The sequence below is a fragment of the Ruoffia sp. FAM 20857 genome, from assembly GCF_045528645.1.
GTDB lineage: Bacteria > Bacillota > Bacilli > Lactobacillales > Aerococcaceae > Ruoffia > Ruoffia halotolerans.
Window position 1 is genome coordinate 1 of sequence record NZ_JBGQRB010000016.1, and the last position, 46,303, is coordinate 46,303.

Consider the following 46,303-nt stretch of genomic DNA (forward strand, 5'->3'; position numbering starts at 1 on the left):
GTTCCTCTATGGTAAGATGTGTGTAGCTCATAACAGACCTCCGTGTTTATGTTTTTGTCATTACTAACATTTTACACGAACCTGTTATGGGTTTCTTTATTTGTCGCACTTAATTTTACAATTCATCATAACAAAATAAAACCCCCATCCGAAAAGGACGAGAGTTTACTTCGTGTTACCACCTTAATTTATTATTTCATCGCTGAAATAACCTTATTCAATACACGTTTTCATTGATATAACGTATACTGAAGCACGTTTAACGGATGCGTCCGTTCTTTCTTATTGCGTTAGCATTCAGAAAGACCACTCTGTGACCATTTTCAACTAATTTCCACTTACTCATTCCCACCATCTAAGAGCTCTCTTTATAGTTAAATTAGTTTACTTTTCACTTCAATGTGTTTATTTTAATGATATTATAATATAATATCTTTTTATTTTTGTCAATTAGAACTTAAATTTCATTACAAAAACTAATCTGTATCCTTTAATTCTTTTCCCAGACAGTTTTCAGTTCCTTTTTCACTCCTCAAGTTGTTGCAATCTTTACATCAGTAATAAGAGATCGTTTTATTAACATACTGACTCTATCTACTCTTTTAATTGAGTCCAATTTCTTATTATATAGAATAGCATTTCAAGTAATAATAAGGGTAGCGACAATACAAAGACAAAAATCAAAAGAAAGAATAAATCAAAAATGTTCAAGTTTGTTATGACAATAACAGTGATAAATAGACCAATAATAATTATAAAGGGGTACGCTATTTTTAAAGCAAATGAATCTGAATCATTCATTAACTGAAAAATCCATTTCTTTAACATGAGATTAATTATTGTTCCCACGGGGGCTGACATTAAAATTAAGAGTAAGAAATAAGCAATGGCCTCTTGACCTGGAATCAACATCCATAAATAAATTAAGCTAAATTGACCAACCGCGGTTAACAATAAACGGAGCATTACACTCCATAATTTAGGCTGATGTATTAACAAATGATTCACGTCCTTATTAGATTAGATATTTATTACGTAGCATGCCCTTTACTAATTACATTTTCGCACATTTTCAGCTTTTATAAAAGAATTTGATCCATTATTTTCTGATTTACTTCTATTTAATCCAAGATTATTATAGAGTTCAACTAATCAAGTAAAGGAGTGCATTATAAAGTTATTTGAAAGCGAACAAATTAACGACGCCATAATCCGTATTAAAATGCCTAACGTCTGTGCTTATGTTGTCAATGGGCGTGACAGAGTCGTTTTGATTAATACTGGTTTTAGATATGGGGATTTGAGGCAAGTTGTTGATAACTTACTTGATATGCCCTATGATGTCATCTGCACACAAGGTCATCTAGATCATGCGAAAGCAAGGCTTATCTTTCACATCGGAGCACTTTATTGCTCAAAAAGAAATAAATTATCATTCTTATAAAGAATACGATGTGTTTAACTTATGGGAGTCACTATCATTCCCATACACTTACCAAGTCATACTTCAGGGATTATGGGGTTTCTTATGCCTGAACTTAAGACTGTAATTCTCGGTGACGCTTGTGCCAATCCAACTATTATGAATCAAGATTCAAGTGGAACCGCCGAATCATTCCGAGAAGGTTTAATTAATTTAAATCAACACCGTTCTGAATTCAATTCAGTTTTAACGCAACATTCGAACTTTGGTGTGCCCTCTTTCGTAGTAGACCATAATTTATATTGGGCAGAGCAAATCTTATTAAACAAAGACGATCGTTTTAGAATTCGTTTAGGTGGTATAGAGTCTTTTGTCTCTCGAAATAAAAGGTTTTCCACCAATAAAGCTACTCAGGTAACATTATCTATTGACTAAACAATATTCGAAATAAATAAAGCGCTACTTACCCTAATGAGGGGTAAGTAGCGCTTTATCATTGGGACAAATTAAATGTTGTCCATGGTTCTAATTGTGGTGGATTAGATTGAATTTTTATCAATTCTTGTAACGTAGGATGTGGAATTTCCATTTCATAAGCCGATAGGAATTATATGTCCAAATGTAGTTTTAAAATCATAGTTCTAAATAAGAATTATTGTTTAAAGGATTACGCGATAAAAGACTATAAATCCTGGTTTCTTTTGAATCATCAATCAACTCAATGTCGATTTTATTCAATTGACATTGATACTCAAATAATTCGAAACCATTTCGCATGAAGCGACTTTTATTCAAAGTGACAATCTTGCTGGTTAATCATTTTCAAGAGATTTAATAAGCTTTTTCGCTGATAATTAAGTTCGCCACCAATTTCTGAAAAGATCTCAAAAGTATAATCATGAGCTTGCATATATTCTTCAACAAGCTTAACTTGCGACCTTAATTCAGCCATTTGTGTCGAAGTGCTAACTCTACAATAACCAATAATAAGTTTACCATCGTTATTGATAGTCTCAGGTAGATAATCTTTTAATTGCTCCGAGGAATAATAGCGAGTTCCTGCATTAGTTATATGATGGGGAATCAACTCGCCATTTTGCTGCATCCGTCTTAAAATATAGGGAGTTATCCCTGTTTTTTTGCAAACTTTCCAATAGACAATAATTCTATATTTTAAATTCCCTTCTGTATATTTTATCAGAGAGGATTCATACTATAAATCGATTTTATATTATTTGATTTTTTCGTGTTCATATTAAAGCGCAACCTTTAATACAGTCTTTCTCTTGCGAGTAGACTTCTATATGTTTCCATATAGCGCAGACTATTTCTTCTACCACATGGGTAGCCACATTTTTCTTCCGCCATTTGCTTGCGGCTTTACTCTCCCTCAAGGAGATAGTCGTTGAACGTCCCTCATATTCATTCATGAACTTAGAGTTTTCGCTGCTAAACAACCATTTTAATTTATCCTTAGCGCTACTTATTTACATACTGTCCTATAATAAGTAGTTTTTATTTCAGCTTAGATTATCCTTATTATTTTTTCTGCTTTCGCACCTTGACGTTTATTTTTTAAAATTCCGCTTTGGTCATAAGGCTTTAGGTATTCTTAGCAATTAAAGTGGAGTACGCACCAATTACTTGATACGCAGGGTATTATAATTGAAATGTAGTCAATCTCACAATATTAATGTTACCCATAATGCAATTTGGCTGTGAGGCTTTATTCGATGATCTCCATATTTTTGATCACCATATAAAGGTGAGCCAATTGCTTGAAACTGTACCCGAATCTGATGTGATCGGCCAGTATGCAATTGAACTCGTACTAATGACATACCGTGCTGATAAGCTAGAACTTCATAACTTAAGTAAGCCTTTTTAGCCTGGTTATGATTTTTATCAACAGTGTAAACTTGATTCGTTTTACGATTCTTCCAGAGGTAATGTGTCAATGTCCCCTTCATCCTAGGTAACTTCCCCATTACTACGGCCAGATAATATCTTTTCAAGTCATGTTTTCTTAATGTATTAGATAATCTGGATCCCGCTTTTGATGTCTTGGCAAATACCATCGCACCCCCGACAGGTCTATCAAGCCGATGCACTAGTCCTAAGTAAACATTAGCTGGCTTCTTATCTCTGACTTTTATAAATTGCTTTAGATGATTGAGTACATCTAAATCTTTACTACTATCTTCTTGTACAGGAACATTAACCGGCTTCTCAATAACTAAAAGATGGTTATCTTCGTACAAAATTGGCACATTCATAATACCCTCCTATAAATATAATGTATCTATCCTAACATGGAAAAATAAAAAGGCAATAGGATGCTGTTTAATTGTTATAACGTATTATTTTTATAATTGCTTATTTTAAACAAAATGAATCTATGGTGTATTAGCATTAGATATCCCCCTTGTATATAAAGCGATAATTCCTTTCATTAGTATGAATTAAATTCTGTGATATAATTTATACTATCAAAGAATTCGCTTATCATCTAATTATTCTCAATGAAAGAAGGAATGCATCATGGCAGAGAAAGAGACAAAAGCAAAGGTAATTGATCGTTATATTGTGCAAGCTGATATCGAAGGTTTTTCATATACTATGGATTATACTGAACGAATGCCTGAATTTACTAGTCAGGGTACTTCACCAACTGGACTATTATTAGTTTCTTTATCTGGGTGTCATTTGATGACAGCAGTATCATACTTGAATATGAAAAAGATAGAATTTTCACAATTAACTGCTCGTGTGGCAGGTGATTTTATTGATGAGAACAGAGAGTGGCGATTAGATGCATCTGTTGAACTTGTAACTGATGCTATATTGAATGAGGATCAATTAGCTGGGTTAGAACGTTTTATTCACCGCCATTGTAAAGTTTCAAGTATTTTAAGCAAAGGCAATAATATCAACTTAAATATTAAATTAGTATAAAAAATAGAAGTGGATAGAATACCTATCTCACTTCTGTTTTTTACTTTATAACTCTATTGTCTCACCAATTACTGGAACATAACCCACCCCATTAGCTAATAATTTGGTAAATTGTGCCGGATCTTGTTCAATTAATGGGAAAGTATTATAGTGAATTGGTACAACTTTCTTTGCATTTAACCATTTGGCTGCAACGGCTGCATCTTCTGGTCCCATCGTAAAATTATCACCAATTGGAATAAATGCTAAATCAATATCATTGAACTCGCCAATTAATTTCATATCTGAATATAAGGCTGTGTCACCAACGTGATAAAATGTTTGCTCATCAGCTGTTATCAAAATCCCAGTGGCTAAGCCAAGTGTAAAAGGTTTTCCATCTATTTCAATTGATGATCCATGAATAGCTGGTGTTAACTTAACCCGCCCAAAGTTAAAGTCATGAGCACCACCAGGTTGCATACCGTGTAAATTCTCTAAACCTAATGAATTTAAATAGCCAACAACTTCAACAGTGGATACAACCAATGCGCCAGTTCTTTTAGCGAGAGCCATAGTATCTCCAATGTGATCCGAATGTCCATGGGTCACTAAGATAACATCTGCTTCCACCGTATTCGCATGTAAATCAGTCAATCCATTCCCAGTAATAAAAGGATCAATTAATATTTTTGTGCCATCTTGTGTTTTTATACTAACCACAGCATGTCCGTGAAATTTTGCTTTCATAATAATTAGTACCTCCTCAAAAATAAGTCATGTAACCGCTCCATACTATTTAGTTTAATGATTTCATAGAAACAATTCAATGAATACACTTGTTAGACATACTCATCTTCTCAAATTAAAATACTAAATTAACAAATTCCAGTTTCACAAAAATAATCTGCAAGTCGAAATTATAATTGAGTATTCCAACTTTCAGATATGGCTTTTTATACAAATCAAAAATTTTCACCGCTGAACATTTCATCAGATGCTACTACTATCTCAATATTTTTTTAAGCACCTTACTTTTCAAAGAAAGCTAGAACTGGTTTAGATTGTCTAAAATTTAAGTAAGGTACAACTTTCATTTTGTAAACTCCATAGTTAAAATACTATGCATCCTTATTTGTCTGGCTCTGCCCTCCTTACTATTAAAATAGTATCACTAATACAAGAAAAACATTCGAAATAGCGATTACACACATACATGAATGTACTAAAAAAGAGCATTAAAACTGAACATACTTGCAAACAAGTCAGTCTCAATGCTCGTTATGATTTATTAAGTAAAACCGATTAACTTATCTATGTGAGTTATTAAATATTTGCTTTCTTTAGAATATTTGCAATAAATGGTGCCTCTACTGTATCAACATTGGCAAAGCCATCAATATTCATGCGTTCAAAGTTTCCATTTACCCCTATAATATGTCCTGTAGGATCAACCATTGCATCAACACCGACTTCTTCTGCAAAGAACGTTGTATATTTGGAGATGATTTGGTCTTTAAATTTATTTTCATCCAATTCAACACTTAAATGATAGCCTGCCAAAGCTGTCGTATAACTACCCGCTTTCGCGTATTCTGTTTCTTTAATGACTTCAGCATTTACTAAAGTTGAAAAAAATTTTTCAAATGGATTTACCTTAAAGTCAATTTGTGTTCCTTGTTGAACACGGCCAAATTCTATTAAACCACTGCGGACAAAGCCAGCAAATGATGCGCCAATAGCTAGAATATACTTATCTTTGGCAAATGCTTCTAATTCGGCTTTGATGTCTTTAATTAGTAGTTTAATCGCTTGTCCATACTGTAGACGATTAGATAGTATTGAGCCATCAGAGAAAGCTAAGACATCATAGTCAGATAATTTACTTGCAAATTCTTTGACTGATTCTTTGTAACCTAATTCCTCTTTGATGATAAAGAAATCAACATGTTCAGTATATCGTTTAAATGATTCATACAGATCATATTCACCATGCACTCCCGTTATGACTGGGATTAACACTTTGGCATTCGATGATATTTCTGGAATCTCTAATGCAGGTTTTACATCTTCAGAATTAGATACCAATTCAATGTCTGAGAATACATCAGCTAATGGTTCTGCATAAAGACGAGCCAATTCTTCTAAAGAGTATGTTTGATCAAATTTTGCTTCATCACTGCTATTCGTTTGAGCAACTATGACCCCACCTTCAACTTCAACATCAGAAGCGACTTCTACTAAGAATCCTAAGGCAGATTTTTTATGTAAGTATTCTGCTTTCATTTCAAAACCGATCGCATTACCTAGAGCCATTTCAATCAGATTCATTTCAATCGTCTTATCGTCCATGGTTGAGATTGAACGAACTTTATTCTCGTTAATTAAGTTCGTAATCGTTTCAAAGGTAGCTTTAATTTCATCAGTATCTAGTAAATCATCTGCATTTAATCTAGCTTCTAATAAAACAATTTTTGAGTCTATAGATTTAAATTCTCGCGAATTGACTTTTGTAAAGTCTGTTGTTGCAACGGCAAAGCTAATAAGTGATGGTGGGACTTCAATATCTTCGAAGGTACCACTCATACTGTCCTTACCGCCAATGGCAGCTAAACCTAATTGTTTCATTGATTTAAAGGCTCCAAGTAAGGCAGCAGTCGGTTTTCCCCAACTATTCTCATTCACCATACTCTCAAAGAATTCTTGTAATGTTAAGCGAGTTTCTTGATAAGGAACACCTAAGGCCACAGCTTTAGCTACTGAATTAACAACGGCATAATAAGCACCGTGGTATGGTGAGAGCGTTGCTAGATCAGGTTTGAATGAAACAGTCATGACTGAAGCAGTTGAAGTATCTTGGCCTAAGACAGGTATTTTTGCGACCATTCCTTCTTGAGGAGTTATTTGCTTCTCCCCACCTAATGGTGCAAGAACTGTATTTTTCCCAATTGTAAAATCAAAGTTTTGTGATAATGCTTTTTGACTCGCATTTTCAATCGATTGTAACTGAGTTAATACATGTCGTGAATCAGAAAAGAATTGACTTACATCAGAATAATTAATGATAGCATCAGCTGCTTTGGCTCCACCATTCGATTCTAAGAATGAACGTTTTATGCGGAAAACCTCTTCACCGTTATAACGCATCACCATATAAGATGAATCAGTCACTTCTGCCACAACTGTCGCTTCTAAGTCCTCAGCTTCTGATAGAGTAATAAATTTATCAACATCATCTTTAGAAACGACAACAGCCATTCGTTCTTGAGACTCTGATAAGGCGATTTCGCTAGGATCCATTCCTTCATATTTAGTCGGAACTTTATCTAATTCAATGGTCAAGCCATCAGCTAGTTCACCAATAGCTACTGATACACCCCCAGCACCAAAGTCATTCGATTTCTTAATTAAGCGCGTAGCTTCTGGATTACGGAATAAGCGAATAATCTTTCGTTCGATGGTCGGGCTCCCTTTTTGGACTTCTGCCCCTTGTAGTTCGATTGATTTCTCAGTTTGAACCATTGAAGATCCAACTGCTGCACCTAATCCGTCACGTCCAGTACGTCCACCAAGTAAAATAATTAAATCCGTAGGTTCTGGTTTGATACGTACAACGTTATCAACTGGAGCAGCAGCAACTAAGGCACCTAATTCCATTCTCTTAGCTTCAAAGGCGTCATGGTAATATTCGCGCACGTAACCAGCACTTTGTCCGATTTGGTTACTGTAGTCACTATATCCCATAGCAGCACGTTGTGAGATGATACGTTGTGGTAATTTACCATCTCGTGTTGATTCATATGACGCATTCGGGTTTTTAGCTCCAGTAATTCGCATCGCTTGATGAACGTAACTACGACCTGAAAGCGGATCACGAATCCCCCCACCAATACATGTAGCCGCCCCTCCGAAAGGTTCAATCTCAGTTGGGTGATTGTGAGTTTCATTTTTAAAGTAGAGTAAATAATCTTCTTCAACACCCTCAACATCCACTTTAATGCGAATACAACAAGCATTCACTTCATCAGATTCATCTAAGTTATCTAACAGACCTAATTGTTTTGCATGTTTTGCATTAATCGTTGCAAGATCCATTAATGTAACTGGCTTAACTTTAGGACGATTAGCATAGACTGAATCACGCACGTCATTATACTCTGCGATAGTAGCTTCAATGGCTTCTTGGTATTTACCTTCAGTCACGGATATGTCTGTTAATTCAGTTAAAAATGTCGTATGGCGACAGTGATCTGACCAGTATGTATCGATGACTTTTAATTGGAAGACAGTTGGATTAACTGCTTCTGATTGAAAATACGCTTGAACGACTTCAATATCAGCAAGGTCCATTGAATAATCTTTAATTAACTCTTGTAAGCCAGCCGTATCTAAATCATTAAAACCTTCTATTCCTTGTAAATCTAAGCCTTGGCTGACTCCCATATCATAATTTAAAGCATTAAAAGAAACGAGTTCAGTTTCTGTTTCATTAATATAATATGTTTTGAAAGTTTTTACTTCGACTTCAGTTAAACCTTTTAAATCAATAATTCTTGAATGATGTAAAGAAAGATCATGCCCTTTAATATTTTGTATAATACGGTTAGTCATCTCTTCGACCTCATCATATTGCCCCAATACTTGGCGATAACGAAAAGCAGTGGAAATGTTAAATGACTCTAAGTTTTCGTAAATAAGACCTTGTTCAAATAAAGGCTCTACTAATGTTAAATCACCTTCATCCGAAGTTTCAAAAACGTCATATTGCTTTACTGCTTGCAAGTTTGTTAATTTCAAGAAATGATGCGCTTCTTTTAATAAGAATGAAGAATCTGGCGCTGGTACTACAATAAATTTGCTCATTAAATTGTCCTTTCCTTATAAATCATTAAAATATTGTGCTAATTCAATAGGGTCAACAAGTTGCCCTTCCTTGTAAACGCGCATATTTCCCCCAGAAATTTCATCGATAAGAATAATATTATCTGGATGATTAACATAACCGAACTCTAATTTTATATCGTATAAATCAAACCCATGTTCAGCTAGTTTTTTCTGGATGATCTGTGCTATTTGAATATTTAAATCAATTAATATCTCATATTGTTTATTCGTTAATATATTTAAGGTAATTAGCCCATCTTTAGTCACTAATGGATCTTGTCTTTTATCGTCTTTTAACGTAAATTCGACATAATTATTTAGTTTTGCTCCATCTTCAATATATTCCCCGTATCGACGAATAAATGAACCCGTTGCCTTAAATCGAGTAATGACTTCTAACCCTTTACCGAATACACTTGCAGACTTCACTGTCATTGTATTTTCATTAAGATTTGAATCAATAAAATGAGTAGGAATACCAGACTGGTTAAGTAATTGAAAGAATAATGTTGTTAATCTTAAGTTTAAATTTCCCATACCTTCAATAGATAAACCAATTTGATTCGCACCAGGATCAAACTTACCGTCTGTCCCCGTCACATCATCTTTAAACTTTAGAATCATCGACTGATTCAATCCTTGATAAATATCTTTAGTTTTCCCTTGATAGAGTAATTCCATGTCTGTCCCCTTTTCTTTATCAGAATAAGTCTTGCCATGCCTTTAGGCTTGTTGATTGATAGAGCATCGTTTCTAACTGATTATAGTCAGGTTTTGTAAGTGTAAAGTGCCCCATCTTGCGTTGTTTTTTAGCTTCCCCTTTGTCATATATGTGATAAATCGCTTCGGAATATTGTTGACTAACTTTTTCAACATAAGGTAAATGTTGACCTAAAATATTAATCATTAATCCTGGTTCAAACAAGCGAATATTAATCAGTGAACGACCTGTTATTCCAAGAATATGTTGATCAAATTGAGATACGTTAGTCGCTTCGATTGTATAATGCCCAGTATTATGAGGTCTGGGAGCAATTTCGTTAACAAATACTTCTTCATCCTCAGTAATAAAGAATTCAATCCCACATACACCAATAAGCTTCCCTGCTTTAGCAATCTTCTCAGCAATGTCATATATTTGATCAGTCAAGTCCTCAGAGTAATTCGCTCCAACAATACTGGAGTATAAGACACCATTGATATGTTGATTTTGACTTATTGGAAATATTTCAATATTGCCATATAAATCCTGAGAAACGATGACTGACACTTCATATTTAAAGTCACAAAATGCCTCTAAAATTAATGATTGCTCTTCTAACAAGGCTTCAATATCTGATTGCTTCGCTTCTAAATCTGATTTGTCAGTTAAGAAAACTTGTCCTTTACCGTCGTAACCAAAACGTGTTGTTTTTAAAAACGCTGGTAAATTGATTGCTTTTATTGCATCTGTTAAATCTGTCCAACTATTCACTTCAGTAAAGTCAGTCGTAGGTATGCCTTGTTGATTCAGCCAATCCTTTTCTTTAATTCGATCTTGTGAGTTCAGTAATAAGCTTGTCCCTTGTGGTAAATAACTTTCACTTTCCAGTTCTTTAAGTAGGTCACCATCAATATTTTCAAACTCATATGTGACTACATCAACGCTTTGAACAAATTTCAATAAAGCTTCCCTGTTCGTAAAATCCGCTACTGTTGTTGAATGGGCAACAGCAAAGCCGCAAGAAGTTGGGTTAGGATCATACATCGCTACTTTATAGCCCATCTTTTGGGCAGATTGAGCTAACATCTTTCCAAGTTGTCCAGCACCAATAATACCAATCGTTGCGCCCGGTTGAATCACCTTAGTCATTCAACTCACCAGTACTCTCCAGAGCAGCTTGTCGTTGATTCACTTGAAATTCTTTTAAAGAATTCTCAACTATTTTGTCAGTCACAGCAAGAATTCTTGCTGCCATTAATCCAGCATTTTTGGCTCCTGCTGGTCCGATTGCCATCGTTGCGACTGGTACACCAGCTGGCATTTGGACGATTGAAAGGAGTGAATCCATCCCACTTAGTGCGCTTGATTTTATCGGTATACCAATAACGGGCAATGTAGTACTTGAAGCAATCATACCTGGTAAGTGAGCAGCTCCTCCAGCACCTGCGATGATCACCTTATAACCATTGCTCTTAGCATTTTCTGCAAAAGAAATCATCTCCGTAGGCATACGATGAGCCGAGATTACCTTTGTATCGTAAGTTAAATTTAGTGTATCTAAAAATTGACAACAATGTTGCATTTGTTCCCAATCAGAAATACTGCCCATGACTACAGCAATATCTGTTTGTTCTGTCATGCTTTACGCCTCCTTATTTCGATGTAAACCAATGTCTGTTCGGTAGAATGTATCTTGAATATCAAATTGTTTCATATCGTTATAAACTTTTTCCCTAGCTTCTTCAATAGTATCGCCACTAGAAGTAACCATTAAGATTCGCCCGCCACTTGATTGGAGTCCTTTCTCAGGACTACCATCCACCCCTGCAAAGTAAACATTGTCTTCAATTGTCTTTGGAATATTTAAAGGAATATTTGCTTTTGGCAGACTTGGATAGCCTTCGGCTGCAAGTACAACTCCTAGATTAAATTGCTTTTTAAAACGAATATCTATAGGTGATTGTTCTAAATGAGCTTGAGCAACTTCATAGAAGTCATTCTCTAACAACGTAAGTAAAACTTGAGTCTCTGGATCTCCCAAGCGAGTATTAAATTCAATCACTTTTGGCCCCTCACTCGTCCAGATAATTCCAGTATAAAGAATACCAGTGAACGGTGTTTCGTTCTCGATCATTTGATTGGCAATGGAATGAACAATCTCCGTCAACACACGGTGTTCTGCTTCTTCATCAAACCAAGGAACTGGAGCGAAAGAACCCATGCCTCCCGTATTCAATCCTAAATCATTATCAAACGCACGCTTATAATCACACGCCGTACCAAGCGATATAATATGATCTCCATTAACTAAACTAAAGTGAGAAAATTCTGTTCCAGTTAAGAATTCTTCAATGAGCACTTCTTTATTACTCTTATCCATCATCAACTCGAGGGAACTCACAGCTTCCTCCATCGTTTCTGGAATAACGACACCTTTACCACTCATTAGGCCATCTGCTTTGATAACAAATGGTAACCCTAAGGCTTCTGCATATTCAATCGCTTCTAGACATTCTCCGGCTTTAAAGAAACGATGTTTAGCAGTATTAACTTTTGCAAGTGACATTATATCTTTAGCGAAATTTTTTGAGTTTTCTAATCGTGCAGCTGCTTTTGTTGGCCCTATGATAGGTAAATTGAGACTTATAAAATAATCAACAATGCCCAACTCCAAAGGTTGTTCGGGACCAACAAATGTCAGGTCAATCGCTGAACTTTCTACAAACTCCGCTAAACGTTCGATTTCTGTTACCGGAATATTTACACATTCTATATTATGATTAGTCATAATCATACCTGGATTACCCGGGGCAACATATACTTGCTCTACTTGAGGACTGCGGGCAAAAGCAAGTGCCAAGGCATGCTCACGTCCGCCCGATCCAATAATTAAGATATCTTTCATTGGGTTCTCTCCTAATTAATATATTTTAGTGTCTGAAATGGCGGTAACCAGTCATAACCATAGCAACGTCATTGTCATCACAAACTTGAACAGAGTCTTGATCATATTTCGACCCTCCTGGTTGAGCAATCGCTGTGATACCTCGACGATGTGCTAATTTTGCAGTATCTGACATTGGTAAAAATGCATCACTTGACATCACATATGTCTGTCTTAAAGTTGCATCTTTCTCTTCGGCTTGTTTTAGTGCAATCTCAGCAGAACCAACACGGTTCATCTGCCCTGCTCCAATTCCTAAGGTCATATAATCATTTGTCACTACTATTGCATTACTTTTAACATGTTTTACAACTTTCATACCAAAGTTCATCGCTTTTAGTTCTTCAAGTGTCGGTTGTCGTTTTGTCGAGACATCCCATGTATTTGGAATGTCTGTTAAAGAATCTTTCACCAATTCATTGGATTGATCCACTGCTTGTACTAATAATCCACCTGAAACTGAAACATATTCTTCTTGATCAATATTTGATTCTTCATCAAAATCGATAGTTAAAAGACGTAAGTTTTTCTTTTTAGTTAATCTTTCCAATGCTTCTGGACTAAAGCTTGGTGCTACTATAATTTCTAAGAATATTTTCCCTAAAGCATTAGCTAATTCCAATGATACTTCCCGATTCACGACCACAATTCCACCATATATTGAAACAGGGTCCGCTTGTTGACAACGTTCAAAGGCTAATTCAATTGTATCTGCTATCGCCACACCACATGGATTCATATGTTTAACTGCTACGGCTACTGGTTCTGTAAACTCTCTTGCAATCTTAATCGCTGCATCCGCATCCTTTAGATTATTGTAAGATAATTCTTTACCATTCAATTGAATGGCTGCTGCAATGGAAGATTTCGGTGCATTGAGTTCTTTATAGAAGGTAGCCGATTGATGACTATTCTCCCCGTAACGTAAAGATTGCTTTTCTGAATAAGTTAAGGTCTTGTGGGACCACTGGTTAACTTCAAAGTTTTGTTCTTTCTTGTTAAACTGATCTAAGTAATCTGAAATTAATGCATCATAATGAGAGGTCAATTGAAACACTTTACCAGCTAAATACTGTCTAAATTCATAAGTACTTTCATTATTATCTGTAAGTTGTTGAATTAATGTTGGGTAATCTGCGGGATCTGTAACAACGGTGACTGATTGATAGTTCTTTGCTGCACTACGTAGCATTGACGGACCACCGATATCGATATTTTCAATCGCATCTGCCAATGTGACATCAGGTTTAGTAATTGTTTCTTTGAACGGATATAGATTAACAATGACATAATCAATCGTTGAAATACCGTGGTCATTCATAGCTTGTATATGCTCATTATTATCGCGTAACCCTAATAAGCCACCATGTATTTTGGGATGTAACGTTTTTACACGTCCATCCATCATTTCTGGAAATTCTGTATAATCTTCCACGGCAGTTACCGGAATACCCGCTTCTTCGATAGTCTTAAAGGAGCCTCCTGTTGATAATAATTCAATTCCATTATTTACAAGCGTTTGAGCTACTTCGATGATTCCAGTCTTATCAGATACGCTAAGTAGTGCATATTTTGTCATTTTACATTGATTCCTTTCTCATTGAACTCTTTTGCCAATTGTTGAATCACTTTCGGATATAAAGAGTGTTCGATTTGATGAATTTTATTTTCTAATTTTTCTAATGTCCATTCCGGTTGAATTTGAAGTCTTTCCTGAGCAATAATTTCTCCTGTGTCAATCCCTGCATCAACATAATGGACTGTGACTCCACTCTCTTTTACACCAGCATTATATGCGTCTTGTATGCCTTTACGACCAGGGAACGCCGGTAAGAGTGATGGATGGATATTAATAATTTTTTTCGGATAGTGATTGAGTATGTCCGCTCCAATAATTCGCATAAAGCCAGCTAGAATGATTAAATCAACTTGATGAGCCTCTAAATATTTAATAATTTCAAGCTCCCATGCTTGGCGACTTTGGCAGTCTTTGGGACTTAAGATTAAAGTATCAATCCCTACATCCTTTGCCCGTTTAACCACATAAGCTTTAGGATTGTCACAGACTAAACAATTAATATTTCCCGCTATCTCTCCTGCTTTGACTGCATCAATGATGGCTTGTACATTTGTTCCATTTCCTGAAGCGAATAGTGCTAGATTCATAGTCAAGTACTACTCCTTATCTATATTTAGACGAACAGTTTCGCCCTCATTCTTTTGATCCTCGATGCGTCCAATAACCATACTTTCATTGATACTTGAGAGAATTGTTTCTACTTTTGTTTCTTCAACTGCTAAGACCATCCCGATACCCATGTTAAAAACGTTAAACATTTCCTCAAGGTCTAATTCTCCAAATTTCTGTAATTCATTAAATATAGTTGGGATTGTCCACGTATGAACATCTACCACTGCCGTCAAACTCTTTGAGAACATGCGCGGTAGATTCTCAAAGAAGCCACCGCCGGTAATATGCGCTATACCATTAATACTTTGTGAATCGACAAACGGCATGACTTCTTTGACATATATCTTAGTCGGGGTTAACAAATGATCAATCAATGTATGTCCATCTGATAGTTGATCTTCAAAGTTCATTTCATGGTCTTTGAAGAATATTTTGCGTACTAATGAATAACCATTTGAGTGAATGCCTGAACTCGGTAAACCAATGAGCACATCCCCAGCCTTAACTTTAGAACCGTCTAGAATATTTGCTTCATCAGCAACTCCGACACAGAATCCCGCTAAATCAAACTCACCATTTGCATATAAATCAGGCATCTCAGCTGTTTCGCCCCCAACAAGTGCAGCATTGGCTTGAACACAACCTTCCGCTACACCTGAAACGATTTGTTCAATATCTTCTGGAACTGTACTGCCTACAGCAAGATAATCTAAAAAGAATAAAGGCTGAGCACCTTGGGCTAAGGTATCATTGACACACATGGCCACTGCATCGATACCGATGGTGTTTAATTTACCTGACTGTTGAGCAAGTAATATTTTTGTCCCAACACCATCCGTACCACTAACTAATACTGGATTTTTGTATTGCTTCGTGTCCAACTTAAACAATGCTCCAAAACTTCCTAATTGGTTCATAACTTCTGGACGCATTGTTCTGTTAACGTGCTTTTTCATTCGTTCAACTGCATCGTATCCTTTTTCAATATCGACACCTGATTGTTGATATGCATTACTCATCACTAAATTCTCCTTTTATAATTTTCTTTTGTAATGGGGTTAAACTTTCTTGAAATTCATTCTGATAATCTCCTATATCTGAAGGGTATTGACCGGTATAGGCGTCTAAACTAACTCCCTGATCCGGGATATTCTTATCAAAATTAATACTATCAACTAAGCCTTTAACTGACAGGTAGCCAAGTGAATCACTACCAAACAATTCATTTAACTCTTTAATTGTGTAGTTCGCAGCAATTAATTCCTCTGTATGTGTTGTATTAATGCCGTAATAGTTTGGGAATCGAATAGGCGGACTGGCAATTCTTAAATGAACTTCTTTCGCTCCAGCCCCTTTAAGTAACTCAACTAAGTGGCGCACTGTCGTCCCCCGCACTATCGAGTCATCAACAAGGACAATTGATTTATTACGTATTAGACTTTCAACAACAGAAAGTTTATACCGAACTCCTTGTTCCCGTAATTCTTGATTGGGTTGGATAAATGTTCTACCAATATATTGATGTTTAATTAATCCGATCTCATAAGGCAAACTATGTTCTTCGGCGTAACCACTTGCAGAAGAAAGTGATGAGTTAGGTACGCCAATCACTAAATCTGCCCCGTGTGTTGGCCGTTCTTTAGCTAAACGGCGCCCCATCTCTTTTCGTGCAGTATGAACATTAATTCCTGAAATATCAGAATCAGGTCGTGAAAAATATATAAATTCCATTGGTTCAAGTGTTGCTTTCTGTGAGTTAGTGTAGTTTGTGATATGATAACCTTCATCATTTATAACTACATATTGCCCAGCCTGCACTTCTGTGACGTATTTTGCCCCAACACTTGATAACACACATGTTTCGCTAGCTAAGATATAAGCACCATTAGAAAACTGTCCGATGACTAGTGGTCTAAATCCATGTTTATCCACGGCTCCATACAACGCATCATCCGTTAATAAACAAAAATTAAACCCACCATTTAATTGTTCGATGGATGATTGAAAAGCATCTGTAAAATTATTCTTCTTTGAACGTCGAATCAAATGAATTAAAATTTCAGCCGCAGAGTTTGTGGAAAATACGGCCCCCTCGTCCTCTAATTGTTGACGTAAAGACAAGGCTTCAGTTAAATTTCCATTATGAGTGATGGCTATCGATTGATTATTGAAGTGAAATAATAACGGTTGAATATTCGAATCATCTGCCTGATCGCTAACAGTGGCAGAACGAACCTGACCAATGGCGCTGTTCCCTACTAACTTCTCTAATTTATCTTCTGTATCAAAAATATGTGAAATTAATCCTCGACCGCGAAAACTCGTAAAAGTGTTCTCATCTTTTGTTACTATCCCAGCACTCGTTTGCCCCCGGTGTTGTAAAGCATGAAGTCCAAAATAGGTGATTTTATTAGCTAAGGGATGACTCCAAATACCAAATAATCCACCAGACTCTACGACACTATCGATGCCTCGGAAATTCGCTCCTACTGAGCTCATTCCTTCAATCGTTCTCATCAAGCATTCCACTCCCATTCGTATATTTATATAAAAAACTTTTTTTGTCATATTTAAGTTACACCTTATAAAAATTTGAAACAATCTTTATGAGAACAATTCAGAAGCTTTATAGTCGAACGTTCGGCTTAAAATAACATTTAAATTTACATAAGACTTGTAAAGTTATTCTTAAGGGTTTTTATCTAACAGTTGAATTTTTACGAATAACATATATATTTATAAAAAAAGGAGCAGCAAATTAGCTACTCCAATGTAAATTTATTTAATTTATCCCATTCCTCACGTAAAATCCCCATACGAATTGAGTCATAAAAATAATCATTATATAGTCTTACTTTACGTATTCGCGCTTCCATCTGCATGCCTAAATTCTCAGCAACTTTGATCATCGGTTCATTTCCAGACCAAGTCGTCAACCCCACACGAACTAAGGGTAATGTATTAAATAAATGACTAATCCAAAGAGATAATGCACGCCTACCAATATGTTGTCCTCTATTGGATGCATCATAAATCACAATACCAGTTTCTAACCAAAGCGATGGTTCGTGCTCCCAATAATAGGAGACAGTTCCAATCAACTTTCCTTTATATTCAATTGCCCATCGATCAACTTGATCAACCCATTGATTAGAATCCTTTAGAAAATTCTCATATGACTTTGATGCATGTGGGTAGTAAGGCGCATCCCATTGTTTCCATTCTGGATTATCTTCCTTGAATATAAATTCCCACAATTGATTTAAATCTTGTTCTTTCAACGTGCGGATAATCAATTCGTTATCTTTATACATAAATTTGACTCCTCTAAACTTGTAATTTTTCTCCATATTTTTATTGTACTATATCAACATAGAAAGCGGTATATATAAGCAAAAACCCAGGCAATTTACCTGGTTATCTTTTCGTATTAGAAAGCAATTAATTTTTTTGTACTGGAATTACCAATAGCAGTGTTCCGTATAAGGATTCAGTCGATTGTTCGATTTACTATTTTTTAATTCATGCATAAAACTTGTTTTTTAAATTTGAGGTGTTTGCAATTCAAAAATAACAAAAAAAGCAGAAATCTATTTAGATTTCTGCTCATTGATGAATTAAATTAATACATTTAATGTGCCATTTGTTTTATGAAAGAAGAGAGATATCTCTCTACAACAAATGTACCTATTAAAGCTACGATAATGTTAGATATCGCAACACTGATGACACTTACCCAAAACGGTGCGCCCACTGCATAATGCAAGGTCGCCCCAACCACGATGCCACACCATATTCCATAAGCTATACTTTTAATGTAAGCGGATTTGAATAATCGGTTAAACACATAAAGAGTCACGGATTGAATTAGAAAACCCGATAATATATCAATTGGCCCTAACGGACTAAAAATATTACTGATCATCACACCAAAAAGTATTCCTGGTGCTAATTTAGGTTGATAAAATGGAACTGGTACTAATAATGTTGACACTCTAAACTGAAATATCCCACTAGAGATAGGGTTAATTAAAGTCAAGGCCACGTATAATGATGCTAACAACGCATTATTAACTAATTTTTTTGTTTTTATACTTTGCATTTTATGCTACCTCCAGTCCATTCGCTTCAAAAGCTTTTTTGCGGTCAATACACGTACCACAAACTCCACAAGCAGGGTCAGTCCCTTTGTAACAGCTGTAAGTTAGCTCATAAGGTACCTCCAATTCAATCCCTGTGGCTACAATATCTTTTTTTAACCTAGTCATGAAGGGAGCTTTTATTGATACAGAATTATTTGTACCAAGCTGAATCGCTTGATTCATTGTTTGAATAAATTCAGGCGAACAGTCAGGATAAACTGTTCCTGACTCGTCTTGATGTGCACCGAAGTAAATTTCATCAGCTCGATACTGTTTAGCCAATGAAGCTAATATTGCTAAAAAGACACCATTTCGAAACTCTACTTCTGTATTAAGTTCATTTGATTCTCCATATGCTCCCTCAGCAATTGGGATATCGTTATTTAAACTCAAGGCAGATTGACTATCTGAAAAAATTGAACTTAAATCCATAATTTTATGTCTGACTTGATAATATTCACTGACTTTTTGAGCGGCTAGTAATTCCATTTGTTCATGTTGTTGATTATACGTAAAAGTAATTGCTAATATATCTGGATCGGTTGCTTTAGCAAGAGCTAAGGCCGTAGAGCTATCAACTCCACCACTTAATAAAACTAATTTCATCATTATACCCCCTTTAACCTAACGGTTATCCACTTTCTCAGGATATAAATCATGATTTTTAAGTCGTTCCCAAGCCATATCTTCCCACTTTGTTCCGGGTTGACCATAATTACAATATGGATCGATCGAGATTCCACCACGAGGTGTGAATTTACCCCATACTTCAATATATTTTGGTTCCATCAGCTTAATGAGGTCTTTCATAATGATATTCATACAATCTTCATGAAAGTCACCATGATTACGGAAACTGAATAAGTAAAGTTTTAATGACTTACTTTCAACCATTTTCTCCCCTGGAACATAGCTAATGTAAATAGTCGCAAAATCTGGTTGCCCTGTCATTGGACATAAAGACGTAAACTCGGGACAATTAAATTTAACAAAATAATCATTATCCAAATGCTTATTTGGAAACGATTCTAAAATTTCTGGCGCATAATTATCCAAATATTTAGTTCCTTGATTCCCCAACAAACTCACATTACCCATGTCTTCATTACTTCTACCTTGCATTTTTTCTCTCCTTTTCGGCAAATTGAAAGCAACAAAAATAGAGATGTCTATATAACATCTCTAGAGTTTTAACTTAAAATTAGCCCTAGTTTTGTTTAATGACAGGATGGTTACGAACTGTCATATTTAATTATACTTTATTATAACTGAATAAGGTTACAATGCAAAGGCTTAATCTACTTGTCTTAAAACATGCTGGACTCTTTCAATAAATCGCCGAGTAAAAAGTTCACTATCTACATCTAAACACACTGTCATAGACTTATATGGTCGATTTAATAAGTCTAGATTTCCAATGGTTCTTCCCTTCGCATCACCTTCAGTTTCTACTTTAAGATTAATTTTTGTTGTTTGAGTAACAATTGAAGGGTTCAGTGCGACTTCCACTGCTAAAGGATCATGCATAGCGCCACCAATCTCAGCATTATCAAATTCATTAGTATAGTAGTAATTAGCCATTTCAACCATAGCCTCGCTTGCTTTTGTACCTATTGGATGCCAAGACGAGATATCTGTCCCTTTAATCATTGTCTTGAGTGTTACATCCAGACCAACTAATGTCATTGGAATATCACTAGCGAAGACATATTGAGCAGATTTAGAATCTCTATGAATATTTGCTTCGGCATATGGTGAAACATTCCCAGGTACTGTTAGTGCACTCCCCATACTTACAATTTTACCAATCTTTTCAATGGCTTCTTTATCTTTTTTAATTGCATCAGCTAAATTGTTCATAGGTCCAGCCGTATATAATATTAACTCTTCCCCAAATGTATTTGCAGATTCAATGATGAAATCCACTGCACTTTGTTTACTAGGTTGTCTTTTCGGTTCACCTAATTCAACGTTTCCGATACCATTCTCTCCATGGATATGTAATAGATGTGGTTGAGGTTCATAGCTCGTCTCACCCCAAGGCGAACTCGCACCTTCAAAAACTGGAATATGACTATGACCTAGTAAATCAAGTAAGTTTATTGTATTCTTTGTTGCGTTTTCTAAAGTGACATTACCAAAACTTGTAGTGACGCCAATAAGTTCTACTTTATCAAAACTAAGTGCATACGCTAAAGCTAAAGCATCATCCACACCCGTGTCTAAATCCATAATCATCTTCATTGTCATCTCATTCACCTCCACCGTCATTTATTATTATCTTATCTAAAGTATAGTTGACTCATCTAATGATAGCTAGTTATCGTTACGTTTAAACACTCCTCAAAATAAAATGATCGCATTCATAATTATTTCAAAATTCAAAAACAGCTCCTACTTGAGAGCAAGAGCTGTACACTTAGTCTATTTTTATAACATCATTCACTAATCCATGTGTGATTAAAATTTCACTGTCTTTTGTAATAACAACCGCTTCTACATCTTGTATTTGATTTATTTGTTTTATAATATCATGCGCTTCGGCTTTATAATACATCGTTGTATAGAGTTCCCCTGTTAAAGATTCTTTAGAGACTATTGTTAAACTTGCGATATTATTTTTGACTGGATAACCTGTCTTACTATCAAATATATGATGATATTCTTCGCCATTATAGACAAATGTTCGCTCATAAATACCTGAAGTAACAACCGATTTATCTTTAACCTTCAATAATCCAACTAAATTATTCCTTGTCATGAAAGGATTTTGAACCCCAACTCGCCATAACGTGTCTGGATTTGTTGGATGACTTCCCAGTAATAAGACATTACCGCCTAAGTCAATGATCCCCTTTTTAACGCCTGCTTTTTTCAAGAAGTGTTTGATTTGATCAGCAAAAAAGCCTTTAGCTAATGCACCTAAGTCAATTTCCATCCCTTTTCTTTCTAAATAAACACTTTGTTTCTCGTCATTTAACTGAATCAAATTAGGGTCAATGAGTGTTAAGCGTTCGTCTATCTCGGCTTGAGTTGGAACTTTTGCATCAGAAAAACCTATCTTCCATAGTTTGATTAAGGGGCCAATCGCAATATTTAATGTATTCGATAAATCTACACTATAGACTTTGCCTATCTTAATGAGTTCAAATATATCAGGGTCAACAGCAACAGCTTTGATACCAGCAAATTGATTGACCTTCATCAATAAACTGTTCGCATCATTCGCGCTAAAACGATTTTCGTAATCTAACAATCGTTTTTTAGCTTCGTTTAACAAATAGTGCGAAAATTCATGTTCGATTTGTAAATTAATCGTCGTACCCATTGCTTTAAAAGTAATACTTTCCATATTTAAAACCCCTTAAATCATTATTTAGCCAAAAAAGTTCGAAGATTTACCTCCGAACTTTTACTAAATTATATCATATTAATGTGAAGATGCACCTGATACTGTATCCACTTCTGGTTCTGCTGCATTGCTTTGTGATGCACCTGAAACTGTGTCAGCTTGTTTATTATCGCTTTGTGAAGCGCCTGATACTGTATCTTTTCCTCCAACTAATTCTTGACCAGTTTGTTGTAAGTACCAATCAACTGTTGGTTTAATATCCATAATATATTCATTAATTCCCATGTAATTACCTTCATCATCACGAATTGCTTGATAGTTGTGAACCACAAATTTATCTGGCCCATGTGTTGGTACGTGAACACGGACAATATCTTGTTTTCCTGAACGTAATTGTGAGATAACCCATTTCACATTTTTGTGTGTACGGTCTGGGTGACATGCACCAAGAGGGTTTCCTGGTTGTTCTGGATAACGTTTGGCGAACATTTCTTCTGAAGGTAGAACGCTGTTATAGTATAAGAATTGGTTGTTACTATCAGCAAACGTTAATTCCATTGGCATTGATCTTAAGAATTGATCAATTTGGTTCACTGTTAGGATACCTCTATTAAGTTTGACATAGTCATTTCCTGTCGCTGGGTTTACTTTTTCAGCTGCTTGTTCTACCCAGTCTGGAGCCGTCATCTCTACACCTTCAATTGTTGTGTCAATCTTTCCATTAGCAAATAAATCTTCCTCGATTGGTTTTACCACTTCAGTTGCTCCCCCTTTACCTTCTAATTCTGAAACGACTTTAATAAATCGGATGAATTTTTCTAAGCAAGATGCTAAGAAGTTTATTGTTCCTTGGTCTTTTAAATTATTCTCTTCGTCAAATGCTTCTTTCACATTCCCTAATAAGAACTCATTCCCCGGTAGTACAATCGCATTGACACCTGGTGAGTCTAAGATTTGTCTTAATGAAAGTTGAGCACGTGAAGATCCTTGTGAGAAGTACGATGCACCGACAATCATGACAGGTTTATTTTCGAATGGATGAATTTTAAATGATAGCCACTCAATTAAGCTTTTTAGAGCTGCTGGAATAGTATGATTATGTTCTGGCGTTGCGATAATCACACCATCAGACGCTTCAATTCTTTTAGCAATATCTTGAATGACGGGTGATTGAGTTTGGTCATCACTTTGGTTAAATAATGGCACTTGATCAATCTCAACAATATCTAAATCAATTAATTTGTTAAAATGTTTTTGGATAAACTGTAATAATAAACGGTTATACGATTCAACAGCATTTGATCCAACGATTCCTACTAATTTCATATTATCTTATCTCCTTTATTAATCTTCCCAAGTATAGTCATCTGCTTCTCTAACATTAACAGCATGTGCTTCCATTAATTGCCCAGTAATCTCAACGAAAGTTAAGAAATCTGAGAATAAGCCCTCAAGTAATTCAATTTTTTCTTTTGAAATTAATTGCCCTTGTTCATCAAATGCTTGTAATGAATGATCTAATAAGTATTCTGAACTTGGCATAATTCTAGCTTTTAATTCAGGTGAATCCAGAATTTGACGGGCATGCATTTGAGCACGTGATGAGCCTAATGTTCCATATGATGCACCTACAACCATAACAGGCTTATCTACGAATGGATGCGTTTTAAATGATAACCAACTTAAAGCATTCATTAATGCCGCAGGTACCGAATGATCATATTCAGGTGTACTAATGATTACTCCATCAGCTTGTTCAACTTTATCTGATAACTCTTTAACACTCTCTGGTAATTCAATACTTTTATCTTTGACAAACATTGGTAATTCTTTAATCTCAACTAATTCAATATCGACTTTATCAGAAAAATGTGTTTCCATATATTGTAGTAACTTACGGTTAGTTGAATTATTTGAGTTAGTCCCAACAATTCCTAATAATTTCTTCATTTAAATATCCCCTCTTATTTAATATTCATTTTTTATATATTTTTCCATTGCATCAAGTTCTCTTAAGGCAATTTTATTTCGATTAATTTTTGAATAGGCCCGGGCGTCATAAATTAAAGCTAAAATTGTATCTTTAGATTCTTTTATGGTAATTGCATTTTTTGCTAACTGGATTGCCGCCCTTGCTAGATAATATGTCACATGGTTATCTGAGCAAATAGAAACGGCATGTTCAGCTAAAGCATTACTAATATCTATCTCATCAATATGTGCATAAAACTTACTGCATTCAAAGACGATGTGTAACACACGCCAAACTTCTTCCATATGATGAGTCGGAAAATCATAAATTCGATTTAAGACTTTCGCAAAGTAAAACTCTGCTTTTTCTAACTCGCCTATTTGCTTAAAGATAATACCACTGCCTGTATAAGCGAGTAATTTATATAGTTCATACTCGTTGATAAGATTATCAAGTAATATCTGATCCAACTCATACAACGTATCAATAGTTGAATGCTTATTATAAATCATCACAAATGCCTTTAAATAATGATATCGCATTGTTAATTCTGAGTTATCAATCAGGTTTAAATCGATCTTTTCCAGCAAATTCCCCGCTTTCTCATACTCACTTAAGATGAGTGAGAATTCGGCTTCTTCCATTAACTCTTTTAACTTAGAATATTTTACTCCAACTTTAGGAAATAATTCACTAAGTGGTAATTCTAACCGGTTGCATAATTTAATAAGTATTTTTAAACTCGGTACCTGACCGTTGTTTTCAAAACGACTTAAAGTTGCTTGGGTGCAGATACCTTCAGCAAGATCACTTTGAACTAAGCCCTTTTGCTTTCTAACTTCGATAAATCTTTCTATGTTTATGATATCACCCCTCAAACCACTTTTTCACACATTGTGATTACATTCACTATTGAATGTTTTTATTATACATATAACTAATATTAATATCAAGCGTTTATATAAAATTTTATATATTTATTATTTATTTAATCGATTTAAAATATTACATCGCTAATATATATTGAATATGTATAATTAAATATTATAAAGGCCTTGTAAATAAATTAATTATTAATATAATAAGGATAAACTTTGGATTAGGAGAATTTAATTTGAAGATAAATAAGAATGTATTTCATAAACTGTCAATATTCTTTATATTGACGCTACTTGTATTTCCCATTGATCATAAGTCCGCAGATGCTAACGAACAATTTATTGATAGCAGTGGCTTCTCGATTACACCAGAATTGCCGAAAAGTGCACCAAATGTGCCTGAAGGTGAGACTTATGTCGAGATTAATAATAATATCCCTTACTTTACTAACAAAGATATTACCGCAACAAAAACATGGGTGGAATTTAGTCAATTAGATGACTTAGGTCGCGTGGGTGCTGCTAACGCAGTTCTTTCTGTAGATACCTTACCTGCTGAGCAAGAGTCAAGAAACGATATCTCGGCCATCCACCCTACTGGTTGGCATCAAGGTAAGTACAAGCAAATTGATAGTGGGGGTTGGCTTTATAATCGATCACACTTAATAGGACATCAATTGATTGGTGAAGGTGTACCAGAATTAAATCTAATGACCGGAACACGATGGTTTAATATGGATGGTATGTTACCTTTTGAGAACTTTGTCGCAAGTACCATTGAAAATGATTTGCTGACCGTTCGTTACCGAGTGACACCCTACTTTGAAGATGGGAACTTACTTGCTTCAGGTGCATTTATGGAAGGTTTCTCCATTGATGATAGCGGCGAAACCCTTCAATTTAACATCTATATTCCAAATAGACAGAAAAATGTTCAGCTTGATTATGGAACTGGTCAGCATGACGGGGAATATATTGAGCAAACAGCAACCACAGCGCCAGCGAACAATGATCACCCTGGCACTACTTTATACTTTACTGGGAATGCGATTGTGAACAGCTCTTCTTCGAATCAACCGGTCAATTCCGATGCGACTGAAGGTCAAGGTGAGATAGAACCTGCTGGTTTTGCTGAAGTAGCAACAGAAGCTCCTGTAGAAGAATATGTCTCATATAAAAATTGTACTGCTGTACGAGAAGCCGGCGCGGCACCAATTTACCGCGGTGAACCTGGCTATGCATCACATTTAGATCGTGATAACGACGGCATTGGATGTGAATAACAAAAAAACAGACTCCAGTTTTTACTGGAGTCTGTTTCTATATATATTAGTTTATAACTAAACGATTTAAGTAATCCATGTCAGTTGCTAAAATCTCAAAATCAAGGTCCGCATTATTATCCACATATTCTTCGTGAACTGATTTTGGTAATACAACTAAGTCTTTTTGGTAACAATAACGAATCGCAATTTGAGCTGTTGATTTATTGTATTTATCTGCAATCGTTTGAATGTCCGGATTATTTAATAATTTTCCTGTTCCAATTGGAGAGTAAGCTTCTACAATAATGTCATTTTCTTGGCAATATTGAACTAACTGCTCATCGCGGAAACCAATATGGTATTTAATTTGATTTAACATTGGTTTGATTTTTACATTCACTAGCAGTTTTACTAAGTCATCAATTTCAAAGTTTGAAACACCAATGGCTTTTACTTTACCTGCTTCATATGCTTCTTCCAATGCTCTCCATACTTGCAGATTCTCTTCAAAATATAATCTCTCAATGGGTCCATCGGAATGCATTTTGTCCCAAGGACGAGGAGCATGAATAATCACTAAATCAAGATACTCAGTATCTAAAGCCGTTAATGAGTCTTCAATGTCTTTTTTAGCTTCATCATAAGTTTTTGAAAAAGCACTTACTTTAGTAGTTAGGAAAAAGTCTTCTCGGTTCACTCCTGAAGCTTTCATCCCTTTACCGACACCCTCTTCATTTCCATAAGTGCGGGCAGTATCGATATGTATATAGCCATTATTTAACGCATAAGCTGTCATTTGTTCTGCTTCTTCTGGGCTCATTTGCCATGTTCCCAATCCAATCGCAGGGATTTCTAAACCGTTTGAAAATGTAAATACTTCTTTTAATTGTGTCATACATATTTCCTCCTAAACTTGATATGATTATGTTACCATTATTTCTTGAATTCGTATAATAAATGCACCCGGAGGATCAAATGGCAATGTCATTGTTAGTTTTTATTCTTTTATTCGTACTTTGTTTTGTTATTTATAAATATGAACCTAGAACTATTTTTTTAGGTCTGGTCATGATTTTAGTCGCAATTCAAAGTGTTGTTATGTTTCTGATTTTTAACTTTAATAATTTGGCGCTAATTATGGGTATAATATTAGTTATTCTATTCTTAATTATACCTGTGGTTTTGACTATAGGTTTCTTAAGCAAACATAGAAAATTGTTCAAATGCTTAATAATTAGTTTGTTTGTCGGTATTATCATTTCTCTTCTATTGTATCTGAACGAAATTAATGTCATCGAAATACTTCAACTCCCTTTAATTACATGGGGAATTGGTTACTTTGTTTGTGGTATTTGTTTGGGTATACTAGTCGTTAACAGCTATCTTCTTTCGGCTCTGATGAATTTATTTAGTAAAGAGAAACCAAGCGTAGATTATCTCATCGTTCTAGGCGCTGGATTGAATAAAGAAAAAGTGACTCCTTTACTTGCCAAACGAATTGATAAAGCAATTCAAGTATACAAAGAAGCCCCTGATTTAATATTAATTATGTCTGGTGGCCAAGGTGATGATGAGATGATTCCAGAGGGACTAGCCATGGCTAATTATGCAATAAGCCAAGGTGTCCCAAAAAATCATATTATTATTGAAGATCAATCTGTAAATACATATGAAAATATTTTATTCTCAAGTCAGCACTTTGCCTCTGAAGATGCTTCATTTGCAATTATCAGTACAATGTATCATTTGTTTAGAGCTGAATTGATTGCTAAAAAACTAGGTTTAAAATCTGTGAGCTATGGTGCTGAATCAGGTAAGAACTGGGTATTCAATGCGAATGCTTTTATTCGAGAGTTCTTTGCTTATTTATATATGCAATTGAAGTGGGTTGTTTTATTTTCAATTCTTTATACCCTATTATACAGTTTGTTGCACTATATGGCTTTGATGAATGTGCTCCCATTACCTTTATGATACAGTTAACATAGAATTAAGGGGGATAATAATGAAAGAAAATATGATATTAAAGAAAATGCAGGCAGGCGAACAAGTAGTTGGCATGTTCTTTGAAATGTTTGGAACTTCTATCGTAGAATATTTAGGTATTACGGGATTAAATTTTTTCATTGTTGATATTGAACACAGTACATTTACCACGGAATCACTGTTGGAAATTGTTCATACAGCTGAATTACGTGATATGTCTACTTTAATGAGAATAAAAGATATTCGTCGATCGAATGTATTACGTCCATTAAATGTTGGTGTTCAAGGGTTAATTATTCCAAATATTCGAACTGTTGATGAAGTTAAACAAGTGGTTGATTGGGGGAAGTACGCACCCATTGGTAACCGTGGATTTTCCCTATCTCGTGTCACTGATTTTGGTTTTAGTGATAAAGTTTCCAATTTACCAGCCTACTTTAAAGAGCGTAATCAAGAAACGTTAATCATCCCACAATGTGAAACACCTGAATGTTTAGAGAATATCGAAGAAATTTGTGCGATCGATGGTGTTGACGGTATCTTTGTTGGTCCTTTTGATTTAACGATTGCCTTAGGTATTCCCGCTCAATTTGATCACCCTATTTTTAAAGAGGCTCTGGCTCGTATTTATAAAGCATGTCGTGATAACAATAAATTCACTTTAATTTTTGGGGCAAATACTGATCAAGCTAAAAATTATATAGACTATGGCTTTGATGCTGTTACTTGCTCAATGGATGTTACAATTATGATCGAAGCCTATAAAAATATGTTAGAAACAGTTAAAAAGTAAATTTCAAACTTGTTATTCCTGTAAAATATTTAATTATATACTATAATATAATTAAAACTTATAGTAGGAATGATAAGATGCTAAGTAGAACAGATGCCAAAATCGTACTTAATGAAATTATGAATTTATATCCAGATGCAAGACCTACCATGCGATATGAGAATGCCTTTCAATTATTAATGGTTGTCATTTTGAGTGCGCAAGCAACAGATGCTTCCATTGAAAAAATTCAGGACAAATTATTTGAACGATATCCTTCGCCTGAAGCGGTCGTCGAATCGAGTATTGAAGAGATTGAAACGTATATAAATACGATTGGCTTATATCATAATAAAGCGCGCTATATTTTTATGAGTAGCCAGCAGTTATTAGATAACTTTGGAGGAGAGGTTCCATCTACACGTAAAGAATTAACATCCTTAACCGGTATTGGTCCGAAGTCTGCCAATATTATCTTGAGTGTCGCGTATGGCGAAGCTGCTTTTGCAGTTGATACCCATGTAACGCGAATATGTAAGCATCACAACATTGTTGACGATGATGCGACAGCTCAAGATATAGAAAAGCGTGTAACAGAGATCCTGCCCCCTGAGAAATGGGGACATGCCCACCAAGCAATGATAAACTTTGGAAGAGAAATCTGTAAACCACGTATCCCTCTCTGTAATAATTATCCACAATTGTATGCGCATCTAGACTAGAATTTTTTAAACTCAAAACACAAAAGGAGCACAGATATTCTGCGATCCTTTATTATTTAATCATAATAATTGTTTAGCTGTCCTTCTCTACGGTATTTATTACGGACTTGGCGATATGCTGCTATGAATGGTATTAATACAGATGCAACTACAATCCCAAGCACATTAAATATAACCGCACATATGATCATAATGACTGCTGGTAACCAGAATGGTAGTTCTAAGTCTTTTCCTAAGAAAAATGGTTCAATTAATTGTTCGATAATTTCGACTCCAATGTATAGGAAGAGTAATAACCACCCTTGACTTGGATCACCAAATATCCATTCAATGATTACCCAAGGTATGAATGCAATGCCCGCACCGACGACGGGAATTAAATCTAATAGACTAATCCCAATCGCAAATGCAATAGCATGACCAGGTTCATAGCCAATTCCCCAAAAGCCTAGAAAGAGTAGTAATATTACAATACCAATGACTTTTACTTCAGCTTTTGCAAATAGCCAAATATTTCTAACTCCTGTTGAAAATACTTCACCCCAAAATTGTGTATTTAAATTCATTAAATCTATCCTCTCATTTATTACAGATTGATTTTGTTTTTTATTTTTTAGTATAGTTATATTTTAACAAATTTAGTATAAAAACCATCCGCCTTAAGACGTAAATACGCTTCATAACAAAAGACGCATTAAACAATTAGTCAGTTTAATGCGTTTATTTTAGATTTATTTTACAAAGCCATTCCATTTGGTCTCAAGCAAATGATTTATATTTTCTTTTTGCCATTTCATATTGAGAATAGCCTTATTGCACTTTAAAATCATGCTCTTTTGTTCACCATAAAATTTGATTGTGATTTTATATTGAATTAATCCTTTTTTCGCTTTGAAAAATTCAATATCTTCGGTTGGAATAATTGCATACTCTCCACTTAAGTCTCCTAAAGTTGTAACGGATAAAAATAGTAGATTGTCAGGAGTAAAATACACAATGTAATAATCTGAAGCTACTAAAAATTGAAACTTATTATACATTATTGAAGCCATTAAACCTGGTTGTGTGTAACCATAAATATAATTTTTATCTATTTGGCTTTCTGGCATAATTTCGTCTATTAGGGCTTCGATATTTTCTGATTTGCTTGCTGTGTTCATAGTATACATCTCACTTTCATTTATACGAAATCAATCCTTTAAAAACGATTGTCCCGTGACAGGGTCAAGTTCCGGCTTGGGAACTTGTATAATGTTCTCTTTTACTTTATCATACTCACTTATTTCTCCATAGCGCATGTCGTATGAATCTCCATTCGGATATGCGCCTACAATTATGAAGTCTTCAGTTGAATCCATCTTTTTATGCGCTGTTCCGGCTGGTAGGAATACGACATCCCCTTGAGTAAAGGTAATAATTTTTGACTCAGGACCTCCCAATTGTACCCTCGCTGATCCGGAAATACATGCTAACACCTCATGGGCAATTGAATGAAAGTGATGCTTAGATAAAATTCCATTTATCCAACCATTTGAATAATGATGTTTCTCTAGAAAACCTAGAACGTCCTCTCTAGAATAGTCATTTTGTTTAAAAATCTCATCTAATGCCTTTTTATATATGACGACAGGCAGTTTGTTATTGGGAAAAGGACTATTTTCTTGAAGTTGCATTTTTATTGTTTCCATCTTATATCTCCTATCGTTATATTTATTCTAATACTTATAGTATATTATAACGCTACACTTATTAAATCGCACGAAATTTACCTTACATTATATCCGTCAATCTATCACTTGAACTTACCAACTAGTTTAAATAAAAATTACCATAGAAGGATTCTCAGTTTGTTTCTATGAATATATATACATTAGGAACCATGAAATTTTATATGATTTATATACAAAAATACAAAATGAGAAAATTCTAATCATAATATTAGGATAGCTAAATCATTGCATTGTAAGCGATAATCTAATTTAGTAAGTAGATTCATCTTTTCGTCTCATTTTACATGCATAATTATCTATGTTATTGTGAAAAACGTGATTATTACAAAAAGATTACATTGAAAAGAGGTAAAATTAGTGAGTAAATTAAGAGTCGAAAACTTAACAAAGATTTTCGGAGACAATGAAAAAGAAGCATTAGACTTAATGAATCAAGGAAAAACTAAAGAAGAAATATTAGCAGCTACAGGTGCAACAATTGGAGTGAATCAAGCTACTTTTGATGTAAAAGCTGGAGAAATTTTCGTTATTATGGGCTTATCAGGAAGTGGTAAATCTACACTTGTTCGTATGTTAAATCGTCTTATTGAACCGACAAACGGTAATGTATATATTGATGAAGCAAATGTATCACCAATGAATAAAAATGATTTACGAGATATCCGTCGTAAAAAAATTAGTATGGTGTTTCAAAATTTTGGTCTCTTCCCTCACCGTACTATTCTAGAGAATACTGAGTATGGTTTAGAAGTACAAGGCGTACCGAGAGCGGAACGTCAAAAAAAAGCGGAACAAGCATTAGATAACGCTGGCTTACTTCCATATAAGGATCAATTCCCTGATCAGTTATCTGGAGGAATGCAACAACGTGTTGGACTTGCAAGAGCGCTTGCTAACGACCCAGATATTTTATTAATGGATGAAGCCTTTTCTGCTTTAGATCCACTAATCCGTCGTGATATGCAAGATGAGTTAATTGAAATGCAAAAAACATTAAACAAAACAATTATCTTCATCACGCATGATTTAAACGAGTCATTAAGACTTGGTAATCGTATTGCAATCATGAAAGATGGTGAAGTTGTCCAAGTTGGTACGGGTGAAGAAATCTTATCAAAACCTGCGAATGATTATGTTAAACGCTTCGTAGAAGATATTGATCGTACTAAAATATATACAGCGCAACATATTATGGAAGAACCAACAGCTGTTACAACTCAATTAGAGACACCTTCAGAAGCACTACGTATTATGGTAGATGAAGGCATGAGTAACATTCTTGTTGTAGATAAAGATGAGCAATTAATTGGATATGTAACCCGCGAAGAAGTGGAATCATTACTACACCAAGGTCATGATGATATATCAAGTGCTGTTCAATCAGATGTTCCAGAAGTTGAATCTGGTGCTTTAATTGATGACTTATTCGATGTAATTCATGATTCTGAAACGCCAATTGCTGTTACAAGCAATAAAGGTGAATTAGAAGGTGTTATCGTCCGTAGTAACGTTATTGGTGCCATGACAACTGACACTCAATACGATGTTATTGAAAACAATGAGGATGATACAGAAATTAAAGATTCTAATAAGGAGGAATTAGACCATGAGTAGTTTATTAGATATGTTTCCACAGTTGCCTGTCTCAGAATGGGTTTCTAACTTTATTGATTGGATAACTGCCAATTTCAATGTGTTATTTGATTCATTAAACAATGTTGGTACAAGTTCAATGGAATGGATGACACGTATGTTAATGTTAATTCCACCACTTGCTTTTATCATAATTGTGATGTTAGTTGCCTATTTCGTTTCAAATAGAAAAATGGGCCTATCAATTTTTGCTGGTATTGGATTAATATATATTCACAACCAGAACCTATGGGGTAATATGATGAACACCCTAACATTAATTATTGTTGCAAGTTTAATCTCAATCATCGTTGGAATACCTTTAGGTATTCTGATGGCTAAGAGCTCACTTGCTGAAAAAATCATTCAACCTATTCTAGACTTTATGCAAACAATGCCAGCCTTTGTTTACTTAATTCCAGCTGTTTCTTTCTTTGGGATTGGGATGGTGCCTGGTGTGTTTGCTTCAGTAATCTTCGCCCTACCACCTATTGTTCGTTTCACTAACTTAGGTATTAGACAAGTTCCTGAAGAATTAGTTGAAGCAGCTGATTCATTTGGTAGTACGGGATGGCAAAAACTTTATAAAGTCGAATTACCAAATGCCAAATCAACGATTATGGCTGGTACAAACCAAACCGTTCTTCTTGCACTTTCAATGGTTGTAACTGCTTCAATGATTGGTGCACCAGGTCTTGGTACGAACGTATTAACTGCATTACAACGTGGTCAAGTTGGAGCTGGATTTGTTTCAGGTTTCGCTTTAGTTGTCCTAGCCATTGTTATTGATCGTATCTTACAAAGCTCAAATAAAAGTCGCGTAGACTAAGAACGGAAAGGAGAATATTTTTGAATAAGAAAACAATACATAGAATAATCGGAGCCATTCTAGCTGTTCTGTTCGTAGGTGAAATTGTATATAGTGTTAACAATACTGAACTTGCAACACGTTCAACGGGAGAGACTATCCAAATAGTTCATAACCCTTGGGATACAGAAATTGCGTCCTCAACTGTTTTAGCCTTAGTTTTAGAAGAAGTTGGATACAATGTAAATCTTGTATCGGTTGATAATGCCATCATGTTCGAATCTATCTCTACTGGAGAATCAGATGTTATGACTGCTGCTTGGTTACCTACAACACATGGGACCATTATTGAAGAATATGAAGACGACATGGTTGATTTAGGCCCAAACTTAGAAGGTGCTTCTTCAGGAATTGGTGTTCCAAGTTATATGGACGTTGATTCGATTACTGATTTAGATTCGCAAGCAGACCAAACCATTATTGGTATCGAGCCTGGTGCAGGTGCCATGATTCAAACAGAAGAAGCAATGAGCCATTATGACAATATAAGGGATTGGGAATTAGAAGCACCATCTACTGGAGCAATGTTAGCTTCACTAGATGGAGCAATTCAAAATGAAGAAGAATTTGTCTTTGTTGCTTGGACTCCCCACTGGATGTTCTTAGAGTATGATATTAAGATGTTAGAAGATCCTGATTTCGTATATGGTGAAGCTGAAGATATTTATACTTTCACTCGCTTAGGCTTTGCGGAAGATCATCCTGAAGCTAACGAAATTGTTGATCGTTTCTTTTGGAAAATCGATGACATGGAAAATGTGACATTAGCAATGCAAAATGGTACGGATAACCGTACAGCAGCCCAGAACTGGATTGATGAGAATCGCGAAACTGTGGATTCTTGGTTAGAAGGCGTATTTGAATAAAATTAATCATTTTAAGAATCACACCCCTTTAGGAAATAATCCTAATGGGGTGTGATTTTTACTTTAATATTCTAATGCTTAATAGCGCAATCTTGCAGAGACATTAATTCCTTCTGGCATATCATCGTCTGGAACAATATAAATCTTTCCTTTAGCAGTTGCCACTTTTGTTATGAGTTGTTTTAAGAAGTCTTTGTCTGATTCTTCAAAACTACCATTATCAGTGATTGTCCCGGATTGGCTATAACCTTTATTTACTAATAACTCTTCAATTCGCCCTTCTATAGCACTCATGGATAAATCATCTAATTGATTATCAACTCTAAACTTAGGCGCTGTTTCTCTAAAGCGATTGAACATGGTCTCTTGTTCTTTTTTAACAATTTCAATATTTTTGTTCAATGCTTTTTCTTGAACAGTATTGAAATTCGCATTTGCACCTGACTCTTCAATTCGCCCATCAATTAAGTATGGGTTTTTTGATAATTCACGAAATACAGCTTGATTTTCTGACAAAGCATATAGAATGAGTGGTAAGTCACGAGCTGAAGAATAATTTTCATGAATGTAATTGTCAACTTCTCGGAAGTAATTCTCACGATCTATGTCTTTTTCATGACTTGTATCATTATGACCATGATAGCCTTGTTCTCCTCCACCTGTCGCACTATACGCACCTGAATTGGCTCCTCCACCAGTTAATTCTGAACCTAGAGCATCATTTAATGTTCTTGGTGCATCATCATCTTCAAAGTCAATTTCTTTAACAGAAGTAGCATCCCCTTCGAATAAACGAATATCCTCACGATTTAGAATTAATACATGATATTGGTTCGTGTACTGATAATTTTCAATCAGTGGTGTTAAATTTGGTGCTTTACCTACATTAACTAAATTAGCAACCGGAATACCTAGGTGGTAATAGTAGACTTCGTCTTCTGTAATATATAATGCGAGTCCTCCTCGATAAGTTACTAACTCAACGTCATTGACTTTCGCTCTTTCAATCTGTTCTTGAAACTTGTTTGAAACTTCTTTGTCGCATTCTGCTTCAACTCTCTTTTTAGCCTCTTCTAAAAGATTATTCAATTGAATACGATCTTGATCAGAGCTGACAGATGTTGCATGCAACTCCATAGCAATTGTCACGAATAACTTATCAACCTTCTCTAACTCTTTCGCCGGAAAGGCAGTTAATTTAATCATAGTGAAACCCCTTTCTTTCTTGTAATACATTAATTGTAACAATATCTCTCTTAACTGTAAAATCATACACATTGAGATATCACACTATATTAGTACAGAAAAGTTGCATCCCAAATAATTATTGGTAACCTATATATATAGAACTTATGAAGGATGATAATTAATGACAGAAAAAAGACGTTATACGACTATGGCAGTGAATACTGGTGGACGTCATGGAATTAGTCGTTTAGTAGATGGTAGTTTTGAAGTGGATGTTGCAATGCCTAAAGAAATGGGTGGCCCAGGAGAAGCTGTCAATCCCGAGCAGTTATTCGCTTTAGGTTGGAGTGCTTGCTTCCATTCAGCTTTAGAACGCCACAAGAAGACGTTTGGTGCAGAAGGTGAGTCAAAAGTTGGCGTTGAAATTGGACTTAATACTGACCCTGAATTCGGCGGTTTTAAACTAGTGGCTAATATCGAAGTTGGTATTGAAGGCTTATCGTTAACAGAAGTGCAAGAAATCGCTGACCAAGCGCACGGTGATTGCGCTTATTCAAAAGCGACTCGTGGAAACATCGATTCTAAAGTTACTGCCATCGAAACATTCTTTATTGAAGACGTAAATAATTAAACTCTTAAAAAAGCAAGCTTATAAACTGTTTAAGAACAGTCCATAAGCTTGCTTTTAATTTGTTACTTGTTTAAAGGTTAAATCTATAGTTAATGTGAGAAGTATTTCTTGGAGCTGATTTGGATCAGTATTTAAATTCAAATACTCCTTCTCTGTTTTCTTATCTAAAATGACGGGAACTCTGTGATGAATGTCAGCCATTTGCCCCACTGAATCTTTCGTTAACATCGAGTAGGTCAATGTACTTGAACCATCTTCATTGTCGTAACGCTCACAAATCCCTGCAATTGAGAAGATATCTAAATCTGTTACGGCAATTTGCCAACGCTCTTTCTTCTCTTGTGAATCAACTTCCTTAAATTCATAAAACGAAGTGGCCGGAATCAAACAACGTTTACGTTTAAAAGGTTCAATAAATGTCTGCTTTTCCAATATTGATTCTAAACGTGCATTAATCAGAGGTCTCTTAGCGAAACTAGGCGTAAATCCCCATTTAATCGCATAAAATTTATTATTTGGAAGTAAAATGAGGTTATTTTGACTTGGATAGTACACTTCTCTCTCATCTTCAGGTAAGTTCGCATCTAATTCTGTACCTTCATAACGATCCAGTAATGCTTTTTTATTCTCTAAAAAACTATATTGCCCACACATCGTTAATCACTCCTTAACTAATACGATTCGTAAGTGTTCCAATACCTTCTATTGCGATTTGTATCTCGTCACCAGAGTCTAACCACTCTTGTTCTGTTTCATCATAGCCTAAGATAACACCTTCGGGTGTCCCTGTAAATATTAAATCACCGGGTTTAAGCGTCATATATTTTGATATATAAGAAATAATTTTAGCACAGTTAAAAATCATTTTATCTGTATTTGATTGTTGAACGATTTTACCCTTGCGCGTAGTAGAAATATTTAATTGATTAGGATTTATACTGTCTGACGTCACAACTACTGGGCCAATGGGCGCAAATTTGTCTGGGGTTTTACCAAGTAACCATTGGCCTGATCTAAATTGTAAGTCTCGTACTGACAAATCGTTCCCAATCGTATAACCAAATACATAATCCAACGCTTCTTCTTCAGACACGTCTTTGGCAGTTTCTCCCATAATCACAACTAAATCACATTCATAATCAATTTGTTCGCCTTCTAATGATTTAGGTATAACTTCCCCATCCACAAAAAGAGCGTTGTTAAATTTACTAAATAAGACCGGTTCTTCAGGTACATCTAAGTCTGGACCTTCTGAGACATGGTCTAAATAGTTTAAACCGACACAAATAATTTTTTCAGGTCGACTTACTGACGGTAAAATATGTAAATCTTCGTATTTTAAATAATCAGATTCAATAAAAGATGCTTTATTTTCTTCAATAATTTGTTTAATTAACGGAAATTGTTTCTCCTCAATGAATGATTCGAGTGAGCCTTTTGGCTCTTTATCCGTGTATTTACTAAGGATATCAAGTGAAAGAACACCATCTGGTGTAAGTAAACCTACATGGCTTGAATCTTTATGACTGTAACTAAGTAATTTCTTTGTTTAATTTCTTTCATTATTAAGATTATAAAGCGTTTTCTATATTGACATTATAACGAATAAACAAATAGAGAGCCAAGATTCTGATGAATCTAGATTTCTCTATATTTTAGTTATATTAAGATTGTTCCTCAGCTTCTTGGAAATCAACTTGAGAATCAGTTAAAGTTTCAATGACTGAATCATAAGTAGCTTTAATCGCATTATCATCTGTCACAGTATAAGTAGTAGAGTCTTCCTCATCGCTCACACGTGATTCTACTTCATCTTCTGTCACAGCTTCATTATCCCAAAAAATATCAGATTGAGAAATCGTTATATTTACGTGTTTCGCTTCCTCATTCCCTTCACCAACACTGCTGGTTTCATTTATCGTAGTCTCTGTCGTTTCGGTTCCGTCGCCTAAACCACCATCTAACCAGCCACCTTGCGTGACTCCGAAGCCTCCACCTACTAATACTAAGGTTGCTACAAGCCAACCCCAAATACCGAATTTACTTTTTTTCTTATTGTCTTTTCTAGCCATCATTACCACTCCTTATTCAATTTTATTACTTTGATCGATTAACTGTTCCTGATACACAACTGTACTATTCGAATTTTGATCTATTTGTGTTATTGCTGATAGAATATTTCGATAATCTCTTAAAAATATTTCCTCATTATTATAAGTAAACGAAACAATGATAACTTCTTGTTCAATTGTCTCGATTTGAGAGGAAAGCCATGAATATAAGTCTTGAGTTTCAGGTTTTTGAACTTCCGATCCATCTTCCAAAACTAAATACATGGGATCATTATCCAAGCTGGATGGAAAGACAATATTTACTTTCCCAATCGATTGTTGATACGTTTGATACCAAATTTGTTCTGAATGCGTTTGAGGCATTTGTGTTTGTTCTAAATGGGTAACCTCTTCTTCTAATTCTGTAATCGTCTCCGCTGTTGATTGAGACTGTGTCGCTAATACCATAAATAATAATATTAATATCACATCAAGCAAAGGAGTTAAGTCAACAATCATTTCTTTAAATTTCATCGTAAGGGGCCTCGTCATTTCGACGCGCATGTCGTTCGACAATCGCATCTTTTCTTAATAAATATGTTTGGACTAATTCATTATTCTCCTCCACCCTCGCTTGTAAATAACCGTTTAAAGCTTTGAAGATAATGGCGAATACAATCCCCCAAAATGTTGAAGTCAATGCCATAAAGAATAAACTTGTATCTAATTCACCAACCATCGGTATTAATGAAATGACTGTTCCTAATAAACCCATCAAGGGGAATATCGCACAGACGTTTGTAAATAATACATAGAGACTATTACTTTTCTGACGCTTTTGGAGAATTTCTTGCTCACCATCTGAATCAAAATATAACTCGTAATGTTTGTTCATACTTTTTTGATTTTCTTTACCTAGAGCCACATTTCCCCGTGGGATTAAAATATTAAATAATTGCTTACAGCTTTCTAAGCATTTGTAATAAAGAAACGCTGCACCAATCGCTATAATAATAATTAAAAAATCAAATTTAAAAAAATTATCTAATATTGGTTGAAAAAATTGCAATGACTATTCACCTCTAATCTTATGTGGTTTAATCATACCATTTTACACGTAATTTACGAAGAATATAACTTTATCACAGTAAATTTATTTCATTTTTTTCATTAGGTACTAAATAAATATTCAAATTATGATCGTTTTAATTCTTGCATCATTTCTTTTACTTCTTGTAACTCTTCTTTATATAAATGTCGGTATTGACCACTTTGCGTTGTCTTGTCCAAATAAATGGGACCAATCATGATGCGATGTAAGCCTATGACTTTAACCCCACATTGTAAAAACATACGTTTAATTTGATGTCTTTTCCCCTCAGTTAAAGTAACTACCCCAGTACTTTCACTCATCGATTGATTTAAGATGCGTAATTCAGCTGGTTTGAGTTGAATTCCGCCTTCTAATAGCAAGCCTTTTTCAAATGCCTCCACCATTTTCTGGTCCATCTTGCCATTCACTGTGACATGATATTGCTTTTCTTTAGCAAAACGCGCTTGTTCAAATAAATAATGAAGTTGACCATTGTTTGTGAGAAATACTAAACCGGTTGAATCGCGGTCTAATCTACCTACAATTGATAAACTCTCATCAAAATCTTGTTCTTTTAATAATTCTAAAACGGTAGTGAATTCCAAATCTTTTTTAGCACTCAAGACCCCCTTGGGTTTGTTCAAAGCGATATAAGTATGTCCTAGATTTTCACCTATACGCTTACCTTTTACTCTAATATCAAATAGGCCAGAATCAATCGTAAGCATTCTATCTGTAACGATTTTTCCATCACATGTTACTTGTTTACTCTGTAGCAATCTTTTTCTTTTTTTAACCGGCAAATTGAGTGCTTGTTGTAATAACTCATCAAGCGTCATTTGTGTAACTCTTCTAAATGGTCATTATGGCTACGTTCAAAAAAGTCAGCAATTCGATCCATCGTCTGTGTTTGTACAAGGTGACCAGTATGTTCGAAGATAACTTCCATATTCAGCTCTGGATTCTCTTCTACAAAGGCCTTTGTTTGGCTAAAAGGAACTTTTTCATCTTCATCCCCATGCCAGATAAAGAAAGGTCTGTCGCCTAATAATTCGGGTTGACGGGATAGATCATACTTAGGAATCCAAGATGTTAGATAAAAATAGTCCTGAGGCAAATAAATATTGCGACTGGTCGCATGACGATGAATCATGTTTCTATAATCAGTTAATGCGGGCGTTCCCATGATACAAGCAGCAGCATTAATTTCTGGATTATGTGTCATTAAGGCGCAAGTTGTCATTCCACCCATCGACAAACCACCTACACCAATGAAATTAGTGGTTAAATGTCGTTTTTTGAAATAATCAATAATATAGCCAAATTCAAATAAATTTGTATGAATACTATTAAAAAAGGTCAATGAAGGTATCGTTGAAACCGTTTGGATGCGTTCACCGTGGTTCTCCGCATCTGGTAACACAACGCGAAAGCCTTTAGCCGCTAACTTGCGACCTTGGGTAATTACTAATGTCTTATTAATTTGCCAACCATGATAATATACGATGATTGGTAATGGGTTATTTTGGTCGGTATCTTCAACAACTTCAAATACTGGAATGGTTCCAATCATTCTTTTTCTTACAATAATTTTCAATTTTTTCCAACTTTCTATAAAGTTTATCATTGTAGTTTTGATGACAATATTTAACTAATTTGTTATTCTTATTGTATTGAAAAGCTTTTCAAAGGAGGCAATTATGAAATTAGATAATATTATATCAGAGCCATCACGCATTCTACAAGGAAGTCGCATTCCTGAAGCCTATTCGGTGAATGAGCACAGTATAAAAGTTAATCTTCATGCGGTGGCATATCCATTAAATACTCAAGAAGTCGTCGACTTAGTTAAATATGCCAACCAAAATGACTTAGCCATAATTACTTATGGCGCTAATACTGGTTTAGCTGAAGCGACTTCAGCGTTCGGAGGTGAGTTAATCATCGATCTCAGCAAGATGAATCAGATTATTGACTTCGATTTAGATACATTAACTTTAGTGGTAGAACCTGGTGTCACAAACGGTGACGTCCAACAATATGTAGAGTCCAAAGGCTATTTCTACCCACCTGATCCTGGAGCAAAACATGGTTCAATTGGTGGTAATGTAGCTACAAATGCCGGCGGTATGCGTGCGGTTAAATACGGTACAACGCGTGATTACGTACGTAAGATGGAAATCGTCCTGGCTAATGGTGACGTGATTGAAACAGGTAGCGTAGCGATTAAGAACAGTTCAGGTTATAACTTAAATCATCTATTTATTGGTTCGGAAGGAACTTTAGGAATCATTACTAAAGTCTACTTAAAAGTGATTCCCTTGCCTAAGTTTAAACAATCTTATATCGCCGCCTTCCCTTCGTTAGACGATGCGGCGGAAGCAGTACTTTCTATCTTACGGAATGGTTTAGATATCACAGCTGTTGAGTTTTTCGAACGACGTGCCATCGCATATAGTGAACAACTCTTGAATAAAACATTTCCTAGTGAAAATGGTGTTGCGTACTTATTAATGACCTTTGATGGGATGCATGAAGCGGTCATTCAAGAAGAAGCTCAGCGTTTAGAAAAAATTACTCATGATCATTATGCTGTTGAGTTTTTAGTGCTTTCTGAAGAAGATAGTTTAACTGCATGGGATTTACGCGATAATATATTAGCAGGAATACTAACAATTTCTGAACAAGAGCCTCTAGATTATTCCGTGCCTGTGAATGAATTTGTGAATTTTTTCAAATATACGCATGAAGTTGAAGCGAATAGTGGTTTAAATTTCATTAGTTTTGGCCATGCAGGAGATGGTAATATTCACTCTTCTATCTTGCGAGCTAGCTTAACTCAAGATGAATGGCGAGAGAAAAAACATGAAATACTGACGAATTTATATGCTTATGTCTCTGAAGTCGGTGGTTTACCTTCTGCAGAACATGGTATAGGTTTAGTTAAAAAGCCATACTTTAAACAAGTGATGAGTAGCGAATATTTTCATTACTTAAAACAAATTAAATTGGCATTTGATCCTGACAATCGCTTAAACCCAGGTAAAATATTTGATTAATACTTCATCCTCAAACAAAGAAATCACCTCAAAGATTAACTCTTTAAGGTGATTTTTTATGTATTTATTTTGTCGCAGGTTCTAATTGACCCATCTCAATAAGTTTATTTTTTACTAGTTCAATAACCACTTCTGCATCAGCAGGGTTATTAACGACATCGTATTTATCAATATCAATTTTGATTACTTGTGATGCGTGGTAGTGATTATCTACCCAATCATCGTAGCCACTCCAAAGTGTTTTATAATAATTCACTAAGTTGATATCTTGTTCAAATTCACGACCACGAATGCCGATCCTCTTTAAAATTGTCTCGAATGAGCCTGTTAGATAAATCATTAAATCGGGAGATTTTTTAGGTAGTTCATCCAATTCTTCAAGCATATTTGTCAGAAGTTTTTCATAAGTATTAAACTCAAGATTTGAAATGCGACCTAAGTCGTTGTTAACTTTCGCGAAGTACCAATCTTCATAGATTGAACGATCTAATACGTTACTACGGTGAACAAGTGCCTCCTTAATACTATAAAAACGGCTACTTAAAAATTCTAACTGTAATAAAAATGAATATCTTTTTAATTCTTGTTCTTCCTCTGATGCGGTATAAAATAATGGAAGTATTTCATTGTCATCCACATTTTCATAAAAAATATCTGATTCAAGTGCATTACCAATTAACTTTGCAACACTGGTCTTTCCAGCACCAATCATTCCACCAACAACTATAATCGCCATCGACTCCTCTCCTTTATTCCATACAACAACATGTTGTGTCTATTTAAATATTATAACACTATATATTGTGTTTTCAAGCTGAAATTTAATCTCGTCATTGACGCACCTATGAAACTATACAGAATTTTGTTGATGGATTCAAGTTAATTATTCCACATAATTTTATAATAATAGAAGCGCCACTTTTGTTAGTAAGTGACGCCTTTAATGTCTAATCTTTGACTTCGAATTCAAAATGTTCGACGATTTTATTTTGTAGATGTTGATATTTACCTTGGCCTTTAAACATTTGGAATGCTTGAACTGATAGTTGGTCTGCTTCATCAGGATACACATCATTAACATACGGATTATCTTTTAGTATTTCTTTTAAATGCTCTTTTCCAACTTTTCGGATTGATCCACTGACTCGAATAACTTCAATACCTTTATCAGACTTAGCCATTCCTGTAATTGATACTTCAGGTTTTGCTTCTAATTGCTGATAAAAGTCAGTTTTAGGTGATGTCATGAAGAAGATTCCTTTTTCATTCCCAACACCTACATTAATATAACGTGCTTGAGGTAGTCCTTCTTTGTCCACAGTTGAAAAAACCGCTGCACCAATCTCATCTTGTAATAATGTTAAATATTTTTTGTATTCCATATTCTTCCTCCTAAAAATTTACATTTCTGTAATATTATATTCTGTTACCATTATTGGATAAGTGCTTTCTACAAAAGCAAATATATCTTCTAAACGCTTCTTGCCTACCTTTGCATCGCTTGTAACAATCGCGAAAGCAAGTTCACTTTGATTTAATATATCGTGAAAAGCAACTTCTGCTGCCGATACCTTAAATCGAACTTGACTCTTTTGAATGATACTTTTGACGACGCGTCGTTTGTCTTTTAAAGAATACGCATCATTAATTATAAAAGTGATTGTCAAGACATGTACATACATCAATATCCCTACTTTAAATTAAATATTTCAATGACTCACATTGATAATGAAAGAGAAAAAAAGAAATAAATCATTTTATAATAACATGAATCATTTCTTTGATATTAGTTATGGCACGATTACCAAATTCGGTAGCCAATATTTGTGATTAAAAGGCCAGTCTGAATGTCCCAACGACAATATTGGATATATACCATATCATCACCATTACCGTAATAGGCTAAATCAGGCATATAATCATCACCGTAAAATTGTTTTTGTTGATTCTCATGTAGAAATTCAATCGTTTGAGTAATTTCATAACCTTTACTCAAACCATATTCGTCTGTAATGACTACTTCTGTTCCAACCTCTAGCAGACCATGATCTGCTAATGGATTAAAAACGCCTGTACCCGATAAATCATAGTAATGCCCAAAAAATGTATTAATATCATTTTGTCCCACGTAAGCCACTCGGTTTTCATTCAAGACTTCATTTAATTCATCAAAATCATCACCGAAGCCTTCATTTCCTCGCATGTCTTTAAAAGAAAACTCATAACCATTCACGTTTAGCCTTTCTTCATTATAGCCTGCTTCTGTCCCATCTTCTGGCAGGGATTCGATTTCTTCTTCATCGTAGTCAGTCGGTAAAACTGGTTCATGAATGACCGCACCTTCAATATCTTCGGGTTTCAGGCTGTCATCTTCATTATCTTTTTCTGTTTCGTCCTCGTCTACTCTGTTTCTTTCCTGTACTGACGAAGTATCTTGAGCAAGTACTGCCGTGTTTGGCATATAAGAATTTGTATAAGGCATGAGAGTCGCGAGTATTGATGTTAATAGTAGAAAGCGTTTAATAAAAATCACCTCAAAATTAGTCTAGTAATCATATTATAACTAAAAGTGTCTAATTTAATACTAAATATATTATCCTGAACAATTCATACTTTTCGTTGAAACATGTGCCAACTGCCTAACGGCAGCTTAAATTTACTTTTTCATTTTCACCTGTTAAGTGATGAAAAAAGAACCCCATTCTGATATTGTAAAGGTGTCTAAACCAACCATAAGAAAGGAGTTCTCTTCATGATTAGCTTACACAAAAACCAGGTAAAATTCAATTCAAACATCATCATTTCGCATACAGGTGGTCGTTTATCGAGTGATTCGGGTTTAGTCTTAGTTAAAGAAGTAATGGATACCTTCAAGTTTTCTGATTTGGCGAAATCACTTCTGGACATTAAAGATAACCGTGCTTACTACACGCATGATAATTTAGCGATATTAGAACAGCTCATTATGCAACTGATTGCTGGTTATTCGGCAGACTCGTCAGCTAATCTGTTACGAC

General features: G+C 35.0%; 47 protein-coding genes, 1 pseudogene and 1 other annotated feature. Of the genes and pseudogenes, 11 read left to right on the top strand and 37 right to left on the bottom strand.

The window, feature by feature from the left end:
- Positions 1 to 150: 150 nt before the first annotated feature.
- Positions 151 to 409 (bottom strand) — a binding site (T-box leader).
- 1,119 nt (positions 410 to 1,528) lie between these two features.
- Positions 1,529 to 1,858 (top strand): hypothetical protein, encoded by a 330-nt coding sequence (locus ACEN4N_RS05145; RefSeq protein ID WP_407090958.1) that lies wholly within the window; start codon positions 1,529 to 1,531, stop codon positions 1,856 to 1,858.
- A 352-nt stretch (positions 1,859 to 2,210) separates the two neighbouring features.
- On the opposite strand, the gene ACEN4N_RS05150 is transcribed toward ACEN4N_RS05145, so the two are convergent.
- Together ACEN4N_RS05150 and ACEN4N_RS05155 are read right to left on the bottom strand one after the other, a co-directional pair.
- Entirely contained in the window at positions 2,211 to 2,624 is a 414-nt protein-coding gene (locus tag ACEN4N_RS05150; RefSeq protein WP_407093827.1) for a recombinase family protein, read from the bottom strand.
- Between the two features lie 481 nt (positions 2,625 to 3,105).
- A complete protein-coding gene (locus tag ACEN4N_RS05155) occupies positions 3,106 to 3,699 on the bottom strand; it encodes an RluA family pseudouridine synthase (protein WP_407090046.1) in 594 nt (197 codons plus the stop codon).
- A 265-nt stretch (positions 3,700 to 3,964) separates the two neighbouring features.
- On the opposite strand from ACEN4N_RS05155, the gene ACEN4N_RS05160 reads away from it, so the two are divergent.
- Positions 3,965 to 4,378, top strand: a complete 414-nt coding sequence (locus tag ACEN4N_RS05160) for an OsmC family protein (RefSeq protein WP_407090044.1) — start codon at positions 3,965 to 3,967, stop codon at positions 4,376 to 4,378.
- Between the two features lie 45 nt (positions 4,379 to 4,423).
- Here ACEN4N_RS05160 and ACEN4N_RS05165 read toward each other — a convergent pair whose 3' ends face one another.
- From ACEN4N_RS05165 to ACEN4N_RS05255, 19 genes are all read right to left on the bottom strand, one after another.
- Positions 4,424 to 5,107 (bottom strand): metal-dependent hydrolase, encoded by a 684-nt coding sequence (locus tag ACEN4N_RS05165; RefSeq protein ID WP_407090043.1) that lies wholly within the window; start codon positions 5,105 to 5,107, stop codon positions 4,424 to 4,426.
- Between the two features lie 576 nt (positions 5,108 to 5,683).
- Positions 5,684 to 9,220 (bottom strand): phosphoribosylformylglycinamidine synthase, encoded by a 3,537-nt coding sequence (locus ACEN4N_RS05170; RefSeq protein WP_407090041.1) that lies wholly within the window; start codon positions 9,218 to 9,220, stop codon positions 5,684 to 5,686.
- Between the two features lie 15 nt (positions 9,221 to 9,235).
- Entirely contained in the window at positions 9,236 to 9,922 is a 687-nt protein-coding gene (locus tag ACEN4N_RS05175) for a phosphoribosylaminoimidazolesuccinocarboxamide synthase (protein ID WP_407090040.1), read from the bottom strand.
- A 19-nt stretch (positions 9,923 to 9,941) separates the two neighbouring features.
- Positions 9,942 to 11,093 carry a 5-(carboxyamino)imidazole ribonucleotide synthase gene (gene purK, locus ACEN4N_RS05180; RefSeq protein WP_407093816.1) on the bottom strand — a complete coding sequence of 384 codons (1,152 nt, stop codon included), beginning with the start codon at positions 11,091 to 11,093 and terminating at the stop codon, positions 9,942 to 9,944.
- Complete coding sequence (purE, locus tag ACEN4N_RS05185; protein WP_407090037.1) at positions 11,086 to 11,583, bottom strand: 5-(carboxyamino)imidazole ribonucleotide mutase; 498 nt, start codon at positions 11,581 to 11,583, stop codon at positions 11,086 to 11,088. The genes purK and purE overlap by 8 nt, the downstream gene beginning before the upstream one ends.
- A gap of 3 nt (positions 11,584 to 11,586) precedes the next feature.
- The gene (gene purD, locus ACEN4N_RS05190; protein ID WP_407090036.1) at positions 11,587 to 12,849 is read right to left on the bottom strand and encodes a phosphoribosylamine--glycine ligase; all 1,263 of its coding nucleotides are present in this window, start codon (positions 12,847 to 12,849) and stop codon (positions 11,587 to 11,589) included.
- A 25-nt stretch (positions 12,850 to 12,874) separates the two neighbouring features.
- The gene (gene purH / locus ACEN4N_RS05195; RefSeq protein WP_407090035.1) at positions 12,875 to 14,467 is read right to left on the bottom strand and encodes a bifunctional phosphoribosylaminoimidazolecarboxamide formyltransferase/IMP cyclohydrolase; all 1,593 of its coding nucleotides are present in this window, start codon (positions 14,465 to 14,467) and stop codon (positions 12,875 to 12,877) included.
- Positions 14,464 to 15,054 (bottom strand): phosphoribosylglycinamide formyltransferase, encoded by a 591-nt coding sequence (gene purN, locus ACEN4N_RS05200; RefSeq protein ID WP_338488892.1) that lies wholly within the window; start codon positions 15,052 to 15,054, stop codon positions 14,464 to 14,466. Before purN ends, purH begins: the two co-directional genes overlap by 4 nt.
- Before the next feature lie 9 nt (positions 15,055 to 15,063).
- Positions 15,064 to 16,098 carry a phosphoribosylformylglycinamidine cyclo-ligase gene (gene purM, locus ACEN4N_RS05205; protein ID WP_407090034.1) on the bottom strand — a complete coding sequence of 345 codons (1,035 nt, stop codon included), beginning with the start codon at positions 16,096 to 16,098 and terminating at the stop codon, positions 15,064 to 15,066.
- On the bottom strand, positions 16,091 to 17,596 hold the full coding sequence (gene purF / locus ACEN4N_RS05210; RefSeq protein ID WP_407093817.1) for an amidophosphoribosyltransferase: 1,506 nt from the start codon (positions 17,594 to 17,596) through the stop codon (positions 16,091 to 16,093). The genes purM and purF overlap by 8 nt, the downstream gene beginning before the upstream one ends.
- 245 nt (positions 17,597 to 17,841) lie before the next feature.
- A complete protein-coding gene (locus tag ACEN4N_RS05215) occupies positions 17,842 to 18,393 on the bottom strand; it encodes a GNAT family N-acetyltransferase (protein WP_407090033.1) in 552 nt (183 codons plus the stop codon).
- Positions 18,394 to 18,710: 317 nt separating this feature from the next.
- Positions 18,711 to 19,181: a QueT transporter family protein gene (locus ACEN4N_RS05220; protein WP_138403360.1), complete on the bottom strand. Its 471-nt coding sequence runs from the start codon at positions 19,179 to 19,181 to the stop codon at positions 18,711 to 18,713.
- 1 nt (position 19,182) lies between these two features.
- Entirely contained in the window at positions 19,183 to 19,827 is a 645-nt protein-coding gene (queC, locus tag ACEN4N_RS05225; RefSeq protein ID WP_407093818.1) for a 7-cyano-7-deazaguanine synthase QueC, read from the bottom strand.
- Between the two features lie 18 nt (positions 19,828 to 19,845).
- A complete protein-coding gene (queF, locus tag ACEN4N_RS05230) occupies positions 19,846 to 20,343 on the bottom strand; it encodes a preQ(1) synthase (protein ID WP_338488864.1) in 498 nt (165 codons plus the stop codon).
- A 171-nt stretch (positions 20,344 to 20,514) separates the two neighbouring features.
- A complete protein-coding gene (locus ACEN4N_RS05235; protein WP_407090030.1) occupies positions 20,515 to 21,471 on the bottom strand; it encodes a nucleoside hydrolase in 957 nt (318 codons plus the stop codon).
- A 169-nt stretch (positions 21,472 to 21,640) separates the two neighbouring features.
- Positions 21,641 to 22,573 (bottom strand): FAD:protein FMN transferase, encoded by a 933-nt coding sequence (locus ACEN4N_RS05240; RefSeq protein ID WP_407090029.1) that lies wholly within the window; start codon positions 22,571 to 22,573, stop codon positions 21,641 to 21,643.
- A gap of 78 nt (positions 22,574 to 22,651) precedes the next feature.
- Positions 22,652 to 23,899, bottom strand: coding sequence for an NAD(P)H-dependent oxidoreductase (locus tag ACEN4N_RS05245; RefSeq protein ID WP_407090028.1), 1,248 nt, complete (start codon positions 23,897 to 23,899; stop codon positions 22,652 to 22,654).
- A gap of 18 nt (positions 23,900 to 23,917) precedes the next feature.
- Positions 23,918 to 24,523, bottom strand: coding sequence for an NADPH-dependent FMN reductase (locus ACEN4N_RS05250; protein ID WP_407090027.1), 606 nt, complete (start codon positions 24,521 to 24,523; stop codon positions 23,918 to 23,920).
- Between the two features lie 18 nt (positions 24,524 to 24,541).
- The gene (locus tag ACEN4N_RS05255) at positions 24,542 to 25,423 is read right to left on the bottom strand and encodes a helix-turn-helix domain-containing protein (protein ID WP_407090026.1); all 882 of its coding nucleotides are present in this window, start codon (positions 25,421 to 25,423) and stop codon (positions 24,542 to 24,544) included.
- Positions 25,424 to 25,659: 236 nt separating this feature from the next.
- Here ACEN4N_RS05255 and ACEN4N_RS05260 point away from each other — a divergent pair, with 236 nt between their 5' ends.
- Positions 25,660 to 26,706 (top strand): DNA/RNA non-specific endonuclease, encoded by a 1,047-nt coding sequence (locus ACEN4N_RS05260; protein WP_407090025.1) that lies wholly within the window; start codon positions 25,660 to 25,662, stop codon positions 26,704 to 26,706.
- 46 nt (positions 26,707 to 26,752) lie between these two features.
- On the opposite strand, the gene ACEN4N_RS05265 is transcribed toward ACEN4N_RS05260, so the two are convergent.
- Positions 26,753 to 27,583: an aldo/keto reductase gene (locus ACEN4N_RS05265; protein ID WP_407090024.1), complete on the bottom strand. Its 831-nt coding sequence runs from the start codon at positions 27,581 to 27,583 to the stop codon at positions 26,753 to 26,755.
- 80 nt (positions 27,584 to 27,663) lie between these two features.
- On the opposite strand from ACEN4N_RS05265, the gene ACEN4N_RS05270 reads away from it, so the two are divergent.
- The 3 genes from ACEN4N_RS05270 to nth all read left to right on the top strand — a co-directional run bounded on the left by ACEN4N_RS05270 (position 27,664) and on the right by nth (position 30,168).
- Positions 27,664 to 28,662, top strand: coding sequence for a YdcF family protein (locus ACEN4N_RS05270; RefSeq protein ID WP_407093819.1), 999 nt, complete (start codon positions 27,664 to 27,666; stop codon positions 28,660 to 28,662).
- 31 nt (positions 28,663 to 28,693) lie between these two features.
- Positions 28,694 to 29,467, top strand: coding sequence for an HpcH/HpaI aldolase family protein (locus ACEN4N_RS05275; RefSeq protein WP_407090021.1), 774 nt, complete (start codon positions 28,694 to 28,696; stop codon positions 29,465 to 29,467).
- A gap of 77 nt (positions 29,468 to 29,544) precedes the next feature.
- Positions 29,545 to 30,168 (top strand): endonuclease III domain-containing protein, encoded by a 624-nt coding sequence (gene nth, locus ACEN4N_RS05280; protein ID WP_407090019.1) that lies wholly within the window; start codon positions 29,545 to 29,547, stop codon positions 30,166 to 30,168.
- 56 nt (positions 30,169 to 30,224) lie between these two features.
- Here the strand turns inward: nth and ACEN4N_RS05285 are convergent, their stop codons facing one another.
- The 3 genes from ACEN4N_RS05285 to ACEN4N_RS05295 form a co-directional block, all read right to left on the bottom strand.
- The gene (locus tag ACEN4N_RS05285; protein WP_407090018.1) at positions 30,225 to 30,734 is read right to left on the bottom strand and encodes an AI-2E family transporter; all 510 of its coding nucleotides are present in this window, start codon (positions 30,732 to 30,734) and stop codon (positions 30,225 to 30,227) included.
- Between the two features lie 165 nt (positions 30,735 to 30,899).
- Entirely contained in the window at positions 30,900 to 31,328 is a 429-nt protein-coding gene (locus ACEN4N_RS05290) for a hypothetical protein (protein WP_407090017.1), read from the bottom strand.
- Between the two features lie 30 nt (positions 31,329 to 31,358).
- A complete protein-coding gene (locus tag ACEN4N_RS05295) occupies positions 31,359 to 31,856 on the bottom strand; it encodes a cupin domain-containing protein (protein WP_407090015.1) in 498 nt (165 codons plus the stop codon).
- Between the two features lie 399 nt (positions 31,857 to 32,255).
- Between ACEN4N_RS05295 and ACEN4N_RS05300 the strand changes: the two genes are divergently transcribed.
- Both ACEN4N_RS05300 and ACEN4N_RS05305 read left to right on the top strand, forming a co-directional pair.
- Complete coding sequence (locus ACEN4N_RS05300; protein ID WP_407090014.1) at positions 32,256 to 33,512, top strand: glycine betaine/L-proline ABC transporter ATP-binding protein; 1,257 nt, start codon at positions 32,256 to 32,258, stop codon at positions 33,510 to 33,512.
- Positions 33,505 to 35,264 (top strand): annotated as a pseudogene (locus ACEN4N_RS05305) (ABC transporter permease/substrate binding protein). Before ACEN4N_RS05300 ends, ACEN4N_RS05305 begins: the two are co-directional and overlap by 8 nt.
- 78 nt (positions 35,265 to 35,342) lie before the next feature.
- Here ACEN4N_RS05305 and ACEN4N_RS05310 read toward each other — a convergent pair.
- Positions 35,343 to 36,470 carry a hypothetical protein gene (locus tag ACEN4N_RS05310; RefSeq protein ID WP_407090013.1) on the bottom strand — a complete coding sequence of 376 codons (1,128 nt, stop codon included), beginning with the start codon at positions 36,468 to 36,470 and terminating at the stop codon, positions 35,343 to 35,345.
- 163 nt (positions 36,471 to 36,633) lie between these two features.
- Between ACEN4N_RS05310 and ACEN4N_RS05315 the strand changes: the two genes are divergently transcribed.
- Positions 36,634 to 37,083: an Ohr family peroxiredoxin gene (locus tag ACEN4N_RS05315; RefSeq protein WP_197103390.1), complete on the top strand. Its 450-nt coding sequence runs from the start codon at positions 36,634 to 36,636 to the stop codon at positions 37,081 to 37,083.
- Positions 37,084 to 37,137: 54 nt separating this feature from the next.
- On the opposite strand, the gene ACEN4N_RS05320 is transcribed toward ACEN4N_RS05315, so the two are convergent.
- From ACEN4N_RS05320 to ACEN4N_RS05350, 7 genes are all read right to left on the bottom strand, one after another.
- Positions 37,138 to 37,737: an SOS response-associated peptidase gene (locus tag ACEN4N_RS05320; RefSeq protein ID WP_407090012.1), complete on the bottom strand. Its 600-nt coding sequence runs from the start codon at positions 37,735 to 37,737 to the stop codon at positions 37,138 to 37,140.
- Positions 37,738 to 37,750: 13 nt separating this feature from the next.
- Positions 37,751 to 38,551, bottom strand: a complete 801-nt coding sequence (locus ACEN4N_RS05325; RefSeq protein ID WP_407093828.1) for a fumarylacetoacetate hydrolase family protein — start codon at positions 38,549 to 38,551, stop codon at positions 37,751 to 37,753.
- Between the two features lie 196 nt (positions 38,552 to 38,747).
- On the bottom strand, positions 38,748 to 39,155 hold the full coding sequence (locus ACEN4N_RS05330) for a hypothetical protein (protein WP_407093820.1): 408 nt from the start codon (positions 39,153 to 39,155) through the stop codon (positions 38,748 to 38,750).
- 12 nt (positions 39,156 to 39,167) lie between these two features.
- Entirely contained in the window at positions 39,168 to 39,668 is a 501-nt protein-coding gene (locus ACEN4N_RS05335) for a hypothetical protein (RefSeq protein ID WP_407090010.1), read from the bottom strand.
- On the bottom strand, positions 39,658 to 40,203 hold the full coding sequence (locus ACEN4N_RS05340) for a MotA/TolQ/ExbB proton channel family protein (RefSeq protein ID WP_138403338.1): 546 nt from the start codon (positions 40,201 to 40,203) through the stop codon (positions 39,658 to 39,660). Before ACEN4N_RS05340 ends, ACEN4N_RS05335 begins: the two co-directional genes overlap by 11 nt.
- A gap of 125 nt (positions 40,204 to 40,328) precedes the next feature.
- On the bottom strand, positions 40,329 to 41,066 hold the full coding sequence (locus tag ACEN4N_RS05345) for a pseudouridine synthase (RefSeq protein WP_407090009.1): 738 nt from the start codon (positions 41,064 to 41,066) through the stop codon (positions 40,329 to 40,331).
- Positions 41,063 to 41,824, bottom strand: coding sequence for an alpha/beta fold hydrolase (locus ACEN4N_RS05350; RefSeq protein ID WP_407090008.1), 762 nt, complete (start codon positions 41,822 to 41,824; stop codon positions 41,063 to 41,065). The genes ACEN4N_RS05345 and ACEN4N_RS05350 overlap by 4 nt, the downstream gene beginning before the upstream one ends.
- A gap of 103 nt (positions 41,825 to 41,927) precedes the next feature.
- Between ACEN4N_RS05350 and ACEN4N_RS05355 the strand changes: the two genes are divergently transcribed.
- The gene (locus tag ACEN4N_RS05355) at positions 41,928 to 43,286 is read left to right on the top strand and encodes an FAD-binding oxidoreductase (protein ID WP_407093821.1); all 1,359 of its coding nucleotides are present in this window, start codon (positions 41,928 to 41,930) and stop codon (positions 43,284 to 43,286) included.
- 64 nt (positions 43,287 to 43,350) lie between these two features.
- On the opposite strand, the gene ACEN4N_RS05360 is transcribed toward ACEN4N_RS05355, so the two are convergent.
- The 4 genes from ACEN4N_RS05360 to ACEN4N_RS05375 form a co-directional block, all read right to left on the bottom strand.
- Positions 43,351 to 44,022 carry a deoxynucleoside kinase gene (locus ACEN4N_RS05360; RefSeq protein ID WP_407093822.1) on the bottom strand — a complete coding sequence of 224 codons (672 nt, stop codon included), beginning with the start codon at positions 44,020 to 44,022 and terminating at the stop codon, positions 43,351 to 43,353.
- 211 nt (positions 44,023 to 44,233) lie between these two features.
- A complete protein-coding gene (locus ACEN4N_RS05365) occupies positions 44,234 to 44,668 on the bottom strand; it encodes a pyridoxamine 5'-phosphate oxidase family protein (RefSeq protein WP_407093823.1) in 435 nt (144 codons plus the stop codon).
- Between the two features lie 18 nt (positions 44,669 to 44,686).
- Positions 44,687 to 44,953, bottom strand: coding sequence for a DUF503 domain-containing protein (locus ACEN4N_RS05370; RefSeq protein ID WP_407093824.1), 267 nt, complete (start codon positions 44,951 to 44,953; stop codon positions 44,687 to 44,689).
- A 134-nt stretch (positions 44,954 to 45,087) separates the two neighbouring features.
- Positions 45,088 to 45,747 (bottom strand): hypothetical protein, encoded by a 660-nt coding sequence (locus ACEN4N_RS05375; RefSeq protein ID WP_407093825.1) that lies wholly within the window; start codon positions 45,745 to 45,747, stop codon positions 45,088 to 45,090.
- Positions 45,748 to 46,038: 291 nt separating this feature from the next.
- Between ACEN4N_RS05375 and ACEN4N_RS05380 the strand changes: the two genes are divergently transcribed.
- Positions 46,039 to 46,303, top strand: a 265-nt coding sequence (locus ACEN4N_RS05380) for a transposase (protein WP_407093826.1), incomplete at its 3' end; no start/stop codon positions are given.

What these genes read in the sequence shown, in the direction of transcription:
- ACEN4N_RS05145 (WP_407090958.1), top strand. Translation starts at nt 1,529, where the DNA reads ATGCCTGAACTTAAGACTGTAATTCTCGGTGACGCTTGTGCCAATCCA.
- ACEN4N_RS05155 (WP_407090046.1), bottom strand. Translation starts at nt 3,699, where the DNA reads ATGAATGTGCCAATTTTGTACGAAGATAACCATCTTTTAGTTATTGAG.
- ACEN4N_RS05160 (WP_407090044.1), top strand. Translation starts at nt 3,965, where the DNA reads ATGGCAGAGAAAGAGACAAAAGCAAAGGTAATTGATCGTTATATTGTG.
- ACEN4N_RS05165 (WP_407090043.1), bottom strand. Translation starts at nt 5,107, where the DNA reads ATGAAAGCAAAATTTCACGGACATGCTGTGGTTAGTATAAAAACACAA.
- ACEN4N_RS05170 (WP_407090041.1), bottom strand. Translation starts at nt 9,220, where the DNA reads ATGAGCAAATTTATTGTAGTACCAGCGCCAGATTCTTCATTCTTATTA.
- ACEN4N_RS05175 (WP_407090040.1), bottom strand. Translation starts at nt 9,922, where the DNA reads ATGGAATTACTCTATCAAGGGAAAACTAAAGATATTTATCAAGGATTG.
- purK (WP_407093816.1), bottom strand. Translation starts at nt 11,093, where the DNA reads ATGACTAAGGTGATTCAACCGGGCGCAACGATTGGTATTATTGGTGCT.
- purE (WP_407090037.1), bottom strand. Translation starts at nt 11,583, where the DNA reads ATGACAGAACAAACAGATATTGCTGTAGTCATGGGCAGTATTTCTGAT.
- purD (WP_407090036.1), bottom strand. Translation starts at nt 12,849, where the DNA reads ATGAAAGATATCTTAATTATTGGATCGGGCGGACGTGAGCATGCCTTG.
- purH (WP_407090035.1), bottom strand. Translation starts at nt 14,467, where the DNA reads ATGACAAAATATGCACTACTTAGCGTATCTGATAAGACTGGAATCATC.
- purN (WP_338488892.1), bottom strand. Translation starts at nt 15,054, where the DNA reads ATGAATCTAGCACTATTCGCTTCAGGAAATGGAACAAATGTACAAGCC.
- purM (WP_407090034.1), bottom strand. Translation starts at nt 16,098, where the DNA reads ATGAGTAATGCATATCAACAATCAGGTGTCGATATTGAAAAAGGATAC.
- purF (WP_407093817.1), bottom strand. Translation starts at nt 17,596, where the DNA reads ATGAGAACGATTGAAGGAATGAGCTCAGTAGGAGCGAATTTCCGAGGC.
- ACEN4N_RS05215 (WP_407090033.1), bottom strand. Translation starts at nt 18,393, where the DNA reads ATGTATAAAGATAACGAATTGATTATCCGCACGTTGAAAGAACAAGAT.
- ACEN4N_RS05220 (WP_138403360.1), bottom strand. Translation starts at nt 19,181, where the DNA reads ATGCAAAGTATAAAAACAAAAAAATTAGTTAATAATGCGTTGTTAGCA.
- queC (WP_407093818.1), bottom strand. Translation starts at nt 19,827, where the DNA reads ATGAAATTAGTTTTATTAAGTGGTGGAGTTGATAGCTCTACGGCCTTA.
- queF (WP_338488864.1), bottom strand. Translation starts at nt 20,343, where the DNA reads ATGCAAGGTAGAAGTAATGAAGACATGGGTAATGTGAGTTTGTTGGGG.
- ACEN4N_RS05235 (WP_407090030.1), bottom strand. Translation starts at nt 21,471, where the DNA reads ATGACAATGAAGATGATTATGGATTTAGACACGGGTGTGGATGATGCT.
- ACEN4N_RS05240 (WP_407090029.1), bottom strand. Translation starts at nt 22,573, where the DNA reads ATGGAAAGTATTACTTTTAAAGCAATGGGTACGACGATTAATTTACAA.
- ACEN4N_RS05245 (WP_407090028.1), bottom strand. Translation starts at nt 23,899, where the DNA reads ATGAAATTAGTAGGAATCGTTGGATCAAATGCTGTTGAATCGTATAAC.
- ACEN4N_RS05250 (WP_407090027.1), bottom strand. Translation starts at nt 24,523, where the DNA reads ATGAAGAAATTATTAGGAATTGTTGGGACTAACTCAAATAATTCAACT.
- ACEN4N_RS05265 (WP_407090024.1), bottom strand. Translation starts at nt 27,583, where the DNA reads ATGACACAATTAAAAGAAGTATTTACATTTTCAAACGGTTTAGAAATC.
- ACEN4N_RS05270 (WP_407093819.1), top strand. Translation starts at nt 27,664, where the DNA reads ATGGCAATGTCATTGTTAGTTTTTATTCTTTTATTCGTACTTTGTTTT.
- ACEN4N_RS05275 (WP_407090021.1), top strand. Translation starts at nt 28,694, where the DNA reads ATGAAAGAAAATATGATATTAAAGAAAATGCAGGCAGGCGAACAAGTA.
- nth (WP_407090019.1), top strand. Translation starts at nt 29,545, where the DNA reads ATGCTAAGTAGAACAGATGCCAAAATCGTACTTAATGAAATTATGAAT.
- ACEN4N_RS05285 (WP_407090018.1), bottom strand. Translation starts at nt 30,734, where the DNA reads ATGAATTTAAATACACAATTTTGGGGTGAAGTATTTTCAACAGGAGTT.
- ACEN4N_RS05290 (WP_407090017.1), bottom strand. Translation starts at nt 31,328, where the DNA reads ATGAACACAGCAAGCAAATCAGAAAATATCGAAGCCCTAATAGACGAA.
- ACEN4N_RS05295 (WP_407090015.1), bottom strand. Translation starts at nt 31,856, where the DNA reads ATGGAAACAATAAAAATGCAACTTCAAGAAAATAGTCCTTTTCCCAAT.
- ACEN4N_RS05310 (WP_407090013.1), bottom strand. Translation starts at nt 36,470, where the DNA reads ATGATTAAATTAACTGCCTTTCCGGCGAAAGAGTTAGAGAAGGTTGAT.
- ACEN4N_RS05315 (WP_197103390.1), top strand. Translation starts at nt 36,634, where the DNA reads ATGACAGAAAAAAGACGTTATACGACTATGGCAGTGAATACTGGTGGA.
- ACEN4N_RS05320 (WP_407090012.1), bottom strand. Translation starts at nt 37,737, where the DNA reads ATGTGTGGGCAATATAGTTTTTTAGAGAATAAAAAAGCATTACTGGAT.
- ACEN4N_RS05330 (WP_407093820.1), bottom strand. Translation starts at nt 39,155, where the DNA reads ATGGCTAGAAAAGACAATAAGAAAAAAAGTAAATTCGGTATTTGGGGT.
- ACEN4N_RS05335 (WP_407090010.1), bottom strand. Translation starts at nt 39,668, where the DNA reads ATGAAATTTAAAGAAATGATTGTTGACTTAACTCCTTTGCTTGATGTG.
- ACEN4N_RS05345 (WP_407090009.1), bottom strand. Translation starts at nt 41,066, where the DNA reads ATGACGCTTGATGAGTTATTACAACAAGCACTCAATTTGCCGGTTAAA.
- ACEN4N_RS05355 (WP_407093821.1), top strand. Translation starts at nt 41,928, where the DNA reads ATGAAATTAGATAATATTATATCAGAGCCATCACGCATTCTACAAGGA.
- ACEN4N_RS05360 (WP_407093822.1), bottom strand. Translation starts at nt 44,022, where the DNA reads ATGGCGATTATAGTTGTTGGTGGAATGATTGGTGCTGGAAAGACCAGT.
- ACEN4N_RS05365 (WP_407093823.1), bottom strand. Translation starts at nt 44,668, where the DNA reads ATGGAATACAAAAAATATTTAACATTATTACAAGATGAGATTGGTGCA.
- ACEN4N_RS05375 (WP_407093825.1), bottom strand. Translation starts at nt 45,747, where the DNA reads ATGCCAAACACGGCAGTACTTGCTCAAGATACTTCGTCAGTACAGGAA.